The organism is Streptomyces drozdowiczii (assembly GCF_026167665.1).
Lineage (GTDB): Bacteria > Actinomycetota > Actinomycetes > Streptomycetales > Streptomycetaceae > Streptomyces > Streptomyces drozdowiczii_A.
Genome location: NZ_CP098740.1, coordinates 2,529,582 through 2,585,731, shown reverse-complemented (window position 1 = coordinate 2,585,731; position 56,150 = coordinate 2,529,582). Strand labels below are relative to the sequence as shown.

48 protein-coding genes and 9 pseudogenes (2 of these 57 cut by a window edge) are annotated in these 56,150 nt (G+C 71.7%); 32 read left to right on the top strand and 25 right to left on the bottom strand.

Features of this window, described 5'->3' with window-relative positions; genetic code table 11:
* Together NEH16_RS11475 and NEH16_RS11470 are read left to right on the top strand one after the other, a co-directional pair.
* A protein-coding gene (locus tag NEH16_RS11475; protein WP_265541804.1) for a hypothetical protein crosses the window boundary here: on the top strand, window positions 1-117 show its 3' portion. The gene continues 210 nt to the left of window position 1, outside the view; only the last 117 of its 327 coding nucleotides appear in the window; its start codon lies off the left edge, out of view; the stop codon is at window positions 115-117.
* Window positions 118-253: 136 nt separating this feature from the next.
* Complete coding sequence (locus NEH16_RS11470) at window positions 254-1,126, top strand: S1 family peptidase (protein WP_265541803.1); 873 nt, start codon at window positions 254-256, stop codon at window positions 1,124-1,126.
* Window positions 1,127-1,190: 64 nt separating this feature from the next.
* Here NEH16_RS11470 and NEH16_RS11465 read toward each other — a convergent pair whose 3' ends face one another.
* From NEH16_RS11465 to NEH16_RS11455, 3 genes are all read right to left on the bottom strand, one after another.
* Entirely contained in the window at window positions 1,191-2,054 is an 864-nt protein-coding gene (locus tag NEH16_RS11465) for a DUF1206 domain-containing protein (protein ID WP_265541802.1), read from the bottom strand.
* A 33-nt stretch (window positions 2,055-2,087) separates the two neighbouring features.
* Entirely contained in the window at window positions 2,088-3,698 is a 1,611-nt protein-coding gene (locus NEH16_RS11460) for an N-acyl-D-amino-acid deacylase family protein (RefSeq protein ID WP_265541801.1), read from the bottom strand.
* 79 nt (window positions 3,699-3,777) lie between these two features.
* Window positions 3,778-5,067, bottom strand: a complete 1,290-nt coding sequence (locus NEH16_RS11455; RefSeq protein WP_265541800.1) for an alanine racemase — start codon at window positions 5,065-5,067, stop codon at window positions 3,778-3,780.
* Window positions 5,068-5,261: 194 nt separating this feature from the next.
* On the opposite strand from NEH16_RS11455, the pseudogene NEH16_RS11450 reads away from it, so the two are divergent.
* From NEH16_RS11450 to NEH16_RS11435, 4 genes and pseudogenes are all read left to right on the top strand, one after another.
* Window positions 5,262-6,273, top strand: a pseudogene (locus NEH16_RS11450) (sugar kinase).
* Window positions 6,270-7,028 (top strand): IclR family transcriptional regulator, encoded by a 759-nt coding sequence (locus NEH16_RS11445; RefSeq protein ID WP_265541799.1) that lies wholly within the window; start codon window positions 6,270-6,272, stop codon window positions 7,026-7,028. Before NEH16_RS11450 ends, NEH16_RS11445 begins: the two are co-directional and overlap by 4 nt.
* 6 nt (window positions 7,029-7,034) lie before the next feature.
* Window positions 7,035-7,445: a RidA family protein gene (locus NEH16_RS11440; protein WP_018100981.1), complete on the top strand. Its 411-nt coding sequence runs from the start codon at window positions 7,035-7,037 to the stop codon at window positions 7,443-7,445.
* A gap of 106 nt (window positions 7,446-7,551) precedes the next feature.
* Window positions 7,552-9,027 carry a GntP family permease gene (locus NEH16_RS11435; protein WP_265541798.1) on the top strand — a complete coding sequence of 492 codons (1,476 nt, stop codon included), beginning with the start codon at window positions 7,552-7,554 and terminating at the stop codon, window positions 9,025-9,027.
* 15 nt (window positions 9,028-9,042) lie between these two features.
* Here NEH16_RS11435 and NEH16_RS11430 read toward each other — a convergent pair whose 3' ends face one another.
* The 3 genes from NEH16_RS11430 to NEH16_RS11420 form a co-directional block, all read right to left on the bottom strand.
* Entirely contained in the window at window positions 9,043-9,540 is a 498-nt protein-coding gene (locus tag NEH16_RS11430; RefSeq protein ID WP_265541797.1) for an LppU/SCO3897 family protein, read from the bottom strand.
* Window positions 9,459-11,216 (bottom strand): serine/threonine-protein kinase, encoded by a 1,758-nt coding sequence (locus NEH16_RS11425; protein ID WP_265541796.1) that lies wholly within the window; start codon window positions 11,214-11,216, stop codon window positions 9,459-9,461. The genes NEH16_RS11430 and NEH16_RS11425 overlap by 82 nt, the downstream gene beginning before the upstream one ends.
* Before the next feature lie 178 nt (window positions 11,217-11,394).
* Window positions 11,395-13,062 carry a chitinase gene (locus NEH16_RS11420; RefSeq protein WP_265547150.1) on the bottom strand — a complete coding sequence of 556 codons (1,668 nt, stop codon included), beginning with the start codon at window positions 13,060-13,062 and terminating at the stop codon, window positions 11,395-11,397.
* Between the two features lie 370 nt (window positions 13,063-13,432).
* Between NEH16_RS11420 and NEH16_RS11415 the strand changes: the two genes are divergently transcribed.
* The 12 genes and pseudogenes from NEH16_RS11415 to NEH16_RS11360 all read left to right on the top strand — a co-directional run bounded on the left by NEH16_RS11415 (window position 13,433) and on the right by NEH16_RS11360 (window position 22,747).
* Entirely contained in the window at window positions 13,433-14,278 is an 846-nt protein-coding gene (locus NEH16_RS11415) for a hypothetical protein (RefSeq protein WP_265541795.1), read from the top strand.
* Between the two features lie 65 nt (window positions 14,279-14,343).
* Window positions 14,344-15,057 carry a Flp pilus assembly protein CpaB gene (cpaB, locus tag NEH16_RS11410; protein WP_073964234.1) on the top strand — a complete coding sequence of 238 codons (714 nt, stop codon included), beginning with the start codon at window positions 14,344-14,346 and terminating at the stop codon, window positions 15,055-15,057.
* A gap of 7 nt (window positions 15,058-15,064) precedes the next feature.
* Window positions 15,065-16,311, top strand: a pseudogene (locus tag NEH16_RS11405) (AAA family ATPase).
* Between the two features lie 23 nt (window positions 16,312-16,334).
* The gene (locus NEH16_RS11400) at window positions 16,335-16,739 is read left to right on the top strand and encodes a TadE/TadG family type IV pilus assembly protein (RefSeq protein WP_265541794.1); all 405 of its coding nucleotides are present in this window, start codon (window positions 16,335-16,337) and stop codon (window positions 16,737-16,739) included.
* Window positions 16,733-17,101, top strand: a complete 369-nt coding sequence (locus NEH16_RS11395; RefSeq protein ID WP_265541793.1) for a TadE/TadG family type IV pilus assembly protein — start codon at window positions 16,733-16,735, stop codon at window positions 17,099-17,101. Before NEH16_RS11400 ends, NEH16_RS11395 begins: the two co-directional genes overlap by 7 nt.
* 45 nt (window positions 17,102-17,146) lie before the next feature.
* Window positions 17,147-18,487 carry a CpaF family protein gene (locus NEH16_RS11390; RefSeq protein ID WP_265541792.1) on the top strand — a complete coding sequence of 447 codons (1,341 nt, stop codon included), beginning with the start codon at window positions 17,147-17,149 and terminating at the stop codon, window positions 18,485-18,487.
* A gap of 41 nt (window positions 18,488-18,528) precedes the next feature.
* Window positions 18,529-19,466 (top strand): annotated as a pseudogene (locus NEH16_RS11385) (type II secretion system F family protein).
* Between the two features lie 17 nt (window positions 19,467-19,483).
* Entirely contained in the window at window positions 19,484-20,371 is an 888-nt protein-coding gene (locus tag NEH16_RS11380; protein WP_265541791.1) for a DUF5936 domain-containing protein, read from the top strand.
* A 206-nt stretch (window positions 20,372-20,577) separates the two neighbouring features.
* Window positions 20,578-20,826: a hypothetical protein gene (locus NEH16_RS11375; protein WP_374215665.1), complete on the top strand. Its 249-nt coding sequence runs from the start codon at window positions 20,578-20,580 to the stop codon at window positions 20,824-20,826.
* Window positions 20,823-21,482: a pilus assembly protein TadG-related protein gene (locus NEH16_RS11370; RefSeq protein ID WP_265541790.1), complete on the top strand. Its 660-nt coding sequence runs from the start codon at window positions 20,823-20,825 to the stop codon at window positions 21,480-21,482. The genes NEH16_RS11375 and NEH16_RS11370 overlap by 4 nt, the downstream gene beginning before the upstream one ends.
* A gap of 108 nt (window positions 21,483-21,590) precedes the next feature.
* Window positions 21,591-22,118, top strand: coding sequence for a hypothetical protein (locus tag NEH16_RS11365; RefSeq protein WP_265541789.1), 528 nt, complete (start codon window positions 21,591-21,593; stop codon window positions 22,116-22,118).
* Window positions 22,115-22,747, top strand: coding sequence for an OmpA family protein (locus tag NEH16_RS11360; protein WP_265541788.1), 633 nt, complete (start codon window positions 22,115-22,117; stop codon window positions 22,745-22,747). The genes NEH16_RS11365 and NEH16_RS11360 overlap by 4 nt, the downstream gene beginning before the upstream one ends.
* Before the next feature lie 46 nt (window positions 22,748-22,793).
* On the opposite strand, the gene NEH16_RS11355 is transcribed toward NEH16_RS11360, so the two are convergent.
* The 3 genes and pseudogenes from NEH16_RS11355 to NEH16_RS11345 form a co-directional block, all read right to left on the bottom strand.
* Window positions 22,794-24,458, bottom strand: coding sequence for an FG-GAP repeat domain-containing protein (locus NEH16_RS11355; RefSeq protein ID WP_265541787.1), 1,665 nt, complete (start codon window positions 24,456-24,458; stop codon window positions 22,794-22,796).
* Window positions 24,459-24,590: 132 nt separating this feature from the next.
* Window positions 24,591-26,233: pseudogene (locus tag NEH16_RS11350) on the bottom strand (TlrC/CarA/OleB/SrmB family ABC-F type ribosomal protection protein).
* Window positions 26,234-26,490: 257 nt separating this feature from the next.
* Window positions 26,491-26,880 carry a hypothetical protein gene (locus NEH16_RS11345; protein ID WP_265541786.1) on the bottom strand — a complete coding sequence of 130 codons (390 nt, stop codon included), beginning with the start codon at window positions 26,878-26,880 and terminating at the stop codon, window positions 26,491-26,493.
* 123 nt (window positions 26,881-27,003) lie between these two features.
* Between NEH16_RS11345 and NEH16_RS11340 the strand changes: the two genes are divergently transcribed.
* Window positions 27,004-27,963: a YihY/virulence factor BrkB family protein gene (locus NEH16_RS11340; protein WP_265541785.1), complete on the top strand. Its 960-nt coding sequence runs from the start codon at window positions 27,004-27,006 to the stop codon at window positions 27,961-27,963.
* On the opposite strand, the gene NEH16_RS11335 is transcribed toward NEH16_RS11340, so the two are convergent.
* Entirely contained in the window at window positions 27,960-28,463 is a 504-nt protein-coding gene (locus NEH16_RS11335) for a DinB family protein (RefSeq protein ID WP_265541784.1), read from the bottom strand. The genes NEH16_RS11340 and NEH16_RS11335 overlap by 4 nt on opposite strands.
* Before the next feature lie 195 nt (window positions 28,464-28,658).
* On the opposite strand from NEH16_RS11335, the gene NEH16_RS11330 reads away from it, so the two are divergent.
* Entirely contained in the window at window positions 28,659-29,252 is a 594-nt protein-coding gene (locus NEH16_RS11330) for a hypothetical protein (protein WP_073964219.1), read from the top strand.
* 11 nt (window positions 29,253-29,263) lie between these two features.
* Here NEH16_RS11330 and NEH16_RS11325 read toward each other — a convergent pair whose 3' ends face one another.
* Entirely contained in the window at window positions 29,264-29,635 is a 372-nt protein-coding gene (locus tag NEH16_RS11325; protein ID WP_242441951.1) for a DUF192 domain-containing protein, read from the bottom strand.
* Window positions 29,636-29,725: 90 nt separating this feature from the next.
* Between NEH16_RS11325 and NEH16_RS11320 the strand changes: the two are divergent.
* Window positions 29,726-30,522: pseudogene (locus NEH16_RS11320) on the top strand (prepilin peptidase).
* Window positions 30,523-30,533: 11 nt separating this feature from the next.
* Here NEH16_RS11320 and NEH16_RS11315 read toward each other — a convergent pair.
* Together NEH16_RS11315 and NEH16_RS11310 are read right to left on the bottom strand one after the other, a co-directional pair.
* Complete coding sequence (locus tag NEH16_RS11315) at window positions 30,534-31,112, bottom strand: CGNR zinc finger domain-containing protein (protein WP_265541783.1); 579 nt, start codon at window positions 31,110-31,112, stop codon at window positions 30,534-30,536.
* A 110-nt stretch (window positions 31,113-31,222) separates the two neighbouring features.
* A complete protein-coding gene (locus tag NEH16_RS11310) occupies window positions 31,223-31,447 on the bottom strand; it encodes a hypothetical protein (RefSeq protein WP_265547497.1) in 225 nt (74 codons plus the stop codon).
* Here NEH16_RS11310 and NEH16_RS11305 point away from each other — a divergent pair.
* The 4 genes and pseudogenes from NEH16_RS11305 (at window position 31,347) to NEH16_RS11290 (ending at window position 33,721) form a co-directional block, all read left to right on the top strand.
* Window positions 31,347-31,785: pseudogene (locus tag NEH16_RS11305) on the top strand (HPP family protein). The gene NEH16_RS11310 and the pseudogene NEH16_RS11305 overlap by 101 nt on opposite strands.
* Before the next feature lie 57 nt (window positions 31,786-31,842).
* Window positions 31,843-32,634 carry a class I SAM-dependent methyltransferase gene (locus NEH16_RS11300; RefSeq protein ID WP_265541782.1) on the top strand — a complete coding sequence of 264 codons (792 nt, stop codon included), beginning with the start codon at window positions 31,843-31,845 and terminating at the stop codon, window positions 32,632-32,634.
* A 67-nt stretch (window positions 32,635-32,701) separates the two neighbouring features.
* Window positions 32,702-33,160 carry a hypothetical protein gene (locus NEH16_RS11295; protein WP_073964213.1) on the top strand — a complete coding sequence of 153 codons (459 nt, stop codon included), beginning with the start codon at window positions 32,702-32,704 and terminating at the stop codon, window positions 33,158-33,160.
* 63 nt (window positions 33,161-33,223) lie between these two features.
* Window positions 33,224-33,721, top strand: a complete 498-nt coding sequence (locus NEH16_RS11290; RefSeq protein ID WP_265541781.1) for a hypothetical protein — start codon at window positions 33,224-33,226, stop codon at window positions 33,719-33,721.
* A 268-nt stretch (window positions 33,722-33,989) separates the two neighbouring features.
* Here the strand turns inward: NEH16_RS11290 and mgrA are convergent, their stop codons facing one another.
* The gene (mgrA, locus tag NEH16_RS11285; protein WP_265541780.1) at window positions 33,990-35,030 is read right to left on the bottom strand and encodes an L-glyceraldehyde 3-phosphate reductase; all 1,041 of its coding nucleotides are present in this window, start codon (window positions 35,028-35,030) and stop codon (window positions 33,990-33,992) included.
* A 200-nt stretch (window positions 35,031-35,230) separates the two neighbouring features.
* Here mgrA and NEH16_RS11280 point away from each other — a divergent pair, with 200 nt between their 5' ends.
* The 4 genes and pseudogenes from NEH16_RS11280 to NEH16_RS11265 all read left to right on the top strand — a co-directional run.
* A complete protein-coding gene (locus tag NEH16_RS11280) occupies window positions 35,231-35,992 on the top strand; it encodes an isoprenyl transferase (protein WP_018100938.1) in 762 nt (253 codons plus the stop codon).
* A gap of 192 nt (window positions 35,993-36,184) precedes the next feature.
* Window positions 36,185-37,507 carry a PhoH family protein gene (locus NEH16_RS11275; protein ID WP_073964211.1) on the top strand — a complete coding sequence of 441 codons (1,323 nt, stop codon included), beginning with the start codon at window positions 36,185-36,187 and terminating at the stop codon, window positions 37,505-37,507.
* A 388-nt stretch (window positions 37,508-37,895) separates the two neighbouring features.
* Window positions 37,896-38,603 carry a transglycosylase SLT domain-containing protein gene (locus NEH16_RS11270; RefSeq protein ID WP_265541779.1) on the top strand — a complete coding sequence of 236 codons (708 nt, stop codon included), beginning with the start codon at window positions 37,896-37,898 and terminating at the stop codon, window positions 38,601-38,603.
* Between the two features lie 147 nt (window positions 38,604-38,750).
* A pseudogene (locus tag NEH16_RS11265) lies at window positions 38,751-40,130 on the top strand (hypothetical protein); the annotation flags it as partial.
* Window positions 40,131-40,208: 78 nt separating this feature from the next.
* On the opposite strand, the gene NEH16_RS11260 reads toward NEH16_RS11265, so the two are convergent.
* Window positions 40,209-40,742: an alkyl hydroperoxide reductase gene (locus tag NEH16_RS11260; RefSeq protein ID WP_073964208.1), complete on the bottom strand. Its 534-nt coding sequence runs from the start codon at window positions 40,740-40,742 to the stop codon at window positions 40,209-40,211.
* An 11-nt stretch (window positions 40,743-40,753) separates the two neighbouring features.
* A complete protein-coding gene (locus tag NEH16_RS11255) occupies window positions 40,754-41,308 on the bottom strand; it encodes a peroxiredoxin (protein WP_164636257.1) in 555 nt (184 codons plus the stop codon).
* 132 nt (window positions 41,309-41,440) lie between these two features.
* Between NEH16_RS11255 and NEH16_RS11250 the strand changes: the two genes are divergently transcribed.
* Window positions 41,441-42,406, top strand: a complete 966-nt coding sequence (locus NEH16_RS11250; protein ID WP_265541778.1) for a hydrogen peroxide-inducible genes activator — start codon at window positions 41,441-41,443, stop codon at window positions 42,404-42,406.
* 23 nt (window positions 42,407-42,429) lie between these two features.
* On the opposite strand, the gene NEH16_RS11245 is transcribed toward NEH16_RS11250, so the two are convergent.
* The 5 genes and pseudogenes from NEH16_RS11245 to NEH16_RS11225 form a co-directional block, all read right to left on the bottom strand.
* Window positions 42,430-44,820: an ABC transporter permease gene (locus tag NEH16_RS11245; protein ID WP_265541777.1), complete on the bottom strand. Its 2,391-nt coding sequence runs from the start codon at window positions 44,818-44,820 to the stop codon at window positions 42,430-42,432.
* Entirely contained in the window at window positions 44,817-45,503 is a 687-nt protein-coding gene (locus tag NEH16_RS11240; protein WP_265541776.1) for an ABC transporter ATP-binding protein, read from the bottom strand. The genes NEH16_RS11245 and NEH16_RS11240 overlap by 4 nt, the downstream gene beginning before the upstream one ends.
* Window positions 45,500-46,024, bottom strand: coding sequence for a PadR family transcriptional regulator (locus NEH16_RS11235; protein ID WP_073964203.1), 525 nt, complete (start codon window positions 46,022-46,024; stop codon window positions 45,500-45,502). The genes NEH16_RS11240 and NEH16_RS11235 overlap by 4 nt, the downstream gene beginning before the upstream one ends.
* A gap of 103 nt (window positions 46,025-46,127) precedes the next feature.
* Window positions 46,128-46,403 (bottom strand): hypothetical protein, encoded by a 276-nt coding sequence (locus NEH16_RS11230; protein WP_265541775.1) that lies wholly within the window; start codon window positions 46,401-46,403, stop codon window positions 46,128-46,130.
* A pseudogene (locus NEH16_RS11225) lies at window positions 46,400-47,370 on the bottom strand (SPFH domain-containing protein). The gene NEH16_RS11230 and the pseudogene NEH16_RS11225 overlap by 4 nt, the downstream one beginning before the upstream one ends.
* Window positions 47,371-47,596: 226 nt before the next feature.
* Here NEH16_RS11225 and NEH16_RS11220 point away from each other — a divergent pair.
* Window positions 47,597-49,881, top strand: a pseudogene (locus NEH16_RS11220) (transglycosylase domain-containing protein).
* A 91-nt stretch (window positions 49,882-49,972) separates the two neighbouring features.
* On the opposite strand, the gene NEH16_RS11215 reads toward NEH16_RS11220, so the two are convergent.
* The 3 genes from NEH16_RS11215 to NEH16_RS11205 form a co-directional block, all read right to left on the bottom strand.
* A complete protein-coding gene (locus NEH16_RS11215) occupies window positions 49,973-51,862 on the bottom strand; it encodes an ATP-binding SpoIIE family protein phosphatase (RefSeq protein WP_073964199.1) in 1,890 nt (629 codons plus the stop codon).
* Between the two features lie 383 nt (window positions 51,863-52,245).
* Window positions 52,246-52,953, bottom strand: coding sequence for a cytidylyl-2-hydroxypropylphosphonate hydrolase (fomD, locus tag NEH16_RS11210; protein ID WP_265541773.1), 708 nt, complete (start codon window positions 52,951-52,953; stop codon window positions 52,246-52,248).
* A gap of 44 nt (window positions 52,954-52,997) precedes the next feature.
* Entirely contained in the window at window positions 52,998-54,401 is a 1,404-nt protein-coding gene (locus NEH16_RS11205; RefSeq protein WP_265541771.1) for a class II fumarate hydratase, read from the bottom strand.
* A gap of 114 nt (window positions 54,402-54,515) precedes the next feature.
* Between NEH16_RS11205 and NEH16_RS11200 the strand changes: the two genes are divergently transcribed.
* On the top strand, window positions 54,516-56,039 hold the full coding sequence (locus NEH16_RS11200) for a ricin-type beta-trefoil lectin domain protein (RefSeq protein ID WP_265541769.1): 1,524 nt from the start codon (window positions 54,516-54,518) through the stop codon (window positions 56,037-56,039).
* A gap of 60 nt (window positions 56,040-56,099) precedes the next feature.
* Here NEH16_RS11200 and NEH16_RS11195 read toward each other — a convergent pair whose 3' ends face one another.
* Window positions 56,100-56,150 carry the final stretch of a M18 family aminopeptidase gene (locus NEH16_RS11195; RefSeq protein WP_265541767.1) on the bottom strand. It continues 1,251 nt past the right edge of the window, so 51 of the gene's 1,302 nt are visible here — the last part of the coding sequence; the start codon falls outside the window, past its right edge; the stop codon is at window positions 56,100-56,102.

Here is a 56,150-nt window from a genome sequence, read left to right as displayed (position 1 = left end):
TACGACGGCCCCCTCGACGCGGTGGCGGCGGTCAAGGCACTGCGGCAGGCCGAGCCGGGGCTTGGCCTGCGGCAGGCGGTGCAGCTGTCGCGGGAGGCGGCGGCGGTCTCCGGCTGAGTCCCGCGAAGGCGGCGGCCGGAATCCGCCCCTTGTGCGCCCCCTCTCCGTGCGCCAGCATGCGCATGTCAAACCGAAGGAACTTCGGTCGCAGAGGCCAGTCGTGCTCTGTTCAGTCGCAAGAGGGGACCCCCACATGAAAAAGCCTCTCGTCGGTGCACTCTTCGCGGTGCTGCTTCTCGGAGCGGGCATCGCACCCGCGACCGCGGCCACGAGCCACGGCGCGGCACCGGCAGCTCGCACCGCGGTCAAGGCCGAGAAGGCGGTACGGGCCAAGGCGGTCAACTTCGCCGGGACCGTGGCGCTCAGCAACTGCTCCGGCTCGGTCGTCCGCACGCCCTCCTCGCAGCCGGGCGACCCCGCCCTCGTGCTGTCGAACGGGCACTGCCTGGAGACCGGCTTCCCGGCCCCCGGCGCGGTCGTGTTCAACCGCTCGTCCAGCCGCAGCTTCACCCTGCTCAACGCCTCGGGCAGCGGTGTCGGAACGGTCCGGGCGAGCAAGATCGCGTACGGGACGATGACGGACACCGACATCTCGGTGTACCAGCTCACCTCCACGTACGCGCAGATCGAGAGCCGTTACGGCATCAAGGCGCTGGAGCTGAGCACCACGCACCCCGTCGCGGGCACCGCGATCACCGTCGCGTCCGGGTACTGGAAGCGCCTCTACAGCTGCAACGTCGACGGCTTCGTCTACCGCCTCAAGGAGGGGAACTGGACCTGGAAGGACTCGGTCCGCTACACCTCCGCCTGCCAGACCATCGGCGGCACCTCCGGCTCGCCCGTGATCGACAACGCCACCGGCAAGGTGGTCGCCGTCAACAACACCGGCAACGAGGACGGCCAGCGCTGCACGGACAACAACCCGTGCGAGGTCGACGCGAACGGGCAGGTGACGGTCCGCCAGGGCATCAACTACGCCCAGGAGACCTACGGCATCGCCGCCTGCATCGGCACCGGCAACGTCTTCGACCTGAACCGCGCGGGGTGTGCGCTGCCCAAGCCGTGATCCTTCGTACGTGAGAAGGGGCGGGGCCTTCGCGGCCCCGCCCCTTCGTCGCGCGTCCGGCGATTCAGATCTTGCGCCACCGCGCGTTGGCGAAGGAGAACAGGCCGAAGGCGACCAGGCCGACGGCTATCAGGGCCAGCAGCCACGGGCCGGCCGGGGTGGCGCTGAAGGACCGCAGGGTGTCGTCCATGCCCTTGGCCTCACCGGAGCGCGCCTTCACCGCTGCCGACACCGCGAAACCTCCGGCGACCGCGAAGACCAGGCCCCGGCTGACACCGCCGAAGACCCCCGTGGTGTCCACGGCCCGCCGCATGGCCGGGGACATGTCGTCCATCCGCAGGTGCTTGTGGAACTTGCGCAGGGCCGCGCGGCCCGCGATCCACAGGCCCGCGCAGGCGATGCCCACACCGGCCGCGCCCACCAGCCAGCGGCCGCCCGGCAGGTCCAGCACCTTGGCCGTGACGTCCTGCGAACGGGCGTCGCCCTTGCCGCTGCCGCTGCCCTTGTCACCGGCCGCGAACGACAGGACCGAGTAGGCGACGAAGCCGTAGAAGACGGCCCGGCCGCCGGAGGCCAGCCGCTTGGTCGCCTTGTGCCCGTCCGGGCCCGCCGCGCCGAACGCCGCCTCGGACAGCCGCCACAGGGCCATGCCCACGAGCGCGATGCCCAGGACCCACAGCAGGACGTGGCCGAAGGGCTTCTGCGCGATCTCCGCGAGTGCCCCACCCCGGTCCGCCTGCTTGCCGCCGCCGCCCTTGCCGTCGCTGTCGCCGCCGTTGAACGCGATGCGCAGGGCCAGGAAACCGACGAGGAAGTAGATGACCCCGCGTGCCACGAACCCCGCACGGCCGGCCGCCTCCACAGCTGTGCTGTTTCCCGCCTGCCGGGCCTTTCCCTGGCCCTTCGAGGCTGTCGCAGAGATATTCATGACAGCCGGTTGCCCTGGCGGCGCGCGGGGAAACTACACTGCGCCCGCCGCCGAGCGGACCGACCGCCCCGCCAGCACCTGGGTGCGCCGGCCGTCCTCGATCACGAAGCGGCCGTCGATCAGTACGTGCGGGATGCCCACGGGCAGGGTGCGGGGCGCCTCGAACGTCGAGCCCGCCGCGACCGTCGCCGGGTCGAAGAGCACCAGGTCGGCGCGGTAGCCCTCGCGTACGAGGCCCCGGTCGGGGAGGCGCAGGCGGGCCGCCGGGCGGGAAGTGAGGTGGGCGACGCACTCCTCCAGGGAGAGGATGCCCAGCTCGCGGGCGTAACGGCCCAGGTAGTGGGGAAAGGTGCCGTACGCGCGGGGGTGTGGCTTGTCGCCCTGGAGGATGCCGTCGCTGCCGCCCGTGTGCACGCGGTGGCGCATGATCTGCCGGACGTTCTCCTCGTGGCCGACGTGCTGGAGGATCGTCGTCCCGAGCCGGTCCTCCACCAGCAGCCGCCGCGCGGTCACCCAGGGCTCCTCGCCCCGCAGGGCCGCCGACTCGGCCACCGTACGGCCGACGTATCCGGCGAGGCCGGGGGTGCCGGTGCCCGAGATCTCGATGGTGTCCCACTCGATCGGCACCCCGTGGCAGCCGTCCGACCCCACGACCTCCAGGTCGTGCCGGATCCGGGCGGCCGTCTCCGCGTCGGCCAGCCGGGCCAGCACCGCTTCCGGGCCGCCCTCGCTCGCCCAGCTGGGCAGCATCGCGACGAGGGTCGTGCAGCCGGGGGTGTACGGGTAGGTGTCGAGGGAGATGTCGGCGCCCGCGTCGAGCGCGTCGTCCAGGAGGGCCAGGAGGTCGGGGGCGCGGCCCTCGTTGACCCCGAAGTTCATGGTCGCGTGGGCCAGGTGCAGGGAACAGCCCGCGCTGCGGGTGAGCCGCACCATCTCCTCGTACGCCTCCAGGGCGCCCGCCCCGTACGACCGGTGGTGCGGGCAGTAGTAGCCGCCGTGCGCGGCCACCACCCGGCACAGCTCGGTGAGTTCGGCGTCGTCCGCGTACATGCCGGGGGTGTAGGTGAGGCCCGAGGACATGCCGACCGCGCCCTCCCGCATGCCCTGGTCCACGAGTTGCCGCATCCGGTCCAGTTCGGCACCGGTCGCGGGGCGGTCGTCCCAGCCCACCGCGTACATCCGGACCGTGCCCTGCGGGATGAGGTAGGCGGCGTTGACCGCGATGCCCTGGCGGTCCAGGCGGTCCAGGTAGCCGCCGACGGTCCGCCAGTCGAAGTCGATGTCCTCGCCGTCGCCGTTCCACCCGGAGATGGAGCGGCGGACCTGGGCGAGCGTGCGGTCGTCCACGGGCGCGTACGACAGGCCGTCCTGGCCGAGGACTTCGAGGGTGACGCCCTGCGCGGCCTTCGCGCTGTGGTCCGGGTCGCGGAGCAGCGCGAGGTCGCTGTGGGCGTGCATGTCGATGAAGCCGGGGGAGAGGGCGAGGCCGTCGGCGTCCAGCGTGCGGTGCCCGGTGGGGCGGGGGCCGGGGGAGTCCTCGCGGTGGATCTCCGTGATGCGGCCGTCGGTGACGGCCACGTCGGCGCGGTAGGAGGGGGTGGCGGTGCCGTCGATGACGGTCGCGTCGCGGATGACGAGGTCCATGGGTGCCTTTCGGGGATCCGGGGAGCGGGGCTCCGCCCCCGGGCCCCCGCTCCTCAATCGCCGGAGGGGCTTGATGTGCTCAGAAGAACGTGCGGACGAAGTCGGTGACCGTGCCGTCCGCCTCCACCAGCGGGATCAGCTGCCACTTGTCGAAGCTGGTGCAGGGGTGGGACAGGCCCATCCCCACCCAGTCCCCGACCTCCAGGCGCGCGCCCTCGTCCGTGCGCACCCAGGTGTGCTGGTCGGACAGGCCGGTCACGGTGATCCCCTCGGCCGGGCGCACCGAGCCGTCCCGGCCCGAGCGCACCACCTGCGCCTCGGGCAGGTCCAGGTCGTAGGCCGCGTCCCGCTTGCCCGCGTTGAGGAACGCCTGCTCCGCGGACGGGCGCGACACGACCTGCGCCCACAGCCGGAACGCCGGCTGCAGCGCGCCCTCCTCCGGGACGCGGTTGAACGGCGTGAGGTGGCGGTAGTGGCCGTCGTCGTGCGAGACGTACGCCCCCGAGCGCAGCAGCTTGAGTACGGGGGCGGACAGCTGCGGGATCTCGGCGAACACGTCCGCCACCGCGTCGAACCACGCGCTGCCGCCCGCGCTGATCACGATGCGCTCGCCGGCCCCCAGCGCGCCGAAGCGGCCCGCCGCGTCGAAGTCCGCCGCCAGCGCGACGAGCCGGCGCAGCCAGGCCCGGACCCGGTCGCCGTCCGCGTCCGGGACCTCGCCCTCGTAACCGGCCACGCCGACGAGGCGGAGGGTCGGCGCCCCGGCCACCGCGTCCGCCACGGCGGCGCAGTCCGCCTCGGTCCGGGCGCCGGTGCGCGCGCCCTCGCCCGCGCCGAGCTCCACGACGACGTCCACCGGGCGGGAGGCGCCCGCCGCGCGCAGGGCCTCGTCCATCAGCTCGACCCCGCGCACGGAATCCGCGTAACAGACGAAGGCGAAGTCCGGGTCGGCGTCCAGCTCGCCCGCCAGCCAGCGCAGCGCGGCGGCGTCGACCAGCTCGTTGGCGAGGAAGATCCGGCCGATCCCGAAGGCCCGGTAGACCCGCGCCTGGTGGGGAACGGCGGCCGTGATGCCCCACGCGCCGTGCTCCAGCTGCCGGGCGAAGAGCTGCGGGGACATCGACGTCTTGCCGTGCGGGGCGAAGGCGAGGCCGTGGCGTTCCGCGTACGTCTCCAGGAGCGCGAGGTTGTGCTCGACGGACTCGGCGGACAGGGCGAGGACGGGGGTCGTGAAACCGCCGCCGAAGAGGTCGCGGCGCTCGGCCGCCAGGGCGCCGACGGTCAGCCCCTCGGCGTCGGGCGGGAGGCCCTTGAACCGGTGGTCGACCGGTTCGTCGGCGAGAGCGGTCACGTGGTGCGCGGCGGCCATGGGGTCTCCTCGGTCCGGGTCCGGTCATTCGGTATTGCAACATGTGCAACACCCATTGCGTATATCGCTCAGGGCTGTCTAACATCCGAGCCGACGCCCGGTCAATGGATGAGTGCCGGTGCCGCCGCCCGACTGTTGAGGAGCCCCGCGTGTCCGGAACGACGCCCGCCGATGTCGTGTGCCTCGGTGAGTCCATGGTGACGTTCCTGCCCTCACGGCCCGGGCGCCTCGCCGACGTGCCGTCCTTCGACCGGGGCATCGGCGGCGCCGAGTCCAACGTCGCCTGCGCGCTGGCCGCGGCCGGGCACCGGGCGGCGTGGGTGAGCCGGGTCGGCGCGGACGGCTTCGGCGACCACCTCGTGGAGGCGGTCGCCGCGTACGGCGTGGACACGTCCTTCGTACGGCACGATCCTTCGCGGCCGACGGGGATCTACTTCCGTACGGCCACGGACCGGGCCGCGGATGTCCACGAGGTGGCGTACTACCGGGCCGGGTCCGCGGCCTCCGCGATGTCGCCGGCCACCGTGCCGTGCGACGGGCTGCCCGCCGGGCGGATCCTGCACCTGTCGGGCATCACGGCTGCCCTGTCGGCGGACTGCCTGGCGCTGCTCCACGAGCTGACCGCTCCGCGCGTGGGGCGGCCGCTGATCTCGTTCGACGTGAACTACCGGCCGGGGTTGTGGCGGGGGAGTCCCCTGCGGTCCTGCTGGAGCTGGCGCGGCGGGCGGATGTGGTGTTCGTGGGGGAGGACGAGGCGGAGGCGGCGTGGGGGTCGTGGGCGCCGCCGCGATTCGGGAGGCGCTGCCGGAGCCGGGGGTGGTCGTGGTGAAGCGCGGCGCCGACGGCGTGACGGTGTTCTCCCAGGAACCGGGGCTCCGCCCCGGACCCCGCGCCTCAAACGCCGGCGGGGCTGATGAGGTCACCCACGTCCCCGCCCTCCGCGTGGACGTCGTCGCCCCCGTCGGCGCCGGCGACGCCTTCGCCGCCGGGTTCCTGTCGGGCACGCTGCGGGGACTCTCCGCGCGGGAGCGTGCAAGGCACGGCCACCTCATGGCCGCCGCCGTCCTCACCGTCCCCGGCGACCTCACCGCACCGCCCGCCCGCGAGCACGCCGACCGGCTGGCCGCACTGGACGACGACGCCTGGGGGAGACTGCGTCTCGGCCCCGGGTGGACGGGGGACGACACGGAGGTACGTACGACATGAGTCAGACCGTCGACCGGGCGCTCAGCATCCTGCCGCTCCTCGCCCAGGGGCCCGCCGACCTCGGACAGGTCGCCGACCGCCTCGGCGTCCACAAGTCCACCGCGCTGCGCCTGCTCCGTACGCTGCACGAGCACGGGCTCGTCTACCGGCAGCAGGACCAGCGCTACCGCCTCGGCGCCCGGCTGTTCGCGCTGGCGCAGGAGGCCGTCGAGAACCTCGACGTACGGGAGATCGCCCACCCGCACCTCGTCGAGCTGAACGAGCAGTGCGGGCACACCGTCCACCTCGCCGTGTACGAGGAGAACGAGGTCCTCTACATCGACAAGGTCGAGAGCCGCTACCCGGTCCGCATGTACTCGCGGATCGGCAAGCCCGTCGCGATCACCGTCGCCGCCGTGGCCAAGCTGCTGCTCGCCGACCTGAGCGAGACCGAGCGGCGGGCCATCGCCGACAAGCTCGACTACCCCATGTACACGCCCCGTTCGACGCCCGGCGCCGCCGCGTTCCTCAAGGAGCTGGCCGCCGTACGCGAACAGGGCTGGGCCACCGATCTCGGCGGCCACGAGGAGTCCATCAACTGCGTCGGCGCCCCCATTCGCGGCGCCGACGGGCGCGTCGTCGCCGCGATGTCGGTCTCCGCGCCGAACGTGGTCGTCACGGCCGAGGAACTCCTCACCCTGCTCCCCCTGGTCCGTCGGACCGCCGACACCATCAGCCGGGAGTACTCCGGCAGCAACCGACCCAAGAAAGTCTGATCAGCGATGACCGACAAGACCGCGCTCACCCCCAGCACCCACACCACCCCGCCCGCGAAGTTCTCGCACGGCGTGCGCAAGGGCAACATCCTCCAGGTCGCCGGCCAGGTCGGCTTCCTGCCCGCCGTCGAGGGCCAGGCGCCCACCCCGGCCGGCCCGACCCTGCGCGAGCAGACCCTCCAGACGTTCGCCAACGTCAAGGCGATCCTGGAGGAGGGCGGCGCGAGCTGGGACGACGTGATGATGATGCGCGTCTACCTCACGGACGTGGACCACTTCGCCGAGATGAACGAGATCTACAACGCGTACTTCGCCGAACAGAACCTCAAGGAGGCCCCGGCCGCGCGCACCACGGTCTACGTCGGCCTCCCGAAGGGCCTCCTCATCGAGATCGACGCCCTCGCCGTCCTGGGCTGAGCCATCCCCGTAATCCGCACCCCGCCCGGCACGGCGCCGTACATCCCCAAGGCGCCGTGCCGCGGTCCCCCCTGCCCAAGAACATGGACCAACAACGGAGTTACCCATGCAGCTCGCCGCAGGCCCCACCCCGCCCGAGACGCCACCCCACACCGGTGGACTCCTTCTCCTCATCGACGGCACCGCCGGTCTGCTGACCGTCGCCGTCCTCGGTATCGCGCTCCTCCTCTTCCTGATCATCAAGGTCAGGCTCCAGCCGTTCGTCGCGCTGCTCGCGGTCTCCATAGCCGTCGGCCTGGGCGCGGGGCTCTCGGTCACCGAACTCTTCGGCACCGTGCAGAAGTCCGCCGCCGTCTCCGTCATCGAATCCGGCATGGGCGGCATCCTCGGCCATGTCGCGATCATCATCGGCCTCGGCACGATGCTCGGCGCGATCCTGGAGGTCTCCGGCGGCGCCGAGGTGCTGAGCGCCCGGCTGCTGCGGCTCTTCGGTGAGAAGCGCGCCCCGCTCGCGATGGGCCTGACCGGTCTGATCTTCGGCATCCCGGTCTTCTTCGACGTCGGCATCTTCGTCCTCGCGCCGATCGTCTACGCCGCCGCCAAGCGGTCCGGAAAATCGATCCTGCTGTACTCCATGCCGCTACTCGCGGGGCTCTCCATGACCCACGCGTTCCTGCCGCCGCACCCCGGCCCGGTCGCCGCCGCGGGGCTGTTCCACGTCTCGCTCGGCTGGGTCATCCTGATGGGCGCCCTCGTCGGCATCCCGTCCGTGCTCGCCGCCTGGGGTTACGCCGCCTGGATCGGCAAGCGGATCTTCGTGGACGTCCCGCAGGACATGGTGGAGGCCGCCGAGGAGGCGAAGGCCGCCGTCGTCGCCGAGCAGCGGGCCGCCGGGGTCACCCCGCGCGAGGAGCCGGTCGCGCTCTCCACCGTGCTCGCCATCATCGGCACCCCGCTGATCCTGATCCTCGCCGCCACGTTCTCCTCGATCGCGATGGACCCCTCGACGGGCCGCTCGGTCATCGAGTTCTTCGGGAACCCCTTCGTCGCCCTGACGATCGCGCTGCTCCTCGCGTACTACCTGCTCGGCATCCGGCGCGGCTGGTCCCGCAAGTCCCTGGAGTCCGTGTCCACTTCCTCGCTGAAGCCGGTCGGAAACATCCTGCTCGTCGTCGGCGCGGGCGGCATCTTCGGTGCCGTGCTGAAGGGCAGCGGCATCGCGGACGCGCTCGCCGACACCTTCAACGACGTCGGCCTGCCCGTCATCCTGCTCGCCTGGCTGATCTCGGCCGTGCTGCGCATCGCCCAGGGCTCGGCGACCGTCGCCATCGTCACGACGGCGGGCATCGTGGTCCCGCTCGTGGAGAACCAGGGCTTCTCGCAGGCCCACCTCGCGCTGATCATCATGGCCATCTCGGCCGGCTCGATCATCGCCTCGCACGTCAACGACGGCGGCTTCTGGATGGTGTCGAAGTACTTCGGCATCTCCGAACGCGACACCCTGAAGTCCTGGACCGTGCTCGAAACCGTCCTGTCGGTCGCCGGATTCGCCGTCGCCGCGCTGCTCAGCCTGGTGATCTAGCCGTACGGGTACGAGTCAGGCGGCCGAGGCGCAGATGATGCTGCGCCCCTGATTGACCTGCCAGTACCAGAACCGCTCGCCGGGCCCCGCGGGACAGGTCCAGTTCTGGCCCTTCTTCGGGGCCCGGTAGAAGCCGGTGATCCGCAGGATCGACTGGCCCGCCTTGGGCACCTTGGACGCGTTGCAGCGCCACACCACCGTCAGGTCCGCGTTGGTCTCCCCGTTCACGTCGGCCGGGAAACACTGGCCCGCCTTGTACACCCGGTCCAGGCACAGCGTCCGCGTGATCCCGTCGTCGCCCGACCGGCTCCACCAGGTGAAACCGGCGCCCGTGTCGCAGGAGCCGGACGCGCCGGTGCGCGTGCTTACCCGGTTGACGTGCATGTACGCGTTCCAGGCGCCGCAGTTCACCCGGATCGGGCGGCTCGCGCTCATGTTGTCGTGGCCGTCGTTGTAGACGTCGAGGCAGTCGCCCGCGTGCACGGCGGCGAAGGCGCGGTCGGTGGAGTCCATGGTGGGCTTGGGGTGGGCGTCGGGGTGGGGGTCGGGGTCGGGGTCGGTGTCGGGTCTTCGGTGGCTGTGTCGTCGGTGTCGCCGGCCGACGTGTCCGTGTCGGCGGTCGTGCTGTCGTCCGCGTGCGTGTCCAGGTCGCTGCCCGAGGTGACGGAGCCGGACGCGCTGCCGCCCGACGAGGAACTTCCGCCCGCCTTCTCCCACGGCTGCCAGATCAGCAGCCCCGCCACGGCGACCAGGGCCAGCAGCCAGCCCAGGGCGGACGCGCCGGAGGACGACGAGCCGGTGCGCGGGCCCGCCGGGACGGGGGCCGGGGCGGGCGAGGTGGTCCGCGCCCGGGCCGCCCGCTCGGCGCGCTCCCGCTCGGCGCGCTCCCGCTCCGCGCGCTGCCGGGCCGCCCGCTCCTGCTCCGCGCGCTCGCGGTCGGCCCGCTCCTGGGCCGCCCGCACCCGCGCCGCACGCTCGGCCTCCAGACGGGCAGCTTCGCGGCGCGCGGCTTCGCGGCGCGCGGCCTCCGCGCGCTCGCGTTCCTCCCGCTCGGCCCGCACCCGGGCAAGGCGCTCCGCCTCCTCGCGCTCCGACTGCTCCCGCTCCGCGCGCTGCCGCTCGGCCAGCTGGGCCAGGGCCGCCATCTCGCGCCGGGTGCGGTCGCGGTCGGCCCGGGCCTGCCGCTGCGGCGAGTACACCAGCGTCGGGGGCGGCTTCGGCACCGCGCGCGTCCGCTGCGTCACGGTCGGGGTGTGCGACGGGCCGCCCGGGGCCGGGCCGCCCGCCCATTCCAGGCCCTGCTGCGCGTACGCGCCGATCAGCGCCGTCCAGCGCGGCGGCAGCCAGCGCGTGCCGCTCGTCGTCATCGGCAGCCCGGCCTGCTGTTCCCGGAAGCGGGCCAGCAGCTCGGCGGGGGTCGGGCGGTGCCGGGGCTGCACGGCCAGGCACGGCCGGATCGTCGCGACCAGCTCCTTGGGCAGCCCGGTGAGATCGAGCTCGCCGCGCTGCACCCGGGCCAGCAGCCGCAGCGTGTCGCCGTCCGCGCGGTAGGGCGCGCGGCCGGTGGCCAGCAGGAAGAGCGTGGCGCCCAGCGAGTACACGTCGGAGGCGGCCGTGGACTCCTCGCCGCGCGCCTGCTCCGGCGAGGTGAAGGCGATCGTGCCCAGCGTGAGGCCCGTCAGGGTGAGGTCGCTGGCGTGCGAGATGCCGAAGTCGATGACCCGGGGCCCGTCCAGCGGCAGCAGCACGTTCTGCGGCTTCACGTCGCGGTGGACGATCCCCACCCCGTGCAGGGTGACCAGGGCCTCGGCGGTGCCGGCCGCGATCCACCGTACGGCCGAGGCGGGCAGCACCCCGCAGGAGCGGGCCAGTTCGGCGAGCGAGGGCGCGGCGATGTAGTCGATGGCCATCCAGGGCCGCTCGGCGTCCGGATCGGCGTCCCGTACGCGCGCGGTGTAGGCGCTGTCCACCCGCTGGGCGACCGCCACCTCGCGGGCGAAGCGCCGCCGGTCGGTGTCGCTGACCCGGCCCTCCGCGAGGAGCGTCTTCACGGCGACGAGGTCCCGGCCGCCGGCCCGGGCGAGGTAGATGCGGCCCATGCCGCCGGACGCCAGCCGCCCGACCAGCCGGTACGGCCCGAGCGTCACCGGATCGTCCCCGCCCAGCGCTTCGATCCGCGCCCCGGCCATGTCACTCCCCCCGTCGCCCAGCACCGCGCCCCACCACGGTGCCACGTCCGGGCGCGCACAGCCATGCGGCGAGCCAACTCCCGTACACGACTGTTGCGTTACCGGTATCGAGGACCGGTATGCGCACGCAGCAGCGCCGCCGGGGGAGCGGCGGCGCTGCTGGTCATGGGGATGTGGTTTACGGGAGGCCGTGGACGTGCGGGCCGACCGCGTTCGACCAGGCGTTTCCGGCCGTGGCGTCCCAGTTGGTCGACCAGGTCATCGCGCCGCGCAGACCGGGGTAGGTCTTCGAGGGCTTGAAGCTGCCGCAGCTGGTGCCCTTGGCCAGGCAGTCCAGGGCCGCGTTCACGACCGACGGGGCGACGTAGCCGCTGCCCGCGCCCCGCGTGGAGGCGGGGACGCCGAGGCCGACCTGCGACGGGTCGAGACCGCCCTCCAGCTGGATGCAGGCGAGCGCGGTGAGGAAGTCCACCGAGCCCTGCGAGTAGACCTTGCCGTCGCAGCCGAGCATCGAACCGCTGTTGTAGTACTGCATGTTGACGACGGTCAGGATGTCCTTGATGTTGAGCGCCGTCTTGAAGTACTCGCCCGCGGTGGACTGCATGTCGATGGTCTGCGGGGCCATCGTGATGACGAGGCCGGAGCCCGCCTTCTGCGACAGCGAACGCAGCGCCTTCGTCATGTACGTGGAGTTGAGGCCGTTCTCCAGGTCGATGTCGACGCCGTTGAAGCCGTACTCCTGGATCAGCGCGTAGACGGAGTTGGCGAAGTTGGTCGCGGACGCGTCGCTGTTGACCGAGACCGAGCCCTTCTCGCCGCCGACCGAGATGATGACGTTCTTGCCGGCCGCCTGCTTCGCCTTGATGTCGGCCTTGAACTGGGCGACGGTGTAGCCGTTCAGGCCCGCCGAGTCGAGGTTGAAGGTGACGGCGCCGGGCGTGGTCGTCGCGTCGGCGAAGGAGACCGCGATGATGTCGTAGTTCGCGGGCACGTCGCTGAGCTTCTGGACGGTCGCGCCGTTGTTGAAGTTCTGCCAGTAGCCGGTGACCGCGTGCTTCGGCACCGAGGTGCCCGGGTTCGGGTTGGTGGAACCGGACTTGGCGGTCCGGCCGCTGACCGTCGCCGACTTCACGGACTCGCCGGCCGCGTTGGTGGCGGTCACCGCGAACTGGTAGGCGGTGTCGGCCGCGAGACCGGTGACGGTCGCGGAGGTGCCGGTGGAGGTGGTCGCCTTCACGCCGTCCTTGTAGACGGTGTAGCCGGTCGCGCCGGACACCGGGTTCCAGGAGAGGTCGAGGGAGGACGAGGTGGCCGTGCCGACCGCGAGTCCGGCCGGGGCCCCGGGGATCGACGGGCCGGGGTCGGTGCCGCCGCCACCGTCGGGGCCGGTGACCTGGACGTCGTCGGCGAGGTAGGCCGCCTGGCCGTACCAGCCGTGCGTGTAGACGGTGACGGAGGTGGTGTTCGCGCCGGTCGTGAAGCTGGTCTTCAGCTGCGTCCAGCCGGTGGAGCCGGGCGTCCACGTCGAGACGTCGGTGGTCCCGGTGCCGCTGGCGCCCAGGTACGTGTAACTGCCCTGGACCCAGGAGCTGAGCTGGTACGTCGAGTTGGGCTTGACGGCCACGGTCTGCGAGCACTTGGCGTTGTCCTGGCCGGCCGGGGTGGCCTTGAGGGCGGAGGTGCCGCCGTGCACGGGGGAGGAGACGGTGGTGCCGGAGTTGCCGGTACACGTCCAGTTGGCGAGGCCGGATTCGAAGCCGGCGTTCTTGGCGACGTTGACGTCGGCGGCTTCGGCGCTGGTCACGAGCCCGGTGAGGGTCAGGGCGCCGGCCGCGACGACGGCCATGGCGGAGCCGAGGAGCGGGCGGGTGCGGCGTCTTCCGCGGCTCGGGGCGGGGGAACGATCCACTTGCTGCCTCCGGGGGGAGTCGGGGATGGCGGGGGACGACACGGGGGTGCCGGGGGTGTGGAATCGATGAACGGTGGCCACCGCTGGCCGATAAACTGGTCCAGACCAATCAAGTTGTCAAGACCTCTGGCGGTCTCGGGTCCCGCCGGAGCCGCCGAACGCCTCATCACCCGTGTTCCGCAGGCTTCTTGAAAGTGTTCTCTGTCCTGCCGTACGTGGATAAAGTGCTCAGGCGGGAGCATCCGAGCGGAAGCACCCGGGGGAGCGAGTGCGGCCGTGCGCGGCGGCCCGAGGAACGGGGAGCGGCGTGCCGACAGCCATAGCAGTGACCGGTCCCGGCCTCGTGCTGCCTCCGCAGGACCGCCAGACGCCCCCCGCGGTCGTCCTGCGCGGCCCCGGCGAACAGTCCCTGGACCAGGCCCTGGACGACATGCGGCTCCTCCTGGAGCAGCACGGACACGTCATCGCCGTCTATCCGGCGGGCATTCCCGCCGCGCACGAGCGCCGGCTGCACACCGTCCGCGCGATCCTGGAGAGCGACCGCATCGCCCTGCTCAAGTCGGACCTGCCGCCGCTCGGTGTGGCCGTACTGGTGCGCCAGTTACGGCAGTTGTCCGTCTGCGACTTCAGCGCCGGGGTGATCGCCTCCGCCGCGCGGCTCCTGTCCCACTACGTGCACGCCGGGGCGCTGCTCCACTCCGTGGCCCGGCTCGACCGGGTGCCCGTCAGCCTCAAGTCGCACGCCAAGTCCTGGGTCCCCGGCTCCCAGTTCGGCGTGCTCGCCAACCCGGAGCCCCAGCTCGTCAGGGTCGGTACGGGGGAGCTGACCGGCCCCCGCTTCGCCACGCATCTCCTCGTCGCCCGGGGCCAGTCCCCGTCGGAGTGGGTGACCGGGACGCTGGCCCGCGCGTGGCAGGTGCAGACGGTGCACGAGGCCGTCCTGCCCGACGAGTCCCCCGGCTGGTGGGGCACCCCGAAGCTGATCGAGTTCGTGGCCTATCTGCCCGACATCTCACTGATCTACCAACTGGTCGCCTCGGTGCGCAGGGAGGTATGTACCTGGTGCGGAAACGAACTCATCGGCGACCGCTGCGGCCTCTGCAACGCCCCCTGCACCCGCCCGAGGACCGCACGCGCGGCCCCGCCGCCCTGAACCCCTGAGGTCCCCCGTACCGCAAAGACCGTCGGCCCCCATACCCCAACGAGGTCGCTCCGCCCATGAATTCACGGCAACGCCGCGGCGTCATCCTGCTCGTCCTGTCGGTCCTGTGCGCCCTCGCCGCCTTCGCCGGTGTGCTCTGGGTGATCGGTGACGTGAACTCGAAGGTGGGCCCCGAGGTGACCGCGTACCGGGTGAAGTCCACCATCGCGCCCTACAAGCCGCTGGAGGCCGACCAGTTCGAGAAGATCTCGATGCCCGAGCGCTGGCTCTCCAAGAGCGCCGTCACCGACCTCTCCGCGCTCCGCGGCAAGATCGCCGTCACCGAGCTGCACCCGGGCTCCCTGCTCCAGGAAGACATGCTGGTCGACCGCCCGAAGCTGAAGAGCGGGCAGCAGGAGATCGCCATCATGATCGACGCCGCCACCGGTGTCGCCGGCAAGATCAGGCCCGGCAACCTCGTCAACATCTACGCCACCTTCGCCGGGCGCACCGACAAGGAGAAGCCCACCTCGCGCGTCATCGTCGCCAACGCCCGGGTCATCGACGTCGGCCGGCTCACCTCGCTCGAACCCAAGCCGGAGGACCGCGGCGCCGGCACCACCGAGGCCGTGCCGATCACCTTCGCCCTGGACACCGACGACGCCCAGCGCGTCGCCTACGCGGAGTCCTTCGCCGAACACGTACGCCTCGCCCTGCTCCCCGCCGGCAGCCCGACCACCCTGGGTCCGGGCGAGGGCAGCTACGACCTCGACGAAGACAAGAACAAGTGAGGACCGGATGAGCACACGCATCCTCCCGGCCGTCGGTGACGCCGACGCCGCCCGCGCCGTCTCCGGGCTCCTCGGCCAGCTCCCCGACGCGGAGCCCGCCGCCCCGCTCGGCGACTCGACCTCACTGCTCGACACCCTCGCCCGGCTCGCCGCCGAATCCCTGGACGAGCTGCCCGAGGTCGTCCTCGTGCACGAACGGATCGGCCCCGTCCCGGCCCTGGAGCTGATCCGGGAAGTGGCCCTGCGCTTCCCGGCCGTCGGCGTCGTCCTCGTCACCGCCGACACCAGCCCCGGGCTCTACTCCGCCGCCATGGACTCCGGCGCCCGCGGCCTGGTCGGCCTGCCCCTCTCGTACGAGGAGCTGGCGCAGCGCGTCCAGGCCGCCTCCGGCTGGTCCGTGGGCGTCCGCCGCCACCTCGGCGCCGGGGCCGAGCTGCACACCGGACCCGGCGGCACCGTCGTCACCGTCAGCGGCGCGAAGGGCGGCGTCGGCACCACGGTCACCGCCGTCCAGCTCGCCCTGGCCGCCGCCGCCTCCGGGCACACCGTCGCACTGGCCGACCTGGACCTCCAGTCGGGGGACGTCGCCTCCTACCTCGACGTGCAGTTCCGCCGGTCCGTGGTCGACCTCGCCGGCATCCAGGACATCTCGCCGCGGGTCCTCCAGGACGCCCTGTACAACCACGAGTCCGGCGTCGCCCTGCTGCTCGCCCCGGCCGACGGGGAGCGCGGCGAGGACGTCACCGACCGGGTCGTACGCCAGACCGTCAGCGCCCTGCGCCACCGCTACGAGGTCGTGGTCGTCGACTGCGGTACGTACATGAACTCGGCCAACGCCGCGGCCGTCGAAATGGCTGACCGCACCGTCCTCGTCACCACCCCGGACGTGATCACCGTCCGGGCCGCCAAGCGCATGGTCCGGCTCTGGGACCGGCTCCAGGTCCGCAAGGCCGAGGAGACCATCACCCTCGTCAACCGGCACACCCGCCACACGGAGATCCAGCCCGCGCTGATCGAGAAGATCACCGCCACCAAGGTCGCCCGGATCGCCGTTCCGGCCAACTTCAAGGAACTCCAGGGCGTCGTGGACGCCGGACGCCTCCAGGACCTGGACGCCAAGTCCACCGTGAAGCAGGCCCTCTGGGGGTGGCCGCAGACCTCGGTCTGGTCAAGAACGCGGAAGCGGCCGCCCGAGGGGGCAGGCTGAAGGGTGAGCGCGGCCCGTCGGGCGGCCGGCGGGCGCGGGCGAAATGAACACCGAGGGGGAGTGCAGCGCCATGAACCTCTTACGCGCGGACGTGCGCCGTGACGCCCGCTCCGACCGGGGCCAGACCGCCATCGAGTTCGTCGGCACCCTGCCCCTGATCCTCCTCACCCTCGCCCTGCTCTGGCAGGCGGGGCTCGTCTGCTACACGTACATCCTCGCGGGTAACGCCGCCGACAAGGCCGTCCGGGCCGCTGCCGTCGCGGAGGGCAGCCAGGCCGCCGCCTGCGCGCGGGCGGTCCGCGAGGACGTCCCCGGCGGCTGGAGCGCCCATGTGGTCAGCTGCGGCGGCTCCGGCGAGCTGGTCAGCGTCAAGGTGCGCGTGGACGTGCCCCTGCTGTTCCCCGGGGCGTTCAGCGTGCCCATGCACGCCACGGGCGAGGCCAGCGCCCGGAACGAACGGCGGGACTCATGGTGACCCGCCGCCGTTCCGGCTCCCGGCAGCGCGGGCAGGCCGCCATCGAGTACGTGGGTGTGCTCACCCTGCTCCTCGTCGTCGCGCTCGCCGTGGCGCAGCTCGGCATCGCCGTTTACGCCGCCCAGCAGGCGGGTACGGCCGCGCGGGCGGCGGCCCGGGTGGCGTCGACGGAGGACCAGCAGGGCCGGGCGGGCGCGGTGGCCCGGGCATCCATGAGCAGCTGGCTCGCGGACGGGGCGACCGTCAGCACCGGGGCCGGCGCGGAATCGGTGACCGTCACCGTGCGGGTTTCCATCCCCGCGCTGCTGCCGATGTTCTCCTTCGGCTCCGTCGAGAAGAGCGCCACGATGCCGAGCGACTGACCCGGAACCGACCATGCGGCCACAGGAAACGAGGGAGTCGATCACATGAGCCTGCGGGCGCGCATCACCAGCCCCGAACCCGCGAACGGGATGAGCGAGGAGAGCCGGCTCGTCGGCGCCTACCGCGCCAAACTGCTGGAGGAGATCGACCTCGCCGAGATGTCCGCCCTCGCGGCGGCCGACCGCAGGGCCCGGCTCGAACGCGTCCTCGGCCACATCATCAGCCGTGAGGGCCCCGTCCTGTCCTCCGTGGAACGCTCCCAGCTCATCCGCCGGGTCGTGGACGAGGCACTGGGCCTCGGCATCCTCGAACCGCTCCTGGAGGACGCCTCCATCAGCGAGATCATGGTCAACGGGCCCGAACAGGTCTACGTGGAGCGCGGCGGCCGCCTCGAACTCCTCCCGATGCGCTTCTCCTCCAACGAGCAGCTGATGCAGACCATCGAACGCATCGTCTCCACGGTCAACCGCCGCGTGGACGAGTCGAATCCGATGGTCGACGCCCGGCTCCCCTCCGGCGAGCGCGTCAACGTCGTCATCCCGCCGCTCTCCCTGTCCGGCCCGATCCTCACCATCCGGCGCTTCCCCCGCGCCTTCACGCTCCAGGAGATGATCGCGCTCGGCTCGCTGGACGAGCCCATGCTGCTGCTGCTCGCCGGCTTCGTCCGCGCCAAGTTCAACGTGATCGTCTCCGGCGCCACCGGCACCGGCAAGACCACGCTGCTCAACGCGCTCTCCGGGCTGATCCCCGACGGCGAGCGCATCGTCACCATCGAGGACTCCGCCGAGCTGCGGCTCCAGCAGTCGCACGTCATCACGCTGGAGAGCCGGCCGCCCAACGTCGAGGGCAAGGGCCGGGTCACCATCCGCGACCTCGTCCGCAACTCCCTGCGCATGCGGCCCGACCGCATCATCGTCGGCGAGGTCCGGGGCGGCGAGACGCTCGACATGCTCCAGGCCATGTCCACCGGCCACGACGGGTCCCTCGCCACCGTCCACGCCAACAGCGCGGAGGACGCGCTGATGCGGCTCCAGACCCTCAGCTCCATGTCCGAGGTCGAGATCCCGTTCGCCGCGATCCACGACCAGATCAACAGCGCCGTCGACGTCATCATCCAGCTGACCCGGCACGGCGACGGCTCCCGCCGCGTCACGGAGATCGCCGTCGTGGACTCGTACGGCCGCGAGGACTACCGCATCGTCTCCGTCTGCCGCTTCGACGCCCTCCCGATGGCGGCGGACGGGCGCGTGTACGGGCAGTTCGCGTACTTCCCCGTGCCGCGCCGGGTCGCGGACCGCTTCTACATGGCGAACGAGACGGTCCCGCCGGCGTTCGGGGTCGCCCATACGGACGAGCAGCTGCTGACCCGTACGCCGACGGCCTGACCCCCTCACCCCCGCCCCTCGTTCGGAAGGCGCTTCCCGACATGGACAACCTGCCGCTCCTGACGGTCGGCGTGACCCTGATCGCCTGTGTGCTCGCCGTCATCGGCCTGCATGTCTACGCCTCCGGCAGGGAACAGCAGCGGGCGCTCATCGACCGCCTCTCCCGGACCGGCCCCCGGCGATCGAGGGGCGCGTCCGGCGCTTCCGGTCCGTCGACCGCAGGCTGCGCCGGACCGCCCTCGGCAAGCGGATCGAGCGGAAGCTCGCCGTCACCGGGCTCGACCTGACGCCCGGCGAGTACGCGGTGTACGTCGTCGCCGCCCTGCTCGGGCTCTACTTCGTCACCGCGGCCGTCTTCGCCTCGTTCTTCGGGCTCCTCGCGGTCCTGATCGGCGCCTGGGGCGGCAACGCGTTCCTCAACTGGCAGCGCGCCAAACGCACCGAGGCGTTCATCAGCCAGCTCCCCGAACTCACCCGCGTCCTCGCCAACGCCACGCAGGCCGGACTCGCCCTGCGCACCGCGATCTCCATGGCCGTCGAGGAGCTGGACGACCCTGCCCACGAGGAGCTGCGCCGGGTCGCGGACCGCCTGGCCATCGGCCACTCCCTGGACGACGCCCTCAACGAACTCGTGGAACGGCTGCCCTCCCGGGAGCTGACCGTCCTCGTCTCCACCCTCATCCTCTCCAACCGGGCGGGCGGCACCATCGTCTCCTCGCTGCGCAACCTCACCAACACGCTGGAGGAGCGCAAGGAGACCCGGCGCGAGGTCACCACCCTCCTCTCCCAGGTGAAGGTCACCGCCGTCGCGGTCCCCGTGCTCGGGCTGCTCTTCCTGCTCCTCATCAACACCATGCGGGGCGGCGCGCTGGACGACATGGCCGCCGCGACCCCCGGCCGCATCGCGATCGTCGTCGCCGCCGGGCTGTACGCCCTCGGCTTCTTCCTGATCAACCGCCTGACGCGCGTCCGCATCTGAGGGCCGGAAGGACACCCATGGAGATCCTGCTCGCCGCCGTCCTGGGACTCGCCGTCCTCGGCGTCTTCCAGGGCGTGCGCATGTACCGCGCGGACGCCAAGCTCCCCGGCGACCTGGCGCTCGCCCTGGAGGTCGGCGCCAGCCGCACCAGCGCCGCCGGCTCGGCCATCGACCGCATCGGCATGCGGTACGCGCCACGGGTCCTGTCGCTGATGGGCCCCAGACGGGTCGACCGGATCCGCCGGAAGCTCGACATGGCGGGCAATCCGCGCGGCCTGACGGTCGACCGCTACGCCGCCCGGCGCGCGGTCTTCGGCGGGCTCGGCATCCTCGCCGCCCTGGCGATGCTGATGAACGGGCAGGTGGTGCTGGCCGTCATCCTGCTCGTCTACGGCCTGTTCTGGACGGACGTGATCATCCGGGCGGCCATCGCCCGCCGCAAGGACGACATCGAGCGCACCCTGCCCGACTTCCTGGACGTCCTCGCGGTCGTCGTCTCGGCCGGCCTCGGCTTCCGGCAGGCGCTGGAGCGGGTGGCGGAGAAGTACACCGGGCCGTGGTCGGACGAACTCCGCATCACCCTGCGCCAGATGGACATGGGCGTGAGCAGACGCGACGCCTTCGACCAGCTCCGCCGCCGCAACGAGTCCGAACAGGTCTCGATGTTCGTCTCCGCGCTCCAACAGGGCGAGGAACTGGGCGCGCCCATCGTGGACACGTTGATCCAGATCGCCAACGACATGCGCCGCACGGACGCCCAGAACGCCCGCCGCAAGGCCTCCAAGGCGGTCCCGAAGGCCACACTGATCGTCACGAGCTTCATGCTCCCGGGCACGATCATCCTGATCGCGGTCGGGTTCTACTACGCCGCGAACGTGAACATCAACGAGATCTTCGGCAGCTGAGCCCAAGTCAGCAGATCGGTCACTACGAAATGCCGCGCACCGGGGCCATTTGTGGGACATTCGGAGCTGAGCGGGCGGGAGGTGAAGGTGATGGATGTGATCGCGCCGGGCATATCCCATCAGCGGATCACCGCCGCTTTATTCATCGGCATCGACCAACGACCGATTCCCGGTCGGTCGAAATCGGAGGGGGCACCATGACGGACATGATGCTGCAGGCTGTTGTCACCACGCGGACGTACGTCAACGGCTGGAAGAACACCGTCATGGAGGCGGTCAAGCGCCGCAGCGACAAGGGGCAGGGTGCGATCGAGTATGTCGGCATCACCATCCTCGTGGTCGCGATCGTGATCGCGCTGATGAGCACGAACCTGGGTACGACGATCGCCACGAAGTTCAAGGCGAAGATCGACTCCGTTCTCAACGGCGGTTCCGGCGGGGGATCGAAGGGGTGAAGCGCGAGTCGGGGCAGGCCACGCCGCTGTACATCGCAGCGGTGACCGGCCTGCTCTTCGTCGCGTTGATCTTCCTGGCTTTCGGCGAAGCCGACATCCAGCGCAATGGTGCGCAGAGCGCGGCCGATGCCGCGGCGCTGGCGGCGGCCAAGGAATCGCGCGGCCTGCTCGCTCCGGATCTGGAGGCTCACCTCACGGACCCCGACTACCTGGACTCCGTGTTCAACGCCGCCTTCGTCGGAGTGACCGGAGACGCCTGCGGGAAGGCAGCGGACTTCGCCGCACGGAACAGGGCGAGCGAGGTTCGGTGCCGGCCACTGGCCGACGGCAGGTGGGGCTATGAGGTCAGCCTGAGGTCCGACAAGGGCATGAGCACGAACGTCATTCCGGGCAGCGCGGGAAAGAAGGCGACAGCCGTGGCCGTGGCCGTCGTCGAACCGCGCTGCACGTTCATTCCGGACCCGGGCAGTGACCCGGACGAAGATCCCAGCCCCGACCCCAGCCCGACCCCGGACCCGGACGCGCCGGATACGCCGGATAAGCCGATCGGCAAGGTTCGCTGTGACGGTGGCTTGGAATGGGGGATTGATCCCGAAGGAACGGAACCCATGCCCGACATGGCCGATTTCTTTTCCGTCCATCTGGCCGAAAACTGACCGATCGCGAGTGAACGCAAAGGAACTGGAGCAATGAGTATTCGGTACGTGAGAAGCATGCGCCGAACCGGTGCCGCAGCATTGCTGATCGGGACGTTGACACTTTCCGTGGCCGCTTGCGGCGGGGACGACAAGGCCGACGCGGGGAACAAGGCCCCTTCGAGCTCGTCCGCGGCGTCCGAGGCCGGAGAGAAGAAGCCGGCCGGACAGGGTGAGACGGATGCGGACACCAGCAAGGTTCTGGCGACCGTCAAGGGCGCCATGGGCATCGACATGGTGATCCACACCGCCCAACGTGACCAGGGCGGCTTCCTCACGCTGACGGGCGAGCTGAAGAACACTTCCGGCAGCCGCGTGGTCACGCCGGTCGAGTGGAGCGGCAAGGAAGAGGCGGTCGTCGCTACGGGCCCCTCCCTGGCGGCGATGACGCTGGTGGACTCCCAGGCGAAGAAGCGCTATTACGTGCTCCGGGACACCAACGACCGTCCGCTGACCACGACGAACTACGACTCCGGCATCGACGCGGGCGCGAGTCTGCCCTTCTTCGCCCAGTTCCCGGCACCCGCTCCGACGACCTCCGAGGTGAGCGTTCAGTTCCCGGGCTTCAGCTCGGCGACGATCGAGATCTCCGGATGACCCCCCGCCGCGTCACCACAACCCTCCTCGCCGGGGCGGTCGCCCTCGGGGTCGTCGGGGCCGTGGCCCCGCACGCGGTTGCCGGTGACAGTCCCTACCCCTCCGCGTCCGCCGAACCCCCCGTCGAGATCGACCCCCACGACACCGACCTGAAGCTCCCCGAAGGCGCCACCCTCGCCGCGCCCAAAGTCCTCGACATCAAGTCCGTCATCGAGGACCTCGGCGGCGAGGAGCGTCGTGAGGACACCAACGCCGACATCAAGTTCGCCCTCCAGGCGGAAGTGCTCTTCGGCAAGGACAGCGCCAAGCTCAGCGGTGAGGCCAAGGGGCGGATCAACGCCATCGCCGAGGAGATCAAGCGGCAGGACGCCAAGAAGGTCAGGGTCTTCGGGTTCACCGACGACCTCGGATCCTCCGAGCACGGCGACGTGCTGTCCAAGAAGCGCGCCGAGGCCGTCCACAACGTGCTGGACGAGGCGCTCGGCGGCTCCGGGATCACCTTCGAGATCCGCGGCTACGGCGAGGACTACCCCATCGCCAGCAACGACGACGAGGACGGCCGCCGGAAGAACCGCCGCGTGGAGGTCTCCTTCCAGCGCGGCGAGACCGAGACCGGCTCGCAGAGCTGACCCGCACCGTGCGGCGGCGGCACAAGGGCCGCCGCCGCACGGGGGATCAGCGCAGGGCCGTGTAGACGTTGAAGCCGTACCCGATCCGCACCCGCTTGTTGACCTTGCCGGTCCCCGTCGACGTGTACCGGTACAGGTCGCCGTATCCGTTGACCCCGACCAGGTCGGTCCTGCCGTCCCCGTTGAGGTCACCCACCGCGGCGAACTTGTTGTAGATGTCGAAGCCGGAACCGATCTTGACGCGCGCCTTCAGCGGCGCGGACGCGTTTCCCGTACCCTCGTACAGATACAGCGTGCCGTCATTGGCGATGGCCACCACATCCGCCCGCCCGTCACCCGTGAGGTCACCGGCGCCGACGATGTGGCGGTACGAGCCGTAGCCGTAGCCCACCTTGATCTTCGCCGCGAGCGCCTTGCCCTGGTCCTTGCCCTGGTACAGGTACAGGTCGCCCTTGGCGTCGCGCGCGAGCACGTCGCCCGCGCCGTCACCGCTCAGGTCGCCGGGGCCGATGAGGTCGTTGTAGATGTCCCAGCCGGCGCTGATCCGCCCACTCGCGCCGTACAGCACGCCATCGCGCACCCAGAGGTTGTCCGCCCGCCCGTCGTCGCCGAGCGACGAGGCCACCCGCACCCAGCCCTCGGGGAAGGCGAACCGGCTCTCGCGGGGGAAGAACTGGCCGTTGTTCTTGGAGTCGTACACATACCCGGAGCCCTCCGAGGTGACCCCCATGAGGCTGCGCTTGCCGAAGTCCGGGTTGCCGCCCGCCCCGACGAACATGGCCGCCTTCTGCCACCCGAAGGTGCCGTGGATACGCGCCCGGTAGTGGCCGTAGCCCGAGAAGCGGTAGAGGTACGTGTCACCGTTCGGCGTGCGGCCCATGAGGTCGCCGTAGCCGTCCCCGTTGATGTCGTCGACACCCACGAGCTGGTTGTACGTGTCGAACCCGTAGCCGATCTTGGACGCCGCCTTGAAGGGCTTCGACGCGTCTCCGGTGCCCATGTGGAAGTACAGGTCACCGGAGGGCGTCCGGGTGACGACATCGCCGATCCCGTCGCCGGTCGAGTCGTTCAGGCCGACGATCTGGTCGTACGCGTTCCAGCCGGAGGCCACCTTGACGGCGGGCTCGAAGGGCTGGCCCTCGATGCGCCCGGTGGAGACGTAGAGGTAGACGTCACCGGCGGGCGTGCGCGCGATCAGGTCGTTGTGACCGTCGCCCGTCAGGTCGCCCGGCGCGACGATCTTGTTGTACTTCTGCCAGCCCGTACCGGACCAGGTGGGAGTGCCTCCCGTCGGGTCCATGCCCACCATCGGGTGCAGGGTGAGCGTGCCGGACGCCGTCAGGGTGAGGAGCTCGGGCATGCCGTCGCCCTGCAGGTCACCCGGGGCGATGATGTCCTTGAAGACGATCCGCTCGTCCTTGGGGTCGTGGAACCCGACGGGGTAGTCGGCCACCGTCCCACCCACCGACTGGAACAGGTACCCCTCCCGCGTCTGGTAGAGGATGTCGCTCTTGCCGTCGCCGGTGATGTCCATGCGCGGCGTCGAGCCCACGGCCTTCGGCGCCTCGGCGCCCTTCGCGTCGTCGGCCGAGGCCGGAGCCGCCAGCAGCATGCCGGCGGAGAGGACGAGCGCGGTGCAGGCCGCGACCCGGCTCGCGCGCTTCGAGCGCGCGCGGCCGGTGCGGCCGGATTTCAGTGCGGACAGATGCAAAGCCCCCCAGGGGTCGTCTATGAGCCAGTTGTGAGCCAGCTGTCCATAAGTCGGCTGGTGTTCATATGACCGGCGCCGGCCCCCTATGGAGGGGGCCGGTTTCAGCCATCGAATCAGTGGTTTATCGGCCAATCATGCCGCTTCCGCACGTTCCACCACCCGTCCCCCGTCCAGTTCCAGCCTCCGGCCACGGAAGCGGTCTCGCAGCCGCCGGTCGTGCGTGACCACGACCACCGCGCCCCCGAACCCGGCCAAGGCCCCCTCCAGCTCCTCCACCAGCGCCGGTGAGAGGTGGTTCGTCGGCTCGTCGAGCAGCAGCAGATCGACGGGATCGCCGACCAGCCGGGCCAGTTCGATCCGGCGCCGCTGCCCGTAGGACAGCTCGCCCACCCGGAGGCGCAGGTCCGCCGGGCCGAACAGGCCCAGCGACAGCAGGTGTTCCGTGTGCGCGTCGAGATCGCCGCCGCGGCCGTACGCGTAAGCCTCCGGGAGCGTCAGACCGGCCGGCCACGGCGTCTCCTCCTGGCGCAGATGCCCGACCCGCCCCCACGTCCGCACGGTCCCCGCGTCCGGCCGCAGCTCACCCGCGAGCACCCGCATGAGCGTCGACTTGCCGGCCCCGTTCGCCCCCGTGACCAGCAGCCTCTCCGTGCCCCCGATCCGCAGCGCGGGCACGGAGAGGCGGTGGCCGACACGGACCCCGGCCAGCTCCGCCGCGACCGGGGGAGCGGACGCCCCGGCGGTGGTCACCCGGGCGGCGAACACCAGCGGATCGGGCGGCGGCGCGACCGGCCGCTCCGTCAGCCGCTCGACGCGCTCCTTCGCGTTGCGGATGCGGACCATCGCCCCGTGCCCCCGCCCCGCGCCCGGAACCCGCCGTGCCCGAACACGCTGAGCGGCACCTTGCGCGGGATCGCTTCCAGCCGGGCCACGTTGGACGCGGCCAGCTCGCGGTTGCGGGCCAGTTCCTCGCACCACTCCGCGTACTCCCGCAGCCGGCGCCGGCGGTCGGCGGCCTTCGCGGCGAGGTAGCCCTCGTAGCCGTCCCCGTACCGGGTCACCCGGCCCTCGCCGACCTCCAGGATCGTCGTGGTGACCCGTTCCAGGAACACCCGGTCGTGCGTCACCGCGAGCACGGTGCCCCGGTGCGCCCGCAGGTGGTTCTCCAGCCAGTCCACCGCCCGGTCGTCCAGGTCGTTGGTCGGCTCGTCGAGCAGCAGCAGCTCCGGCCGGGAGGCCAGCGTCCCCGCCAGCGCCAGCCGCGACCGCTCGCCGCCCGACAGCGTGGACAGCGGCCGGTCCCGGTCCAGGCCGGGCAGCCCGAGACCGTGCAGGGCGATGTCCACCCGCGCGTCGGCCTCGTAACCGGCCCGCGCCTCGTACCGCGCGACCAGCTCCGCGTACGCCTCCAGCGCGGCGGTCAGCTCCGCGCCGGCCAGGCCCGCGAGCCCGGCCTCGGCCCGGCGCATCCGGGCCTCCAGCTCCCGCAGCCCGGCCAGCGCCGCGTCCACCGCGTCCTGGACGGTGGCCCCGGCCGGCAGGGCGAGCGCCTGGGCGAGGTAGCCCGAGCCGCCGGGCGCGACGACGGTCAGCTCGCCGTTGTCGGGCCGGTCGAGCCCGGCGATCAGCCGGAGCAGCGTGGACTTGCCGGCGCCGTTGTCGCCGATGATGCCGGCCCGCTCGCCGGGCCTGACGGTGAAGGTGACGTCGTCCAGCACGACGCGGTCGTCGTAGCGGCGGGTGACGTTCTGAAGTGTGAGTTGTCCGGTGTGCATGAAAAGCCCCTGATTCTCGGCCCGTGCCGATCGGCGCGCGGTGGTCGGGGCGCGTCCGCGCACGCCGACGGCACACCGCGGGCCGCGTGCCGGAAAGGCAGGCGTCACGGAGGTGCGAAGGCGTGGAAAAGCGGATGCGCGGGAGAATGCGCCACTACGGAGCCGAGCTCAACGCAGGCGCAGGGGGAATATCACAGAGAACCCATGCGCACCAAGGTAGGCGGGGGCGGGGACGTCGGCAAGCGATTTTCAGTCGCTCAACGATCACTTTCCGCCGCAAGCTCCGCTATCAGGTCCGGATCGCGCATGCCGGGCAGCTCGTACCCCTTGGCCTCGTCCCACTCGACGTCCAGGTCGTCCATGTGCACCCGCCAGTCGGCGTCCGGCAGCGCCCGGCGCAGCTCCGTGACCGAGTCCAGCACATGGGCGACCACCGGCAGCAGCCGGCCGGGGTCGAACGGCATCTTGGTGGAGCCGTCGAGGACGGTCCCCGGCTCCGCCGCCCGGGGGTCGTACACGTACAGGCTCTCCTCGTCCTCGTACGGGAACGACGCCTGGCGGGCGCTGGCGATGCGGGTGACGGCGGCCGACTCGGACCCGGTCAGCGGGGTCGCGCGGCGCGCGGTGTAGTAGAGGGAGACGCTCATGGGGAGAGCGTACGAGCCGGGTCCGACAACGGGAGGCCGGCGGCCCCCGGCGGTGCGGAACCGGGTGTACCGGGCGGGAACGTGAGCAGAAGAGGAGAGGCGGGGGCGCCTCCCCGTACCCCGATGCCGCCCCGTCCACACCGCTCACGTCCCCGGAGCCGCAACCGTGTCCAGTCAGTCCAGCGGCACCGCCGCCGGGGCCCCGCCCACCCGCGCAGAACCCCGCGGACCGCCCCCGGTCCCACCCCCGGCAGGGCCCGGCGCTGGCCGCTCGCGCTGCGCCGCACGCCCGTCTCGCTGTGGAACGACGACATATCGGACTGGGCCGCGGCCCTGACGTACTACGCGATCCTCGCGCTGCTGCCCGCGCTCCTGGTGACCGTGTCCGTCATCGGACTCGCCAGCCCCGGCGCCACCGGTGCGCTGATCGCCGACATCACCGCCTTCGCACCCGCCGAGGCCGCGGCCGCGCTGCGCGAGCCGCTGGAGGCCGCCACCCAGCAGCGCACCGCCGTCTGGCTGCTCGTCGCGACCGGGTCCGTCAGCGCGCTGTGGTCCGCGTCCAGCTATCTCGCGGTGTTCCGGCGGGCGCTGCACGCCATGCACGGGGTGCACGACACCCGGCCGGCGCTGCGCCAGGCGCACATCATCGTGGCGTGGGCGGTCGGTCTGCTCCTGCTGATGATGGCCAGCGCGTTCGCCCTCGTGCTCACCGGGCCGCTCGCGCGCTGGGCCGGGCACCGGCTCGGCCTGACCCATGTGGGGGACGCGGTGTGGTCGGTGCTGAAGTGGCCGGTGCTGCTGTGCCTGGTCGCCGCGCTGATCACGGTCCTCTTCCGCACCGGCCCCGAGCCGGCCCGCCGGGCCCGGCAGGCGGTGCCCGGCGGGGTGCTCGCGGCGCTGCTGTGGCTGGCCGCGTCGGCGGGATTCGCCCTTTACGCCACGTACATCGGCTCCTACAGCCGGCTGTACGGCTCACTGGCGGGGCTGGTGGTGTTCCTGATCTGGGTGTGGTTCACCAACCTGGCGCTGCTGTCCGGGGCCCAGTTCAACGTGGAGCTGGACCGGGCCCGGCGCGACTAGTCCCCGGTCACCCCGTCCACGATCTCGCGGATGATGTCGATGTGGCCGTTGTGACGGGCCGTCTCCTCGACGAGGTGCAGCAGGATCCAGCGCAGATCGGGGCTCAGGCCGTTCGAGCGCTTCCGCACGGCCCGGGTGTCCAGGTCGTGGGCCGCGACCAGCTCCCGGTAGCGGGCGCACTGCTCCTCGTACTCCTTCAGCACGTCGGCGAGCGGCATGTCGACGGCGATCCGCATCTCGCGGTCCGGGTCCTCGTCCGTCCACGGCCCCTCGTCCTCGCCGCCGAGGAGGACGACCTCGAACCAGTAGTACTCGACCCAGCGCAGATGGTTGACCACCCCCGCGATCGTCATCAGCGGGGAGCCGGGCAGGGGCGCCCGCACGGCGTCCTCCTGCGAAAGCCCCTCGCACTTGGCGAGCGCGGTGGCGCGGGTGTAGTCGAGGAACGTGGTCAGCTGGGTGCGCTCGTCCCAAGCGGGAGGCGTATCGGTGCGTGTCATCGCCGCACAGCTTCCCGGGGCGCGACGGGGTTGTCCACCGCTTATGCCGTGCGGCGAGGACCCCGGGCCCGCGCCCCGGACCAGGGGTTGCCCGTACGCTCGGGTACCGACCACCCGCCGGCCCCCCACGCCGCCGCTCCGCGCGGTGTCGCGGGCGGGGCGGGCAGCCACCGCGAGTACCGAGGTGACGCGCCGATGAGTGACGGTTTCTTCTGCTCGTACCACCTGTGCTGGAGCCGCCCCGACGCCGAGTCGCTGCTCGGCGACCTGGAGGCGGCGGGGGTGCGGGCCGACCACCCGGTGACCCGGCGCATCACCCTGATCAGCCCCGGAGCCGACCCGTCCGGTACGCAGTCCTGGGTGAGCCGGGACCAACTCGTGCTGCTGGCCGGGCTGCAACGGCTCGACCGGGTCGACTTCCTGCTGTGGCTGCCCGGCGGCGAGGAGATACGGGCCGGGATCAGCCGGGGCGACGACGGCACGGTGGAGCTGCGCTTCGGCCTCGGCGCGGCGGCCCGCGAGGCGCAGGAACGGGTGGTCCGCGCGGTGCGCGAGGCGATAGGGCGGGCCTCGCTGCTCTGCGTGGGCTTCGTGCTCGACCGCGAGGGCGCGTCGGCGGCGACCGACTGGGCGGGCTTCATCGTCAAGGGATCGGTGTACTTCGACTGCTGGCCGGACACGCTCGCGCTGCTGCCCGAAGTGGCCGCCGCCCAGCCGCAGCTGTCCGGCGTGAACTCCTTCCAGCAGTCGCCCTGGGTCGTCTACGGCAGCGACGTGGCGCGCAGATAGCCGGTGTACGCCTACGGAGCCTGCTCGATCCGGACCTGTACGCCGGGCCGCAGCCCCCATGCCGACATCGCGCCCGCCTCCGCCTCGATCACGTGCCGGCCGCGCGGCCGGGGCAGCCCGAGCCGGCCCGGCTTCATCGTGTGGACCGCCAGCACGTTGAACTTCCGGTCCAGATAGGCCACATCGATGGTGAACCGCATCCGGAAGGAGTGCACGCTCCCGCACGGTGTGATCATCAGTGCCCCGTCGACCCCGTCCCGCCCGAGCAGCCCGCGCGCCCGGTGCCGGTAGGAGGCCGCGATCCGCAGCGGCACCCGGATCTCGGTCACCCCGTCCCGGTCCGTGATCGTCAGCGTCCCCGTGCCATCGCGCCATCGAGCCATGGCCCCGACGGTAGCGGCGACCGGACCGCCGCCGGGCCCGAATCCACAGGCCCAACCCCCGCCCGTGCCGCGCCGATTAGGATCGCTGGGGTGTACGCCATGCTGACAGGGGTCGCCGCACTCTGGGGCGCCGCGACCGGGCTCCTGGTCCCGCGCGCCGCCTACCGGTTCTCCGTTCCGCCCGGCGAACCCTGGCGGGACGCCTGCCCGGCGGGCCACCCGCTCACCGGCCCCGCCCGCGCCTGGCTGGGTGCGACGCGCTGCGGCGGGTGCGCGGAGGGGGCGGTCGCGCAGGTGCGTACGGGCGCGCCCGTCGCCGTACCGCCCGAGGACACGCCTCCGCCCCGCTACGCCCCCACCGCCTCGCCCCCGCCGTCACCGCGCTCGCCTGCGCCGCCCTGGCCTGGTCCACCGGCACGCGCCCCGAGCTGGCGGCCTGGCTGCTGCTCGCTCCGGCCGCCGTGCTCCTCGCGAGCATCGACCACCGCGTGCACCGCCTGCCGGACGGGCTGACCCTGCCGGCCGCCGGAGCCGCCGCCGTACTCCTGGGCCTGGCGGCCCTGCTCCCGGAACACGCGGGCTCCTGGCTCTCCGCCCTCCTCGGCGGGCTCGTCCTGGGCGCCTTCTACTTCCTGCTCTTCCTCATCAACCCGCGCGGCATGGGCTTCGGCGACGTCAAGCTGGCCCTCTCCCTGGGCACGGTCCTCGGCTGGTACGGCTGGCCGGTCGTCTTCGCGGGCGGCTTCGCGGGCTTCCTGTTCGGCGCGGTGTACGGGGCAGGGCTCGTCGCGCTGCGCCGCGCGGGCCGCAGGACGGGCATCCCGTTCGGCCCGTTCATGATCGCGGGGGCGTTCCTGGGCCTGCTGTTCGGCGGGCTGGCGGCCTGAGCAGGGGCGACTCAGCGCGTCCGGGCGCTGTGCCGCGCCACGCGGGCGCGGTTCCCGCAGGCGGGGCTGCACCACTGCTGGCCGGTGCGCAGGGCCGAGAAGAACAGCACGCAGCTGGGCGCCGGGCAGCGGCGCAGCAGTCCGCGGCGCGGTGAGGTCAGCAGCCGGGTCGCCGAGGCGCAGACCTGGGCGCCCACGATGTCCATCACCCGCACCCCGTCCGGCCATTCGAGCCGCGGCCCGGCCTCCGGCCAGCCGACCGCGGCCCGTTGGACGCCCCGCGCCCGCTCGGTCACCAGGTCGAGCGATGCGGCGGGCGGCCGCCCACCGTCGACCAGGGCGTCGAGCAGGTCCCGTACGGCCTCGCGGACGGCGAGCGCGGCCGTGACGTCCGGGGCTCCCAACTCCGCCGGGGTGCTGGCGTCCATGCCGAGGCGCGGGCGGTACGCGTCGACCCAGCGGGCCAGCCCGTGCGGGGTGCCGATCTCGTCGATCAGGGCGCCCGCCTCGTAATGCCAGGAGCTGGTGAACTCGACCGCCAGGGGCTCAAGGGGGCGGATTTCGAGCGTGTCCTTGCCGTGCGTCGTCATTGCGGCCCTCCCTGCCCCACGCGTAGGCGGATTCTTCCAGGTTCCGCGAACGACCGCGCGATCCGGCGGTTGCGGGTACATTCACCTCATCGATGCTAACGGGCAAGCCATTAGCGCCGGCCTCGAAGGGAACCCGACACGATGACGCAGACCAGGCCCCCGGCCGAGGTCCCCGCCCCCGCGCGTCCCTGGCACGCGACACAGGCGCCGCCCCGGCCGAAGGCGCTGACCACGGTGGTCGCCACGGCGAGCAGCGTGCTCGCCCTGACCCTCCTGGTGGCGGTGGGGGAGTGGTCGCACCAGGTCCTGCTCATCCCGCCGCTGGCCGCCAGCATGGCGCTGATCGCGGGCGCCTCCCAGACGCCTCTCGGGCAGCCCCGCAGCGTGATCGGCGGCCAACTCGTCTCCGCCCTGACCGGCTTCCTGGTCCCTCGCCGTCCTCGGCCAGGGCGTCTGGTCCTCCGGCATCGCGGGCGGCCTGGCGCTCGGCGCGATGCTGCTGCTCCGCGTCGCCCACTCACCCGCCGCCGCGACGGCCGTGATCGTGGCGGCGACCGCCCCCTCCGCCGGCCCGTTCCTCGCGCTGCTGGCCGCGGCGACGGTCCTCCTGGTGCTGGTCGGCCTGGTCGGCAACCGGGTCAACAGGCAGCCGTACCCCGTCTACTGGTGGTGAGCCGGACCCGCCCGTAATGCGGTCGCGGGCGGCCCCTCCGGCTGGGATGATCGCCCCATGCCCGAAACGCCCGACACCGCCTCCCGTGAAGCGGCCCGGTTCGACGCTCTCGTCGCCGAGGCCGACAGCGTCTCCGTCGACGGCTGGGACTTCTCCTGGCTCGACGGGAGGGCCACCGAGCAGCGGCCCTCCTGGGGGTATGCGCGTGCCATGGGGGAGCGGATGGGGCGGGCGCGGGCCGCGCTCGATGTGCAGACGGGCGGGGGTGAGGTGCTGGCCTCCGTGCCGGAGTTGCCGCCGCTCGTCGTCGCCACCGAGTCCTGGGCGCCGAATATCGCCCGGGCCACCGCCCTGCTGCACCCGCGTGGGGCGGCCGTCGTCGCGGACGAGGACGAGCCGCCGCTGCCGTTCGGGGACGGGGCGTTCGACCTGGTGGTCAGCCGGCATCCGGTGACCACGTGGTGGGAGGAGATCGCCCGGGTGCTGGCCCCCGGCGGGACGTACTTCTCGCAACAGGTGGGCCCCGCCAGCGTCTTCGAGCTCGTCGAGTACTTCCTCGGGCCGCAGCCCCCGGAGGTGCGCGGCGCGCGCGACCCGGAGCGGGCGCGGGCCGACGCCGAGGCGGCCGGGCTCGACGTCGTGGACCTGCGGGCGGAGCGGCTGCGCACCGAGTTCTTCGACATCGGGGCCGTCGTGTACTTCCTGCGCAAGGTGATCTGGATGGTGCCCGGCTTCACGGTCGAGGCGTACCGGCCTCAACTCCGCGCGCTGCACCACCAGCTGGAGACCGAGGGCCCGTTCGTCGCCCACACCACCCGCTTCCTGATCGAGGCCCGCAAACCCGTGTGAGGCCGGCACCCCCACACGGCCCGAAGAATGGCACTCTGGTCGCGAGCGCTCGGGGAAGGAGCTGGCCATGGACCTCGGCACCGACGGGGACGCCGCGTACGGCCCGCGCCGGGGTGGCGCCGAGTGGCTCAAGGGGGCCAGGATCGTCCGCGTCCTCGGGATCTTCTACCGGCCCGAGGGCCGGATGGGCGAGCCGGAGGCCGTCTCGTTCGTGCTGGACGACGGCCAGTCGGTCCGCCTGACCTGCGCCTCCGACGGCACCCTGCACGTCGGCGCCGGCACCTGGCCGCAGCTGCCCGACTGGTGTGTGCCCGCCGCCCAGTGGGAGTTCGCCGAGCTGGCCGGACTGCCCCAGCCCCCGGAGGGCGGCTGGACGGTGCTGAGTACGGACGAGCGCCGGGACGAGCGGGGCGAGGTCCACGAGGCCGTGATCCGTTGCGAGGGGGGCCGCTTCGTGGTCGTCGGCGGGGACACCGTCGGCGTCCGCTTCACCCGGGGCCACCGGGGCGCGGCGGCGGCGACGTGACGGAACGGCATCGGTGGCCAACTCCCCCACCACAGGCCGGGTTGCCGTCCCATACTCGTACCCATGACCTTCGTGAGACGTACGGCCGCCCTGCTCCTGACCGCCTCAGCCCTCACCGGCTGCGGTACGGAGCTGGTAAGCGACGGCGGCGCCGCCTCCCCGGCCCCCTCCGCCTCCGGTCAGGGCGTCGAGCAGGGCGGCGACGCCAACCCGCACTACGCCGAGAACCACGCCTTCCAGTCCACCCTCGACCTGTCCGAGGCGGACCGCGTCCGGGGCGAGGCGGAGGTGAAGCGGGTGAAGCGGGGGCTCGCCGCGCTCGCGGAGGGGCAGAAGTCCACCGAGGACTCCGTCTTCCACGCGCTCCACGCCCTCGGCTACCCCGACGGATCGGTCACCACCGGCACCTTCGGTCCCCACCGCACCTCCTTCACCGTGACCCTCGGCACCCTCTGCGTGGACGGCTCGCTGGACGGCGTGGTCAACGGACTCGTCAACGCCGAGGCGCACGGTCGCTACATGGAGGGAACGGGCTGTGTGAAGCCGCGCGGCGGCCACTGACGGGCGGAATGTGGACATCCTGTGGACGTCTCGGGCGTGTTTCCGGTGCCCCTCCGGGGTCGGGCGGTGTCCTCGCAGGTCAGAGACGTACGGGAAGAGCCGGCCGGTGACCGGAGCGAAGCCTCTCACTCTCGGAGAGTAATTATTTCGCGCCGCGGCACCCAGCATCACTTACGAAGGGTTATGGTGGAAACCCCCCTCGGGCCGGTCCGTAACCCCCCCACGGACCGGCCCGTTTTTTGTGCCCGGCGCCGGGCCGGGCACGCGATCAGCCCCGCCCGGCCCAGATGTTGGTGCCCTCGGTGTCGACGGCGAAGACGTCGATCTCCTTCAGCTCCTCGGCCGACAGCTCCGGGCCCGCCAGCGCCGCGACGTTCTCCTCCAGCTGCCCCACGCTCGACGCGCCGATCAGCGCGGACGTCATCCGGCTGTCGCGCAGCACCCACGTCAGGGCCAGCTGGGCGAGCGACTGGCCCCGGCGGCGCGCGATGTCGTTCAGCCCGTTCAGCCGGCGCACGACCTCCTGCGACAGCAGGTCCGGGTCGAGCGACTTGCCCTGGGTGGCCCGCGAGCCCTCCGGGATGCCGTTCAGGTACTTCCCGGTCAGCAGCCCCTGGGCCAGCGGCACGAAGGAGATGCAGCCCATCCCGGCCGCCTCCAGCGTGTCCAGGAGCCCGTCCTCCTCGGTCCAGCGGTTGATCATCGAGTAGGACGGCTGGTGGATCAGGGCCGGGACGCCCATCTCCCGCAGCAGCCGCGCCGCCTCGGCGGTCTGCGCCGAGTTGTACGAGGACACCCCCACGTACAGCGCCTTGCCCTGCTGTACGGCGGAGGCCAGCGCCCCCATCGTCTCCTCCAGCGGGGTCTCCGGGTCGAAGCGGTGCGAGTAGAAGATGTCGACGTAGTCCAGGCCCATCCGCTTCAGCGAGGCGTCCAGCGACGACAGCAGGTACTTGCGCGAGCCCCACTCCCCGTACGGCCCGGGGTGCATCTCGTAGCCCGCCTTGGTGGAGATCAGCAGCTCGTCCCGGTACGGGGCGAAGTCCTGGCGGAAGAGCTTGCCGAAGTTCAGCTCGGCCGAGCCGGCCGGCGGGCCGTAGTTGTTGGCCAGGTCGAAATGGGTCACACCGAGGTCGAAGGCGCGGCGCAGGATGGCCCGCTGGGAGCCGAGCGCCCGGTCGTCGCCGAAGTTGTGCCACAGGCCGAGCGAGACGGCCGGCAGCTTGAGACCGCTGCGCCCGCTGCGGCGGTACTCCATGGAGTCGTAGCGGGATGCGGCGGCCTGATAGGGGGAAGAGGAATCAGTCACGATTATCTCTTTATCACGGACTTGTGACAGGCCGAGTTGGGTGGGCACGGGGCCCGCGCAGTAATGTGGCCTGACGGGACTGCCATGACACGGCGGGGCGATCCGCCCCCTTCCAGTGCGGCGATCCGATCCCCAGGGGACGACCCCGGACCCCTGGCGAAGGGGCCGGCGGGCCCGCACGGAACCGAGAGGTGGACTCAGTGAACTTGCGCGACCTGGTGTACGGGCTCTACGCGCGCCGGGTGGAGGCCCGCCTCGACCACTCCCAGGTGCCCAAGCACATCGGCGTCATCCTCGACGGCAACCGGCGCTGGGCGAAGGCGTCCGGCGGCACGGCGGCCGAGGGCCACCAGGCCGGGGCCGACAAGATCAAGGAGCTCCTGGGCTGGTGCAGCGAGACCGACGTCGAGGTCGTCACGCTCTGGCTGCTCTCCACCGACAACTTCGACCGGCCCGAGTCCGAGCTGACCCCGCTCCTCGGCATCATCGAGAACACGGTGCGCGGCCTGGCCGCGGACGGCCGCTGGCGGGTCCATCACGTCGGCACGCTCGACCTGCTGCCCGCCCACACCCAGACCGTCCTCAAGGAGGCCGAGCAGGCCACCGTCGGGGTCGACGGGATACTCGTCAACGTCGCCGTGGGCTACGGCGGCCGGCAGGAGATCGCCGACGCCGTGCGCTCCCTGCTCCTCGACCACTCCGCCAAGGGCACCTCCTTCGAGGACCTGGCCGAGATCGTCTCCACCGACCTGATCTCCGAGCACCTCTACACGCGCGGCCAGCCCGACCCCGACCTCGTCATCCGCACCAGCGGCGAGCAGCGCCTCTCCGGCTTCATGCTCTGGCAGAGCGCGCACTCGGAGTACTACTTCTGCGAGGTCTTCTGGCCGGCCTTCCGCCGGGTCGACTTCCTGCGGGCCCTGCGCGACTACGCCGCCCGCCACCGGCGCTACGGGGGCTGAGGCGCCCGGGGCGCGTGTTCCGCGCCCCCGTCCCCCGGAAGTGGGCCGGTCGGCATGGCCGACCGGGTAAGAGGGCATATCCCTGACAGACCGGCGCCCGGTCACCAGCCAGGTGGGCGCCGCTGACAAGCGGGATGCTCCGCGACGGCCCGCCGTCGCACGCCGGCCTCTTCCGAGGGGGTACGTCCTTCCGTGGTGACCAGCACAAAGCGCCGCCTGCCCGACAGGCGCACCTACGTTCTCGACACCAGCGTCCTGCTGGCCGATCCGAACGCCATGGCCCGATTCGACGAGCACGAGGTCGTGCTCCCCGTCGTCGTGGTCACGGAACTGGAGGCCAAACGGCACCATCCGGAGCTCGGCTACTTCGCCCGGCAGGCCCTGCGCCTGCTGGACGACTTCCGGATCCGCTACGGGCGGCTGGACGCGCCGATCCCCCTCGGGGACCTCGGCGGGACGCTCCGCGTCGAGCTCAACCACTCCGATCCCGGCGTGCTGCCCGCCGGCTACCGGTTGGGGGACAACGACTCACGGATCCTGGCGGTCGCGCGCAACCTCCAGGCCGAGGGGTACGACGTCACGGTCGTCTCCAAGGACCTCCCGCTGCGCATCAAGGCGTCATCGGTCGGCCTCCTCGCCGAGGAGTACCGCGCGGAGCTGGCGATCACCGACTCCGGCTGGACGGGCATGGCCGAACTGCCCCTCGCCGCCGACCAGGTGGACCTCCTCTTCGCCGAGGAGACGCTGTACGTCCCCGAGGCCGCCGAGCTGCCCGTCCACACCGGCCTGGTCCTCCAGTCCGAACGCGGCAAGGCGCTCGGCCGGGTCACGCCCGAGGGCACCGTGCGGCTCGTCCGCGGCGACCGGGAGGCGTTCGGCATCCACGGCCGCAGCGCCGAACAGCGCATCGCCCTGGACCTGCTGCTCGACCAGGAGGTGGGCATCGTCTCGCTGGGCGGCCGGGCCGGCACCGGCAAGTCGGCGCTGGCGCTCTGCGCGGGGCTCGAAGCGGTGCTGGAGAGGGGACAGCACAAGAAGGTGATGGTCTTCCGTCCGCTGTACGCGGTGGGCGGGCAGGAGCTCGGCTATCTCCCCGGCAGCGAGGCCGAGAAGATGAGCCCCTGGGCGCAGGCCGTCTTCGACACCCTCTCGGCCGTCTCCGGGCGCGAGGTCATCGAAGAGGTGCTGGGGCGCGGCATGCTGGAGATCCTGCCGCTCACCCACATCCGGGGCCGTTCCCTGCACGACGCCTTCGTGATCGTCGACGAGGCCCAGTCGCTCGAACGGAACGTCCTGCTGACCGTGTTGTCCAGGATCGGCACGAATTCCCGGGTCGTTCTCACGCATGACGTGGCCCAGCGGGACAACCTCAGGGTCGGCCGTTACGACGGTGTGGTCGCCGTGGTCGAGAAGCTGAAGGGGCACCCGCTCTTCGCCCATGTGACGCTCACGCGTTCGGAGCGTTCCCGCATCGCCGCACTGGTGACCGAAATGCTGGAGGAAGGTCAGATCTGATACGGGTTGGGACGTTGACGCCGCCCGGCGGGCCAAGCAGCCTAGCCGGGCGGCGCCGTGTTGCGGCGTCTTTTCCGTAATTCAGGTCCGCCAAACGGGGTGTGACCTTTCACACGCAACGGAGAATTGCTTCGCGCGGTCCGGTTCCGGCAGAGTCTTGCTTCCGTCAGGCCCCGCATACGGCACACCGGCACCTCCAGAGGTGCCACGCACCACACAACTCAACAACCGCCGTCCGTATGCCGCCCGCGAGTACCACGCGGCGCTCCCCCGGGGAGTCGCCCACCGGGCCCGTGCCTCCCGTGACCCAAGCAGTAGGGAGGCCAGTGTCAAGGGCACGATTGCGCCCGCGAGGTCACCTAAGCGGGCGATGCTGGAAGGACACCGTGTGAGCCGGATTTCGGTCCGGGGGTTCGCCGTGGCATCCGCCACCGCGGTCACCACCGTAGGCGCCGTCGTAGGCGTTGCATCGGGCAGCACCCCTGCTGCCGACGACAACAACTTCGAGGCGACCGCAGCCGACACCACGCTGCTCGCAGACATCCCCGCGGGCCAGCAGGCCCAGGTGCAGACCGCTTCGCTGACGCAGCAGGCCGACGCCCAGGCGTCCGCCGCCGACGCCGCCGCGAAGAAGTCCGCGGAAGAGACCGCTCGCGTGCAGGCCGCCAAGGACGCGAAGTCCAAGAAGCAGGCCGCCGAGGACCGGCTGGAGCGCGAGCGCGAGGCGAAGAAGAAGGAAGCCCAGGAGCGCGCAAGCCGCTCCGAGGTCCGCTCCACCGCTTCGTTCGCCGTGCAGAGCTCGTACACCGTGGCCGAGGTGCAGGCCATGGCGCGGCAGATCGTGCCGGCCGACCAGTTCCAGTGCTTCAGCAACATCGTGAACCACGAGTCGAGCTGGAACTACCGGGCGAGCAACCCGGGCTCGGGTGCCTACGGTCTCGTACAGGCCCTCCCCGGCTCCAAGATGGCCTCGGCCGGCGCCGACTGGATGACCAACCCGGCCACCCAGATCAAGTGGGGCCTCAGCTACATGAACGGCCGCTACCAGAGCCCCTGCGGTGCCTGGTCCTTCTGGCAGGCCAACCACTGGTACTAGAACCAGGGTTCACTTGCGCAACCTCGTGAAGCCCCTCACCGTCCTTCGGTGAGGGGCTTCACGCGTGTACGGTCGTGCGGAACGCTCCCGGGGAGCGGTGGGGAGAGCGGACGGGGGTAGAGGAAGCGTTATGTCGAAACTGCCGGGGTGGCTCGGACAAGTGGGCGCCGAGCTGAGCAGGCTGAGCGAGCGCCTGGACGAACGACGGGCCGAGACGGAGGCCGACGACTCCCTGCTCGGGGCACGGACCCGGCGGTGGCGGGAAAGGGCGAACCCGCCCACGTCGACCAGGTGCCCGCCCCGCCCACCTACGCGCCCACCGTGGCCGCGCGGCCCGATCCGGTCGCGGCGATCCCGTGGGGGATGCGGGTCGCGGCCGAGGCGGGCTGGCGGCTGCTGGTGCTCGCGGGGACCCTGTGGGTGCTGATGCGGGTCATCAGCGCCGTACAGCTGGTCGTGCTGGCCTTCGTCGCCGCGCTGCTCGTCACCGCGCTGCTCCAGCCGACCGTGGCCCGGCTGCGGCGCCACGGGCTGCCGAGGGGCCTGGCGACGGCCGTCACCGCGATCTCCGGCTTCGTCATCATGGGCCTGGTCGGCTGGTTCGTGGTGTGGCAGGTCATGGACAACATCGACACCTTGTCCGACAAGGTGACGAAGGGGATCGACGACCTCAAGAACTGGCTGCTGGACAGCCCGTTCCATGTGACCGACAAACAGATCAACGACATCGCCAAGAACCTCAGCGACACCGTCGGCACCAACACCGAGGCGATCACCACCGCGGGCCTCCAGGGCGTCACCGTGGTCGTGGAGTTCATGACCGGCGCGCTGCTCGCGATGTTCTCGACGCTCTTCCTGCTCTACGACGGCGCGCGCATCTGGCAGTGGGTGCTCAAGCTGGTGCCCGCGCAGGCGCGGCCCGGGGTCGCCGGGGCCGGTCCGCGCGCCTGGCGGACGCTGACCGCCTATGTGCGCGGCACGGTCATCGTGGCGCTGATCGACGCGATCTTCATCGGGCTCGGGATCTACTTCCTCAACGTGCCGATGGCGGTGCCGCTGGCCGTCTTCATCTTCCTGTTCGCCTTCATCCCGCTCGTCGGCGCGGTGGTCTCCGGGGCGCTGGCGGTGGTCGTCGCCCTCGTCACGGAGGGCGTGTTCACCGCGCTGATGGTGCTGGCCGTGGTCCTCGCCGTGCAGCAGATCGAGGGCCATGTCCTCCAGCCGTTCATCCTCGGCCGGGCGGTGCGGGTGCACCCGCTGGCGGTGGTGCTCTCGGTCGCGGCGGGCGGCATGATCGCCGGGATCGGCGGTGCGGTGGTGGCGGTGCCGCTGGTCGCGGTGACCAATACGGTGGTCGGCTATCTGCGGTCGTACGGGCAGGAGGAGTCGCGCCGCCACTCGCCGCCCCCGCACGGCTCGACCGCGCTGGACGCGGCGCCGACCCCGGCCTCCGGCACCCCGCCCGAGAAGGAGAAGGCGGAGAACCCGGAGCCGGACGGGGACGAGCCGTCACCGGACGGCTCCTCGTAGCGCGTACGCACAGAAGAAGGGCCCCTCGGACGGTCGGTCGTCCTCGGGGCCCTTCTCGTATTCAGGGTACGGCGCCTACTCGGCGAGTACGGCCTCGGCGTCGAGGGTCACACCCACGGCCTGGATCACCGAGGCGATCTTGACGGCTTCCTGGATGGTCTCGCGGTCCACGCCGGCCTTGCGCAGCACCTGCTCGTGCGAGTCGAGGCACTGGCCGCAGCCGTTGATCGCGGAGACGGCGAGCGACCACAGCTCGAAGTCGATCTTCTCCACGCCCGGCTTGCCGATGACGTTCATCCGCAGACCCGCGCGCAGGTTCCCGTACTCGGGGTCCGAGAGCAGGTGGCGGGTGCGGTAGAAGACGTTGTTCATCGCCATGATGGCGGCGGCCGACTTCGCGGCGGTGTACGCCTCCGCGGAGAGGTTGGCCTTGGCCTCCGGCTCCAGCTCGCGCAGCACCTTCGGCGAGCGCGAGGCGATCGCGCAGGCCAGGACGGTGCCCCAGAGCTGCTGCTGCGGGAGCTCGCTGTTGCCGATGACCGAGCCGAGGTTCAGCTTCAGGTCCTTGGCGAAGTCCGGTATGGCCGACTTCAGTTCATCGAGAGCCATGTCGTATCAGCTCACTCGCCCGAGAGGAGCGCGACCGGGTCCAGGGTGTTCTCGCCCTTGGTCCAGTTGCAGGGGCACAGCTCGTCGGTCTGCAGGGCGTCGAGGACCCGCAGGACCTCCTTGGGGTTACGGCCCACGGAACCGGCGGTCACCATCGTGAACTGGATCTCGTTGTTCGGGTCCACGATGAAGACGGCGCGCTGGGCGAAGCCGTCCTCGCCCTCGATGCCGAGGTCACGCATGAGCTCGTGCTTCGAGTCGGCCATCATCGGGAAGGGCAGGTCGGTCAGGTCCGGGTGGTCCTTGCGCCAGGCGTGGTGCACGAACTCGGAGTCGCCGGAGAAGCCGAGGATCTGGGCGTCACGGTCGGCGAACTCGTCGTTCAGCTTCCCGAAGGCGGCGATCTCGGTGGGGCACACGAAGGTGAAGTCCTTCGGCCACGCGAAGACGACCTTCCACTGACCCTCGTAGGTCTTGTGGTTGATCTGCTCGAACTCCTTGCCGCTCTCCAGCGACACACAGGCGGTCAGGTCGAACTCGGGGAACTTGTCACCGACAGTGAGCACGCGCTCTCCTTGCAGCGTAGGTTCTCCCCTTTTGAGGGAGTTCCTGGGGGTTGGACGATCTCCACTCTGGCACAGAGTGCATTGATCACGGAAATAGCTACACTCGGTCGTGATGATCGGAGGTACCTATCAGTGGTGCAGAGCAATCCGGGCAATCGGCTCAAACAGCCCAGCCTCTCGCAGCTGCGCGCCTTCGCCGCCGTCGCCGAACATCTGCACTTCCGGGACGCGGCGGCCGCAATCGGGATGAGTCAGCCCGCGCTCTCCGGGGCCGTGTCCGCGCTGGAGGAGGCACTGGGTGCCCAGCTCATCGAGCGTACGACGCGCAAGGTGCTGCTCTCGCCCGCCGGGGAACGGCTCGCGGTGCGGGCGCGCGTCGTCCTCGACGCCGTCGGCGAGCTGATGGAGGAGGCCGAGGCGGTCCGCGCCCCCTTCACCGGAGTGCTCCGGCTCGGCGTGATCCCGACCGTCGCCCCCTATCTGCTGCCGGCCGTGCTGCGGCTGGTCCACGAGCGCTACCCGGCCCTCGACCTCCAGGTGCACGAGGAGCAGACCTCCTCGCTGATCGAGGGACTGGGCGCCGGACGGCTCGACCTGCTGCTGCTCGCCGTGCCCCTGGGAGTGCCCGGGATCAGCGAGCTGCCGCTCTTCGACGAGGACTTCGTGCTCGTCATGGACCGCGGCCACCCGCTCGGCGGGCGCGCCGACATCCCCCGCGACGCGCTCCGGAAGCTCCCGCTGCTGCTCCTGGACGAGGGGCACTGCCTGCGGGACCAGGCGCTCGACATCTGCCGCGAGGCCGGCCGTACGGAGGGCGCCCCGGTCACCACGACCGCGGCCGGGCTCTCCACGCTGGTGCAGCTGGTGGCCGGGGGCCTCGGGGTCACGCTGCTGCCGCGCACCGCGGTCACCGTCGAGACGGCCCGCAACGAGGCGCTGACCACGGGGTGTTTCGCGGACCCGGCCCCGACGCGGCGGGTGGCACTGGCGATGCGGACCGGGGCGGCGCGGCACGAGGAGTTCGAGGAGCTGGCGGCGGCGCTGCGCGAGGCGATGCGGGCGCTGCCGGTACGCGTGACGGAGGGCGGCCGGACCTGACGTCCGGCCGCCCTCCGCGGATGTCACTCGCTGCGCAGCCCGTCCGGGCGCATCATGCGCCACAGCGGCGGCAGGGACAGCAGCGTGACCAGCAGGATGAGCGCCCCGCCCGCCCCGGCGAGGGGGAGGAACACCAGCCAGTCGTCGACCGACTTGCCGACCATCCAGCACAGCGCCGCGCCCAGTGAGAGGCCGCCGGCCACCGCCACCGCGAGGCCGATGACCACCGGGAGCGCGGTCTGCCAGAGCACCGACCAGGCGAGGGTGGTCCGCCGGGTGCCGAAGGCCACCAGGACCGACAGCAGCCGCTTGCGCTCGCGCAGCTGCTCCAGCTGGGAGACCAGCATCGAGGCCGCGATCAGCAGCAGGGTGACCGTGGCGCCGACCTGGAGGCCGGTCTGGACGCTGGCGTACTGGCGGTCGCGTGCGACGGACGTCAGGGTGGCCAGGCGCATCCCGGGGTCGATGCGGGCCGCCGTGTTGCGTACGTACTCGGCGGCGTCCGGGACGCTCTCGTCGATGCGGATCTGCGAGACGGTGCTCGCGCCCGGCAGGTCGGTCGCGTCGATCGCCCCCGGGGTGACCATGATCCCCCAGCGGTCCTCGCCGATCGGGTCCTTGCGGCTGACGACGGTCTTCGCGTCGGCGGGCAGCGTCCAGCGCTGCTTCCTGCCGCTCTCCGACTCGAACTCGACCTCCTTGCCCTTGCGGGCGGTCCGGTCCATCCAGCCGGCCATCTCCTTGTCGTCCCTGGGGTGCACGACGAAGGAGTCGCCGTCCTTGCAGGAGTCGATGCGGGCGACCTCGCGCAGGGTGGCGCAGTCACCGACGTTCAGCGAGGTGGTGGGCTGCATCTCCCCGTCGGCGTACTTCCCCGGTTTGGTGACGTACGCCTCGACCATGCCGATGACCTGGGTGACGCCCTTGGTGGCGCGGAACTCGTTGATGGTCTCCACGGCGGCGTTGCCGCCGACCTTCTGCGACACGGCGTAGAACTGGGCGCGGGTGGGGTCCTGCCCGGTGGCCTTGTTGAAGTCGGCGTTCATCGAGGCGAACAGCATCTGCACGGCCACCGCGCCGGCCACCGCCACGGTGACGCCGCTGACGGCCCGGGAGGCGGTCCCGCTGCTGAGCTGGAGCCTGCGGGTGGCGAGCTGCCAGGGCACCGGGCCGCCGCGCAGCCGGTGCACGCACGCCTCGACCAGCCACGGCAGCAGCAGGGCGAGTCCGAGCAGGACCAGGACCGCGCCGACGGTGATGGGGTACGGGTTGACGACCTCGTACTCGCCGGTCTGGCCCTTGAGCGCGAGCAGGCCGAGCCCCGCGAGGGGGAGCGCCAGCCGCCACCACAGGCGGCGCTTGCGGGCCCGGTTGTCGCGTACGACCCCGAGCGGTTCGATGACCACCGAGCGCATCGCGGACAGCGTGACCATCACCGCGGTCAGCGGGACGGCGAACGCGATGAGCAGGCAGAGCCGCAGATCGGGCGCGAGGTCCGAGGGGAAGGCGCTGACGTCCCAGACCTCGACGTGGCTCACGAACCGACGCCCCACCAGGAAGAGGGCGAGGCCGATGAGCACACCGAGCACGGAGCCGAACAGGGCCTCGCCGGCCGCGATCCGCCGGGTCGACCTGATGTCCGTACCGACCAGGCGCAGCGCGGCCAGCCGGCGGTCGCGGCGGTCGCCGCCGAAGCGCACGGCGGTGGCGATGAAGATGGCGACGGGCGCGAGCAGCACCACGCAGACCATGATCACCAGGACCACGAGCAGCGGGGCGAGCGGCGGGGTCGGTTCGGGGTCGCCGTATCCGGTGACGCGGTGGCCGCCCGCGGCCTGGGTGAGGGTGTCGCTGCCGGCGTAGAACCACAGCTCGTTGGGCGAGCGCAGTCCGTCATCCGCGATGGTGCCGGTGATCCGGTACGGGTAGCGCTCCTTGAGCAGGGCGTTGGCCGGATCGTCCAGCAGGTCCTTCAGGGCGGGGGAGACGACCATCTCGCCGGGGGCGGGCATGGCGTCGATGCCCGGCGGGAGCACCGGGTGGCTGCCCTCCGCGCGCATCAGATAGCCGCTGATGCTGCGGTCGTGGAACTCGCTGTCGGCCCCGATCCGCAGGACCGAGGTGTCGGACTTCCTGCCCTGCGCGTCCGGGTTCTCGGAGATCTTGGTCTCGCTGCGGGCCGTGTCGCGGTCGTTGCGCGCGTCGAGCGCGTGCGGCACGGACGCGGCGAGGAACAGCAGTGTGACGCCGAGGCCGACGCCGATCGCGGTGAGCATCGTGCGGATCCAGCCCTCGCGCCCGCCGGCTGCGGCGAACCGGACGCCGAGGGCGAGGTCGCGCAGCCAGGGGGCGGTGCGCGAGGGGCGGGCCGGAGCGGGGGCGGCCTGGGTGGGCTGCTCGTCCAGGAGCGTCATACGGCGTGCTCCAGATTGAGGGCCCGGCCGTCGCGCACGGTGACGTCCCGGTCGGAGTAGGCGGCGACGCGGGCCTCGTGGGTCACCAGGACCACCGCGACGTTGGCGGAGCGGGCGGCGTCGGTGAGCAGCTGCATGACCCGCTCGCCGTTGAGGGAGTCCAGGGCGCCGGTCGGCTCGTCCGCGAAGATCACCTTCGGGGACGCGGCGAGCGCGCGGGCCACGGCGACGCGCTGGCCCTGGCCGCCGGAGACCTCGCCGGGGCGCTGGGCGCCGATGTCCTCGACCTCCAGGCGCTCCATCCAGGAGCGGGCGATGCGCTCGGCGTCCTTGCGGCGGGCGCCGCCCAGGCGGAGTGGCAGGGCGACGTTCTCGACGCAGGTCAGCTCGGGGACGAGCTGGCCGAACTGGAAGACGAACCCGAAGTCGCTGCGGCGCAGGGCGCTGCGCTCCGCGTCGGACATGGCGGACAGCTCGCGGCCGTCGTAGGTGATGGTGCCGGAGTCCGGGGTGATGATCCCGGCGAGGCAGTGCAGCAGCGTGGACTTGCCGGAGCCGGAGGGGCCCATCACGGCGACGACCTCGCCGGGGTGGACGGAGAACGAGGCGCCGTCGAGGGCGGGGGTCGAGCCGTAGGTCTTGTGCAGGTCGTGCGCGGAGAGCAGGGAGCCGGCGGGGGTCACGGGGCCACCACTTTCTGGAGCTGGCCGAGGCGGGCGGCGGTCAGTTCCAGCCAGCGCAGATCGGCTTCGAGATGGAACAGGGCGTGGTCGCAGATCAGCTGGTCGGCGAGGTCGCCCCGTCGCTTGCGGTCGGTGAGGATGCGCATCAGGCGCAGGTGCTCGGAGCGCTGGGCGTCCAGCACGTCGGCGGCGTTGCGGCCGGTGAGCATGGCCAGGACGACCTTGGTGTACAGCGTCGATTGGAGGTACGGCTCCGGCTTCTCGGGCTGCGCGAGCCAGGAGGCGACATCGGTGATGCCGGCGTCCGTGATCGCGTACCGCTTGCGCTCGGGGCCACCCCCGCTCTCCACGCCGTCGACCTCGACGAGGCCGTTCTTGAGCAGCCGGGACATGGTCGAGTAGACCTGCCCGTAGTGCAGGGGGCGGTCGTGCCCGAACTTCTCGTCGAACGTCCGCTTGAGGTCGTAACCGTGGCGTGGGCCGGACTCCAGGAGCCCGAGCAGGGTGTGGCCGATAGACATGCGGAGCACTCTACATGGTGTGTATACCTGCTGTGTATACGCGAGGGGTACACCCGAACGGCGCAGGTGAAAGGCCCGCCCCTGGCGGGACGGGCCTCAGGTCCTACTCTTCGCCCGGCGGCTCCGGCGCGGCCTTCGGCGGGCGTCCCCGGCGGGGGATGGGTGCCGCGCCGCCCGGCAGCCGGCCCGCCTCGGCGAGCGCCCGGCGCAGCAGGAACTCGATCTGCGCGTTCGCGCTGCGCAGTTCGTCCGAAGCCCAGCGGGCCAGCGCGTCGTGCACGGCGGGGTCCAGCCGCAGCAGCATCTGCTTGCGCTGCCGCGACCGGGCGCGAGGCGCTTCCCGCGCTTCCCGCGCCTCCTCCGGGGTGTCCTCGGTCACTGGTAGAGCGTGCCCGTATTGAGGACCGGCTGGGCGGCGCGGTCACCGCACAGGACCACCATCAGATTGCTCACCATGGACGCCTTCCGCTCCGAGTCCAGCTCCACGATGTCCTGCTCGGCGATCCGGGTCAGCGCCATCTCGACCATGCCGACCGCGCCCTCGACGATCTGCTGCCGGGCCGCGACGACCGCGCCGGCCTGCTGGCGCTGGAGCATCGCGGAGGCGATCTCGGGGGCGTACGCGAGATGGCTGAAACGCGACTCGATGATCCGCACGCCCGCCGCCTGCACCCGGGCGGTCAGCTCGACGGCCAGCTTCTCGGTGATCTCCTCGGCGTTGCCCCGCAGCGACAGGCCGCCCTCCTCGTGGGCGTCGTACGGGTACTCCAGGGCGATGTGCCGGACGGCGGACTCGGTCTGGGTGGCCACGAACTCCAGGAAGTCGTCCACCTCGAAGAGCGCCTGGGCGGTGTCCTCGACCTTCCACACGACGATCGCGGCCAGCTCGATCGGGTTGCCGTAGGCGTCGTTGACCTTGAGGACGGCGGTCTCGTGGTTGCGGACCCGGGTGGAGATCTTGCGGCTGGAGGTCAGCGGATTCACCCAGCGCAGTCCGTCGGTGCGGATGGTGCCCACGTACCGGCCGAACAGCTGGATCACCCGCGCCTCGCCCGGTGCGACCATCTTCACACCGCCCATGCAGAAGAACGAGGCGATGGCGAGCAGGACGCCCAGGACGCAGACCGGGATGCCCACGGCGTTGTTCCCGTTCGAGCCGATGACGCCCCGACGACGGCGAGCGCGATGCCGGCGATCACGCCGAGCACGGTCAGCAGCAGCCCGAGGCCGCCGGCGATGCTGTGCGCCCTCGTCTCCCGGACCTGCGGTTCCGGCATCTCGGGCGCGTCCGGGGTGAGGTCGGCGGGCGGCTGGGCGGCGGTGTTCGGGTCGAGCGGTTCGGTCATGGTGGCCCCGTGATGGTCAGCTAGCCGGTCGCTAGCAATGTGATTACACATTAACGCTTCTCGCAACCCTGCGCACCCCTCAGGAGTCGGTTCCATCGGGGGCGGGTGCTGATTCTCACGTCCGTAAAACCTCGGATCGTCGGCTTTTCGGCCTTGCCCACAGTGTTAGCTGGCAGGTCCGGGCTGATTCGGCAGAGCAGAGCAGAGAAACGGGAGCGACCAAGCGATGGGTCGAGCGGAAGCGCGACGAGCCCAGCGGCGGGCTGCGAAGAGCGGCGGCATACGCAGGCTCTTCACCTGGCGCAAACTACTGGGCACCGCCCTCGGGTGATCCTGCTGGGCATGGGCGCCTTCGCCGTGCTCTACATGTTGGTGGACGTGCCGGAGGGCAACGCCAAGATGGAGTTGCAGTCGAACGTCTACAAGTACGCCGACGGCACCCTGCTCGCCAGGACCGGCGAGGTGAACCGCGAGGTCGTGAGCCTCGCGGAGGTGCCCAAGGAGGTCCAGGACACCTTCGTCGCCGCCGAGAACAAGTCCTTCTACAAGGACCACGGCGTCGACTTCAAGGGCACCGCGCGCGGCCTGCTCAACACCCTGTCCGGCAAGGGCAAGCAGGGTGGCTCGACCATCACCCAGCAGTACGTCAAGAACTACTACCTGGACCAGAACCAGACGGTCAGCCGGAAGCTCAAGGAGCTGGTCATCTCCCTGAAGCTGGACCAGAAGAAGACCAAGAAGGAAATCCTCGCCGGGTACATCAACACCAGCTACTACGGACGCGGCGCCTGGGGCATCCAGGCCGCCGCCCAGGCGTACTACGGCGTGGACGCCAAGGACCTGAACGTCTCGCAGGGCGCCTACCTCGCCGCGCTGCTCCAGGCGCCGAGCCAGTACGACTGGGCGGTCGCCGGTCCGAACGGCAAGCGGCTGGTCAAGGCGCGCTGGGCCTACACGCTGGACAACATGGTGGAGGAGGGCTGGCTCGACTCCGCCAAGCGCCAGAAGCAGACGTTCCCGGTGCCGCACGAGCCCAAGCCGCTGAACGGGACGGCCGGCCAGAAGGGCTACATCGTCCAGGCGGCCCGCGAGGCCGTGATCAAGCAGGCGGGCATCACCGAGGACCAGTTCGACCGCGGCGGCTGGACGATCACGGTCAACATCGACCAGAAGAAGCAGGCGCAGCTGGAGAAGTCGGTCGAGGCCAAGCTGCTCGACAAGCTGGACACCAAGAAGCGCAAGCTCGACCAGGACATCCAGGCGGGCGCTGCCTCGGTCGACCCGAAGACCGGCGCGGTGGTCGCGCTGTACGGCGGACGCGGCCAGAGCGAGCACTGGATCTCGAACGCCGGGCGCAGGGACTACCAGCCCGCGTCCACCTTCAAGCCGGTCATCCTCGCCTCCGCCCTCGACAACGAGTCGAAGACGCAGGACGGCGAGAAGATCACCGCGAACACCCGCTACGACGGCACCAGCAAGCGCCCCGTCGTCGGCGGCGACCGGTACTTCGCGCCGGAGAACGAGGACGACCACAACTACGGTCGGATCACCGTCCAGACCGCGATGAACGCGTCCGTCAACTCCGTCTTCGCGCAGATGGGCGTGGACGTCGGTATGGACAAGGTGCTGGCGACCGCGGGCAAGCTCGGCATGAACGTGAAGGACCTGGAGGCCGCGCCCGCGATGACCCTCGGCTCCATGGGCGCGAGCCCGCTGGAGATGGCCGGGGTCTACGCCACGCTCGACAACCACGGCAAGCAGGTCACCCCGCAGATCGTGAAGACCGCCGTGCACCAGGGCGACGCCCCGCTCGACCTGCCCGACGCCGTCGGCGACCAGGTGATCTCCCGCCAGGCGGCGGACTCCGTGACCTCCGTGCTGACCGGCGTGGTGGACGACGGTACGGCCCGGGGCTCGGTCCGCAACGCGGAGGGGCTCTCCGACAAGGACATCGCGGGCAAGACCGGTACCTCCGACGACAACAAGTCGGCCTGGTTCACCGGCTACACCTCCAACCTGGTCACCTCGGTCGGCCTGTTCGGCGAGGCCGCCTTCGACCGCACCGGCGACGACGGCAAGAAGATCAAGAAGAACGCGCAGGTGACCCTCCAGGGCGCCGGCGGCGGCGGACGCGTCAACGGTGGCGGCTTCCCGGCCGAGATCTGGGCCGACTACATGGGCCACTCCGTCGGCAAGGCCCGCGAGTTCGACCTCGACACGGACATGGGCGCCGCGGTCAGCCCGCCGCCCGCGTCCAACTCGCCGAGCCCGAGCACCTCGCCGTCCGAGAAGCCCACGCCCTCCAAGTCGCCGTCCAGCTCGGCGTCCTCCGAGCCCCCGCCGGCCAGCGAGTCCCCGGAGAGCTCCCCGCCCGCCTCGCCCTCGGGCGGCCCGACGAGCGAACCGCCGCCCAGCCCCTCGAACCGGCCGGGCCCGGACCCCTCGTCCACCGTGGAGCTCCCGGACCTCTCGGGGGACAAGCGGCCGGACAACACCGACGACAACAGGTGACCGGCTGACCGGCCGCCCCCGACAACGGCAACGGGCGGTGTACGAGGAGGAGCCTCGTACACCGCCCGTTCGCGTCTCCCGGGCCGGGCCGCTACCCGCGCACCGGCATCTCGAACCACACCACCTTGCCCGTCGACAGGCGCGTCGCGCCCCAGCGGCGGGCCAGGCGGTTGACCAGGAACAGGCCGCGGCCGTTCTCGTCCATGTCCTTGGCGCGGCGCTGCCGGGGGAGCTGCGGGGAGTCGTCGCCGACCTCGCAGCGCAGCGTCTCGGTGCGCAGCAGGCGCAGGGTGACCGGGCGCTCCGCGTACCGCACGGCGTTGGTGACCACCTCGCTGATCAGGAGCTCCACCGAGTCCGACAGGTCGTCCAGGCCCCACCGGCCGAGCGCCCTGCGCGCCAGCCTGCGGGCCCGGCCGGGGGCGGACTCGTCCGGGTCCAGGAACCAGTAGGCGACGTCGCTCGGCGCGATCCCGTCGAAGCGGGCGGCGAGCAGCGCGATGTCGTCGTCGCGGTCACCGGGGCCCAGCATGTCCAGCACGTCGTCGCACAGGGCCTCCAGCGGCGGCGAGTGGTCCGGGCCGGTCAGCCGGGCGGTCGCGGCGAGCCGTTCCCGCAGCAGCTCGATGCCCGTCCACACGTCCCGCAGCCGCGACTCGACCAGACCGTCGGTGTACAGCAGCAGCGTCGCACCGGCCGGGGCGTCCAGCTCGACGGCCTCGAAGTCCACCCCGCCGACGCCGATCGGGGCGCCCGGGGGCACCCGCAGGACCTCGGCGCGGCCGCCCAGGTGGAGCAGGACGGGCGGCGGGTGGCCCGCGTTGGCGACGGTGATGCGGTGCGCGACGGGGTCGTACACCGCGTAGAGGCAGGTGGCCATGCGGTCGCTGCCGAGGCGCTGCGCCTGCTCGTCCAGGTGGTGCAGGACCTCCTGCGGGGGCAGGTCGAGCCCGGCCAGGGTCTGCGCGGTGGTCCGGAGCTGGCCCATGATCGCGGCGGAGGTCATGGAGTGGCCCATGACGTCCCCGACGACCAGGGCGACCCGGCTGCCGGGCAGCGGGATCGCGTCGTACCAGTCGCCGCCGACCCTGGCCGTCTCGGCGGCCGGGAGATAGCGCGAGGCGAGTTTCACCCCGGTCGGCTGGGGAAGCGAGTCGGGCAGCATCGTGCGCTGGAGCTCGTCCGCGATGTACGCCTCGCGCCCGTAGAGCACGGCCTTGTCGATGCCGAGGGCGGTGTGCGTCGCCAGCTGGGCGGCGACCAGGAGGTCGTTGGCCTCGAAGGCCGGGCGTTCGGCGCCGCGCAGGAAGACCGCCGCCCCGATCACCCGGCGCCGGCCGCGCAGCGGGGCCAGGATCACCCGGTGGCCGGACGGCACGGTGCGGTCGGCGCCGAGCAGTTCGGGCAGGGCGACCCGGGCCGCCGCGGAGTCCCCGAAGACCGGCCGCACCCCGCGCAGCACCTCGGCGAGAGCGCTCCCGGCGCGGACCTCGCACAGCTCGGCGGCGGGCATCAGGTCGGCCTGCGGGTCGACGGCGGGCAGCCGCAGCCGCTCCGTCTCGGACAGGCTCTCGGTCTCCTCGTCGGTCAGCCGCAGCCGGTCCGAGCGGCGCAGCCGCAGCACGAACGGGTTGACCGGCCGCTCGTCGCCGACGGGCAGCGGGTCGCGGAGGTAGACGAGTATGGCGTCGGAGAACGTCGGCACGCTGGCCCGGCACAGCCCGAGCACGATCTCGTCCAGATCGATGCCCCGGGCGATCCGCCGGGTCGCGGCCCCCACGAAGCGCAGCCGGTCGCCCTCGCGCCGCGTCGCCGCCTGTGGATCGGGGGCCGCGCCCGCAGGGCCCTTGGCGGGTGCCGGGATCGCCGTGGCGGCAGCGGCGGCCGCCACGGCGGCGTCCCGCTGCCGCGGCCGGGTGCGTTCCTGCTGCCGGGCGGCGAGAGGCTGCCGGCCTTCGTGGGAGGTGGGATGCTCCGTCACGCGTGGGGTTCCGTCCGTCCGGGCCGGTTGTATGAGGCAATCACCTTGTGGGGCGCTACTGTGCCCCGGCAGGTGCGGCGATAACAACGGCTGACATCGCCTTCCCCGTCGTACGGGGCCGAAACGCGACGTCCGATCAGGATGCCGGTGACAACGTTTCCGTGGGAGCGGCAGCGGTCGGCGGGCACGTCTCCACCCCCTCGTAGTGGCTCATGCGATACGGGCAACTCGTGCGACCGGTGACGCCGATGCGGTCCTCGAGGACGCGGTCCGCGCGACGAGCCGATGACTTACGGTCAGGTCCTGCACCCCGCCTGCCGGTTGGGGCCGAGCCGCTCCTCGGGACGATCCTACGTTCGCCCCCCTGGGGTGCATCAAGGGTCTCACGACGGCATGGCGGAAGCCGTACGGTCCGAACCGTCCGGCCGGCGGTCCCAGTCGTCCGGGAGTTCGGGCACCTGCCACGCCGGATCGGGCCGCCAGTTCTCCCAGCCGTCGCGGAACGGCGCACCCCAGGAACGGATCAGCCCGACCGCCGCCCGCCCCGCCTCGCGCACCCGGCGCGCCGTGTCCGGCGTGATCAGGCCGACCCGCTGGGCCTGCTCGAACTCGTCCTCGTCGCGCCAGAGCCAGCTGCGGTCCGGGTAGACGGAGATGTCCAGGAAGTGGTCCTCGGAGTCGGTGCCCCCGGCCCATCTGGTGCGCGGCTCCTCCAGGTTCACGTACCAGCTGCGGAACTGCCAGCCGCGCTCCCAGAACAGCCACACGGACCAGGGCTCGCCGGGTCTGGCCAGCTTCAGCACGCCGTTGCCCAGCCAGAGCGAACGGGCCGTCGTGCGCGGGGCGGTGTACCGGGTGGCGAGCGGTTCGGCGTGCACGTCGGTGCCGTCCGCGAGGACCGGTTTGACGCACTCGGTGCCGGGCGCCACCCACACGGCGAGCAGTTCGTCGGTGTCCTGGACGACCGTGACCGGGCGGCAGATGTGGAACGCGTGAGCGGCGGAATCCGGCCGCGCGGGCCCGTTGCCCCGGTAGCGCCACAGAATCTGGTCACCCGGCGCCCAGCGCTCGGTCTCTCCGGTACCCGTCATGGAGAGATCCTACGGATCGCGCCGCCCCGGCACGGCGGCGCCCGTCACGGGCGGGTCATGCGCAGCACGTCCAGGGCCTCGTCGAGCTGCTGTTCGGTCAGGTCTCCGCGCTCCACATAGCCCCCTTCGAGGACGACCTCACGGATCGTCCGGCGCTCCGCGAGCGACTTCTTGGCGACCTTGGCCGCTTCCTCGTAGCCGATGTACTTGTTGAGCGGGGTGACGACGGACGGCGAGGACTCGGCGTACTCCCTGGCCCGCTCGGCGTGCGCGGTGATCCCGTCGACCGTACGGTCCGCGAGCAGCCGGGAGGCGTTGCCGAGCAGCCGTACGGACTCCAGCAGGTTCTTCGCGATGACCGGGAGCATGACGTTCAGCTCGAAGTTCCCGGCGGCGCCCGCTGCGGCGACCGTGGCGTCGTTCCCGGTGACCTGCGCGGCGACCATCAGGACGGCCTCGGGGATGACCGGGTTGACCTTGCCGGGCATGATCGAGGAGCCGGGCTGGAGGTCGGGCAGGGAGATCTCGGCGAGGCCGGTGCGCGGCCCGGACGCCATCCAGCGCAGGTCGTTGCAGATCTTGGTGAGCGAGACACCGAGGGTGCGCAGCTGGCCCGAGGTCTCCACCAGGCCGTCCCGGGCGCCCTGCGCCTCGAAGTGGTCGCGGGCCTCGGTGAGCGGAAGGCCGGTGACGCGGGCCACCTCGGCGATGACGGCGGCGGAGAAGCCGGGCGGGGTGTTGATGCCGGTGCCCACGGCCGTGCCGCCGAGGGGGAGTTCGGCGAGGCGGGGGAGCGAGGCGCGCAGCCGCTCGACGCCGTGGCGGATCTGGGCGGCGTAACCCCCGAACTCCTGGCCGAGGGTGACGGGCGTGGCGTCCATCAAGTGGGTGCGCCCGGACTTCACCACCGTCGCGAACTCCTCCGCCTTGCGCTCCAGGGCGGCGGCGAGGTGGTCCAGGGCGGGGATCAGGTCGGCGGTGACCGCTGCGGTGGCGGCGATGTGGATCGAGGAGGGGAACACGTCGTTGGAGGACTGCGAGGCGTTGACGTGGTCGTTGGGGTGGACCGGGCGGCCCAGGCGCTCGGTGGCGAGGGTGGCCAGGACCTCGTTGGTGTTCATGTTCGAGGAGGTGCCCGAGCCGGTCTGGAAGACGTCGACCGGGAACTCCGCGTCCCAGCGCCCCTCCGCGACCTCGCCGGCCGCCTCCTGGATGGCCTCCGCGATGTCGGGGTCGAGGACCTTCAGCTCGGCGTTGACCTTGGCGGCGGCGGCCTTGATGCGGGCCAGGGCCTCGATGTGGGCCCGCTCCAGGCGCTGGCCGGAGATCGGGAAGTTCTCCACGGCCCGCTGCGTCTGGGCCCGCCACTTGGCGTCGGCGGGCACCCTGACCTCGCCCATCGAGTCGTGCTCGACGCGGTAGCCCTCGGCCGTTCCCTGATCCGTCATCGTCCAACCTCCTTGAAGCCGCCCAAAAAGATGAGCACTTGTCTTGTTCGATGTATTCCCAAGTCGCCTACCGACCAGTAAATACCGGGGGTAACCACAACCCGGGGAGGCGCAATGAGGCGCACCAGGCACAGACTCCGCCGTACCGTCGCGGCTGCCGCGGCCGTCGCGGCGGCGTTCGGCGGGATGACCGCGGCCGCCGGACCGGCAGCCGCCCAGCCCGGTACCACCAGTACCGCATCCACCCCCCTGTCGCCCGAGCTGGAGGCCATCCGCGCCGCGGAGGCCACCCGGCTGTACGGCGACCCGGCCGAGCGCCCGCTCGCGCAGCGCAAGACGGGCCTCATCTCGCTCGGGGACAGTGAGATCTCCGGCGAGGGCGTCGGCACGTACGAGGCGGGCACCAACGGCCCCGACAACTGGTGCCACCGCTCACCCGACACCGCCATCCACCGTACGGGGATCGCGGCCGACGTCACGTACAACGTCTCGTGCTCCGGCGCGTACACCGGAAACATCGTCATCGGCGGCTCCAAGCAGTACGCCGACGAGCTGGTGCAGAGCGACAGCCTGGCCATCAAGGCGCGCAACACCCGCATCAAGATGATCGTGCTGGTGGCGGGCGCCAACGACGACCTCCAGTTCGGGCCGGTCATGACGGACTGCGTGGAGCGCTGGGTCCTCGTCCAGGGGCCGTGCCAGTCGAAGTACGAGGGCGGCTGGCAGGCCCGCGTGGACGGGCTCGTCCCCAAGGTCGAGAAGACCGTGCGCGACCTGCGCACCGTGATGACCGGCGCCGGTTACGCGGACAGCGACTACAAGCTCGTCGTCATGGGCTACCCGAGCCCCATCGGCCCGGACTTCTACGACAACCCGAAGTACCCCGGCAAGCTTCCCGGCGGCTGCGCGGGGTACGACTCCGACGCCGCCTGGGGCCGCAACACCGCCGTTCCCGCCTTCGAGCGCGGTATGCGCAAGGCGGCGGCCGACACCGGCGCGGTCTACCTCGACAACTCGCGGCTCTTCCACGGCCACGAGGTGTGCAGCGAGTCCGCCTGGGCCCGCGGCCTCTTCATCGACCTGTCGCACTTCCCGCCGGACTCCAACTCGGTGCGCCAGTCCTTCCACCCGAACGCGGCCGGGCACGGCGCCTTCGCCTCCTGCCTGACCCAGATCTACAACTCCGGCCTGCGCGAGGCGAGCTGCGCCGACCCGTCGAGCACCGGGCAGCCCGTCCTCCAGCCGGTCGCCTGGGACGACGTCTTCAAGCCGCTGCGCGGCGAGGCGACGGCCACCTGCCTGGACGCCCCCGCCTCCGTCACCCGCAACAACACCGGGGTCACCGGCTGGGAGTGCCACGGCGGACGCAACCAGGGCTGGTGGTACGACTCCGGCACGCAGACCCTGCGCACCGAACTGAGCCACGACCGCTGCCTCGACGTCCCCGGCGCGGACTACAAGGCAGGCGCCTCGCTCATCCTCTACAACTGCTCGGGCGCCGCCAACCAGCGCTTCGTACGCCAGTCGGGCACCCTGCGCCCGGCCGCGTCCACGGGCCTGTGCGCGACCCTGGCGGGCGCCCACGACCCGCTGCGGCTGCAAGCCTGCGACGGCAGCGCGAAGCAGCGCTTCGCGTAACCCGCCGCTGATACGGGTACGGGGCAGGGCCCGCGTGGCCCTTCCCCGTACCCGTGCCCCTTATCCGGACGTCACGAACGCCGTCAGGATCGCCGCCAGATGACCCGGGTC

What these genes read in the sequence shown, in the direction of transcription:
- NEH16_RS11470 (WP_265541803.1), top strand. Translation starts at nt 254, where the DNA reads ATGAAAAAGCCTCTCGTCGGTGCACTCTTCGCGGTGCTGCTTCTCGGA.
- NEH16_RS11465 (WP_265541802.1), bottom strand. Translation starts at nt 2,054, where the DNA reads ATGAATATCTCTGCGACAGCCTCGAAGGGCCAGGGAAAGGCCCGGCAG.
- NEH16_RS11460 (WP_265541801.1), bottom strand. Translation starts at nt 3,698, where the DNA reads ATGGACCTCGTCATCCGCGACGCGACCGTCATCGACGGCACCGCCACC.
- NEH16_RS11455 (WP_265541800.1), bottom strand. Translation starts at nt 5,067, where the DNA reads ATGGCCGCCGCGCACCACGTGACCGCTCTCGCCGACGAACCGGTCGAC.
- NEH16_RS11445 (WP_265541799.1), top strand. Translation starts at nt 6,270, where the DNA reads ATGAGTCAGACCGTCGACCGGGCGCTCAGCATCCTGCCGCTCCTCGCC.
- NEH16_RS11440 (WP_018100981.1), top strand. Translation starts at nt 7,035, where the DNA reads ATGACCGACAAGACCGCGCTCACCCCCAGCACCCACACCACCCCGCCC.
- NEH16_RS11435 (WP_265541798.1), top strand. Translation starts at nt 7,552, where the DNA reads ATGCAGCTCGCCGCAGGCCCCACCCCGCCCGAGACGCCACCCCACACC.
- NEH16_RS11430 (WP_265541797.1), bottom strand. Translation starts at nt 9,540, where the DNA reads ATGGACTCCACCGACCGCGCCTTCGCCGCCGTGCACGCGGGCGACTGC.
- NEH16_RS11425 (WP_265541796.1), bottom strand. Translation starts at nt 11,216, where the DNA reads ATGGCCGGGGCGCGGATCGAAGCGCTGGGCGGGGACGATCCGGTGACG.
- NEH16_RS11420 (WP_265547150.1), bottom strand. Translation starts at nt 13,062, where the DNA reads ATGGCCGTCGTCGCGGCCGGCGCCCTGACCCTCACCGGGCTCGTGACC.
- cpaB (WP_073964234.1), top strand. Translation starts at nt 14,344, where the DNA reads ATGAATTCACGGCAACGCCGCGGCGTCATCCTGCTCGTCCTGTCGGTC.
- NEH16_RS11400 (WP_265541794.1), top strand. Translation starts at nt 16,335, where the DNA reads ATGAACCTCTTACGCGCGGACGTGCGCCGTGACGCCCGCTCCGACCGG.
- NEH16_RS11395 (WP_265541793.1), top strand. Translation starts at nt 16,733, where the DNA reads ATGGTGACCCGCCGCCGTTCCGGCTCCCGGCAGCGCGGGCAGGCCGCC.
- NEH16_RS11390 (WP_265541792.1), top strand. Translation starts at nt 17,147, where the DNA reads ATGAGCCTGCGGGCGCGCATCACCAGCCCCGAACCCGCGAACGGGATG.
- NEH16_RS11380 (WP_265541791.1), top strand. Translation starts at nt 19,484, where the DNA reads ATGGAGATCCTGCTCGCCGCCGTCCTGGGACTCGCCGTCCTCGGCGTC.
- NEH16_RS11375 (WP_374215665.1), top strand. Translation starts at nt 20,578, where the DNA reads ATGATGCTGCAGGCTGTTGTCACCACGCGGACGTACGTCAACGGCTGG.
- NEH16_RS11360 (WP_265541788.1), top strand. Translation starts at nt 22,115, where the DNA reads ATGACCCCCCGCCGCGTCACCACAACCCTCCTCGCCGGGGCGGTCGCC.
- NEH16_RS11345 (WP_265541786.1), bottom strand. Translation starts at nt 26,880, where the DNA reads ATGAGCGTCTCCCTCTACTACACCGCGCGCCGCGCGACCCCGCTGACC.
- NEH16_RS11340 (WP_265541785.1), top strand. Translation starts at nt 27,004, where the DNA reads ATGCCGCCCCGTCCACACCGCTCACGTCCCCGGAGCCGCAACCGTGTC.
- NEH16_RS11335 (WP_265541784.1), bottom strand. Translation starts at nt 28,463, where the DNA reads ATGACACGCACCGATACGCCTCCCGCTTGGGACGAGCGCACCCAGCTG.
- NEH16_RS11330 (WP_073964219.1), top strand. Translation starts at nt 28,659, where the DNA reads ATGAGTGACGGTTTCTTCTGCTCGTACCACCTGTGCTGGAGCCGCCCC.
- NEH16_RS11325 (WP_242441951.1), bottom strand. Translation starts at nt 29,635, where the DNA reads ATGGCTCGATGGCGCGATGGCACGGGGACGCTGACGATCACGGACCGG.
- NEH16_RS11315 (WP_265541783.1), bottom strand. Translation starts at nt 31,112, where the DNA reads ATGACGACGCACGGCAAGGACACGCTCGAAATCCGCCCCCTTGAGCCC.
- NEH16_RS11310 (WP_265547497.1), bottom strand. Translation starts at nt 31,447, where the DNA reads ATGCTGGCGGCCAGCGGCGGGATGAGCAGGACCTGGTGCGACCACTCC.
- NEH16_RS11300 (WP_265541782.1), top strand. Translation starts at nt 31,843, where the DNA reads ATGCCCGAAACGCCCGACACCGCCTCCCGTGAAGCGGCCCGGTTCGAC.
- NEH16_RS11295 (WP_073964213.1), top strand. Translation starts at nt 32,702, where the DNA reads ATGGACCTCGGCACCGACGGGGACGCCGCGTACGGCCCGCGCCGGGGT.
- NEH16_RS11290 (WP_265541781.1), top strand. Translation starts at nt 33,224, where the DNA reads ATGACCTTCGTGAGACGTACGGCCGCCCTGCTCCTGACCGCCTCAGCC.
- NEH16_RS11260 (WP_073964208.1), bottom strand. Translation starts at nt 40,742, where the DNA reads ATGGCTCTCGATGAACTGAAGTCGGCCATACCGGACTTCGCCAAGGAC.
- NEH16_RS11245 (WP_265541777.1), bottom strand. Translation starts at nt 44,820, where the DNA reads ATGACGCTCCTGGACGAGCAGCCCACCCAGGCCGCCCCCGCTCCGGCC.
- NEH16_RS11235 (WP_073964203.1), bottom strand. Translation starts at nt 46,024, where the DNA reads ATGTCTATCGGCCACACCCTGCTCGGGCTCCTGGAGTCCGGCCCACGC.
- fomD (WP_265541773.1), bottom strand. Translation starts at nt 52,953, where the DNA reads ATGACGGGTACCGGAGAGACCGAGCGCTGGGCGCCGGGTGACCAGATT.
- NEH16_RS11205 (WP_265541771.1), bottom strand. Translation starts at nt 54,401, where the DNA reads ATGACGGATCAGGGAACGGCCGAGGGCTACCGCGTCGAGCACGACTCG.
- NEH16_RS11200 (WP_265541769.1), top strand. Translation starts at nt 54,516, where the DNA reads ATGAGGCGCACCAGGCACAGACTCCGCCGTACCGTCGCGGCTGCCGCG.